The sequence below is a fragment of the Leucobacter sp. G161 genome (assembly GCF_001482305.1).
In the GTDB taxonomy this organism is placed as follows: Bacteria; Actinomycetota; Actinomycetes; order Actinomycetales; family Microbacteriaceae; genus Leucobacter.
Genome location: NZ_LOHP01000061.1, coordinates 1 through 55,414 on the forward strand (window position 1 = coordinate 1; position 55,414 = coordinate 55,414).

Annotated in this window: 56 protein-coding genes and 1 pseudogene; 35 read left to right on the forward strand and 22 right to left on the reverse strand. The window is 67.0% G+C overall.

Annotated features, from left to right (window positions below; genetic code table 11):
* Nucleotides 1-279: HNH endonuclease (locus AUL38_RS17745; protein ID WP_235590669.1), on the forward strand; the 279-nt coding region annotated here is incomplete at its 5' end.
* Nucleotides 280-768: 489 nt separating this feature from the next.
* On the opposite strand, the gene AUL38_RS17560 is transcribed toward AUL38_RS17745, so the two are convergent.
* Both AUL38_RS17560 and AUL38_RS08980 read right to left on the reverse strand, forming a co-directional pair.
* Nucleotides 769-990, reverse strand: a complete 222-nt coding sequence (locus AUL38_RS17560; protein ID WP_059061276.1) for a hypothetical protein — start codon at nt 988-990, stop codon at nt 769-771.
* Between the two features lie 30 nt (nt 991-1,020).
* The gene (locus tag AUL38_RS08980) at nt 1,021-2,907 is read right to left on the reverse strand and encodes an ABC transporter ATP-binding protein (protein WP_235590670.1); all 1,887 of its coding nucleotides are present in this window, start codon (nt 2,905-2,907) and stop codon (nt 1,021-1,023) included.
* Between the two features lie 240 nt (nt 2,908-3,147).
* Here AUL38_RS08980 and AUL38_RS08985 point away from each other — a divergent pair, with 240 nt between their 5' ends.
* Together AUL38_RS08985 and AUL38_RS08990 are read left to right on the forward strand one after the other, a co-directional pair.
* Complete coding sequence (locus AUL38_RS08985) at nt 3,148-3,819, forward strand: ClpP family protease (protein WP_083506733.1); 672 nt, start codon at nt 3,148-3,150, stop codon at nt 3,817-3,819.
* A complete protein-coding gene (locus AUL38_RS08990) occupies nt 3,816-4,409 on the forward strand; it encodes a ClpP family protease (RefSeq protein WP_059061278.1) in 594 nt (197 codons plus the stop codon). Before AUL38_RS08985 ends, AUL38_RS08990 begins: the two co-directional genes overlap by 4 nt.
* Before the next feature lie 10 nt (nt 4,410-4,419).
* On the opposite strand, the gene AUL38_RS08995 is transcribed toward AUL38_RS08990, so the two are convergent.
* Nucleotides 4,420-4,743, reverse strand: a complete 324-nt coding sequence (locus AUL38_RS08995; RefSeq protein ID WP_059061281.1) for a helix-turn-helix domain-containing protein — start codon at nt 4,741-4,743, stop codon at nt 4,420-4,422.
* 75 nt (nt 4,744-4,818) lie between these two features.
* Here AUL38_RS08995 and AUL38_RS09000 point away from each other — a divergent pair, with 75 nt between their 5' ends.
* The 6 genes from AUL38_RS09000 to AUL38_RS09025 all read left to right on the forward strand — a co-directional run bounded on the left by AUL38_RS09000 (nt 4,819) and on the right by AUL38_RS09025 (nt 8,731).
* Entirely contained in the window at nt 4,819-5,265 is a 447-nt protein-coding gene (locus AUL38_RS09000; RefSeq protein WP_059061283.1) for an SRPBCC family protein, read from the forward strand.
* 75 nt (nt 5,266-5,340) lie between these two features.
* Nucleotides 5,341-6,108: an alpha/beta fold hydrolase gene (locus AUL38_RS09005; RefSeq protein WP_059061284.1), complete on the forward strand. Its 768-nt coding sequence runs from the start codon at nt 5,341-5,343 to the stop codon at nt 6,106-6,108.
* A gap of 38 nt (nt 6,109-6,146) precedes the next feature.
* Nucleotides 6,147-6,632 carry a MarR family winged helix-turn-helix transcriptional regulator gene (locus AUL38_RS09010; protein WP_059061287.1) on the forward strand — a complete coding sequence of 162 codons (486 nt, stop codon included), beginning with the start codon at nt 6,147-6,149 and terminating at the stop codon, nt 6,630-6,632.
* Entirely contained in the window at nt 6,625-7,389 is a 765-nt protein-coding gene (locus AUL38_RS09015) for a hypothetical protein (RefSeq protein ID WP_059061289.1), read from the forward strand. The genes AUL38_RS09010 and AUL38_RS09015 overlap by 8 nt, the downstream gene beginning before the upstream one ends.
* A 33-nt stretch (nt 7,390-7,422) precedes the next feature.
* Nucleotides 7,423-7,728, forward strand: coding sequence for a hypothetical protein (locus AUL38_RS09020; protein WP_059061291.1), 306 nt, complete (start codon nt 7,423-7,425; stop codon nt 7,726-7,728).
* Between the two features lie 202 nt (nt 7,729-7,930).
* Nucleotides 7,931-8,731, forward strand: a complete 801-nt coding sequence (locus tag AUL38_RS09025; protein WP_059061294.1) for a membrane protein insertase YidC — start codon at nt 7,931-7,933, stop codon at nt 8,729-8,731.
* 198 nt (nt 8,732-8,929) lie between these two features.
* Here AUL38_RS09025 and AUL38_RS09030 read toward each other — a convergent pair whose 3' ends face one another.
* Nucleotides 8,930-10,411: a helix-turn-helix domain-containing protein gene (locus AUL38_RS09030; RefSeq protein ID WP_161937427.1), complete on the reverse strand. Its 1,482-nt coding sequence runs from the start codon at nt 10,409-10,411 to the stop codon at nt 8,930-8,932.
* A gap of 88 nt (nt 10,412-10,499) precedes the next feature.
* Between AUL38_RS09030 and fepB the strand changes: the two genes are divergently transcribed.
* The 16 genes from fepB to AUL38_RS09110 all read left to right on the forward strand — a co-directional run bounded on the left by fepB (nt 10,500) and on the right by AUL38_RS09110 (nt 27,082).
* Nucleotides 10,500-11,498, forward strand: coding sequence for a Fe2+-enterobactin ABC transporter substrate-binding protein (gene fepB, locus AUL38_RS09035; protein ID WP_059061297.1), 999 nt, complete (start codon nt 10,500-10,502; stop codon nt 11,496-11,498).
* Between the two features lie 4 nt (nt 11,499-11,502).
* A complete protein-coding gene (locus AUL38_RS09040; protein WP_059061307.1) occupies nt 11,503-12,555 on the forward strand; it encodes an iron ABC transporter permease in 1,053 nt (350 codons plus the stop codon).
* Nucleotides 12,552-13,580 (forward strand): iron chelate uptake ABC transporter family permease subunit, encoded by a 1,029-nt coding sequence (locus tag AUL38_RS09045; RefSeq protein WP_059061309.1) that lies wholly within the window; start codon nt 12,552-12,554, stop codon nt 13,578-13,580. The genes AUL38_RS09040 and AUL38_RS09045 overlap by 4 nt, the downstream gene beginning before the upstream one ends.
* 11 nt (nt 13,581-13,591) lie before the next feature.
* The gene (locus AUL38_RS09050; RefSeq protein WP_083506736.1) at nt 13,592-14,539 is read left to right on the forward strand and encodes an ABC transporter ATP-binding protein; all 948 of its coding nucleotides are present in this window, start codon (nt 13,592-13,594) and stop codon (nt 14,537-14,539) included.
* On the forward strand, nt 14,536-15,408 hold the full coding sequence (locus AUL38_RS09055) for a siderophore-interacting protein (protein ID WP_083506737.1): 873 nt from the start codon (nt 14,536-14,538) through the stop codon (nt 15,406-15,408). Before AUL38_RS09050 ends, AUL38_RS09055 begins: the two co-directional genes overlap by 4 nt.
* Before the next feature lie 196 nt (nt 15,409-15,604).
* The gene (locus tag AUL38_RS09060) at nt 15,605-16,237 is read left to right on the forward strand and encodes a PadR family transcriptional regulator (RefSeq protein WP_083506738.1); all 633 of its coding nucleotides are present in this window, start codon (nt 15,605-15,607) and stop codon (nt 16,235-16,237) included.
* Nucleotides 16,234-17,061 carry an ABC transporter ATP-binding protein gene (locus AUL38_RS09065; protein WP_083506739.1) on the forward strand — a complete coding sequence of 276 codons (828 nt, stop codon included), beginning with the start codon at nt 16,234-16,236 and terminating at the stop codon, nt 17,059-17,061. Before AUL38_RS09060 ends, AUL38_RS09065 begins: the two co-directional genes overlap by 4 nt.
* Nucleotides 17,058-20,051, forward strand: coding sequence for an FtsX-like permease family protein (locus AUL38_RS09070; RefSeq protein ID WP_083506740.1), 2,994 nt, complete (start codon nt 17,058-17,060; stop codon nt 20,049-20,051). Before AUL38_RS09065 ends, AUL38_RS09070 begins: the two co-directional genes overlap by 4 nt.
* 138 nt (nt 20,052-20,189) lie before the next feature.
* Entirely contained in the window at nt 20,190-22,328 is a 2,139-nt protein-coding gene (locus AUL38_RS09075) for an MMPL family transporter (protein ID WP_059061314.1), read from the forward strand.
* Entirely contained in the window at nt 22,325-23,599 is a 1,275-nt protein-coding gene (locus tag AUL38_RS09080) for a sensor histidine kinase (RefSeq protein ID WP_083506741.1), read from the forward strand. Before AUL38_RS09075 ends, AUL38_RS09080 begins: the two co-directional genes overlap by 4 nt.
* The gene (locus tag AUL38_RS09085) at nt 23,596-24,216 is read left to right on the forward strand and encodes a response regulator transcription factor (protein WP_059061316.1); all 621 of its coding nucleotides are present in this window, start codon (nt 23,596-23,598) and stop codon (nt 24,214-24,216) included. Before AUL38_RS09080 ends, AUL38_RS09085 begins: the two co-directional genes overlap by 4 nt.
* Before the next feature lie 86 nt (nt 24,217-24,302).
* Nucleotides 24,303-24,722, forward strand: coding sequence for a DUF2871 domain-containing protein (locus AUL38_RS09090; RefSeq protein WP_059061318.1), 420 nt, complete (start codon nt 24,303-24,305; stop codon nt 24,720-24,722).
* A gap of 61 nt (nt 24,723-24,783) precedes the next feature.
* Nucleotides 24,784-25,302: a hypothetical protein gene (locus tag AUL38_RS09095; RefSeq protein ID WP_059061319.1), complete on the forward strand. Its 519-nt coding sequence runs from the start codon at nt 24,784-24,786 to the stop codon at nt 25,300-25,302.
* A 13-nt stretch (nt 25,303-25,315) separates the two neighbouring features.
* Nucleotides 25,316-25,768, forward strand: coding sequence for a hypothetical protein (locus AUL38_RS09100; RefSeq protein WP_059061321.1), 453 nt, complete (start codon nt 25,316-25,318; stop codon nt 25,766-25,768).
* Nucleotides 25,755-26,102, forward strand: a complete 348-nt coding sequence (locus tag AUL38_RS09105; RefSeq protein WP_059061322.1) for a transcriptional regulator — start codon at nt 25,755-25,757, stop codon at nt 26,100-26,102. Before AUL38_RS09100 ends, AUL38_RS09105 begins: the two co-directional genes overlap by 14 nt.
* A gap of 83 nt (nt 26,103-26,185) precedes the next feature.
* Nucleotides 26,186-27,082 (forward strand): TIGR01777 family oxidoreductase, encoded by an 897-nt coding sequence (locus tag AUL38_RS09110; RefSeq protein ID WP_059061325.1) that lies wholly within the window; start codon nt 26,186-26,188, stop codon nt 27,080-27,082.
* Here the strand turns inward: AUL38_RS09110 and AUL38_RS09115 are convergent.
* Complete coding sequence (locus tag AUL38_RS09115) at nt 27,079-28,482, reverse strand: deoxyribodipyrimidine photo-lyase (RefSeq protein ID WP_059061327.1); 1,404 nt, start codon at nt 28,480-28,482, stop codon at nt 27,079-27,081. The two genes, AUL38_RS09110 and AUL38_RS09115, sit on opposite strands and share 4 nt — an antisense overlap.
* Before the next feature lie 161 nt (nt 28,483-28,643).
* On the opposite strand from AUL38_RS09115, the gene AUL38_RS09120 reads away from it, so the two are divergent.
* Nucleotides 28,644-29,120 carry a PaaI family thioesterase gene (locus AUL38_RS09120; RefSeq protein WP_083506742.1) on the forward strand — a complete coding sequence of 159 codons (477 nt, stop codon included), beginning with the start codon at nt 28,644-28,646 and terminating at the stop codon, nt 29,118-29,120.
* A 333-nt stretch (nt 29,121-29,453) separates the two neighbouring features.
* A complete protein-coding gene (gene mgtE, locus AUL38_RS09125; protein ID WP_235590671.1) occupies nt 29,454-30,842 on the forward strand; it encodes a magnesium transporter in 1,389 nt (462 codons plus the stop codon).
* Nucleotides 30,843-30,856: 14 nt separating this feature from the next.
* Here mgtE and AUL38_RS09130 read toward each other — a convergent pair whose 3' ends face one another.
* Nucleotides 30,857-31,345 (reverse strand): hypothetical protein, encoded by a 489-nt coding sequence (locus AUL38_RS09130; RefSeq protein WP_059061329.1) that lies wholly within the window; start codon nt 31,343-31,345, stop codon nt 30,857-30,859.
* 189 nt (nt 31,346-31,534) lie between these two features.
* Here AUL38_RS09130 and AUL38_RS09135 point away from each other — a divergent pair, with 189 nt between their 5' ends.
* Nucleotides 31,535-32,182, forward strand: a complete 648-nt coding sequence (locus AUL38_RS09135) for an AAA family ATPase (protein WP_201023724.1) — start codon at nt 31,535-31,537, stop codon at nt 32,180-32,182.
* Here the strand turns inward: AUL38_RS09135 and AUL38_RS09140 are convergent.
* Complete coding sequence (locus AUL38_RS09140) at nt 32,115-33,332, reverse strand: MFS transporter (protein WP_083506743.1); 1,218 nt, start codon at nt 33,330-33,332, stop codon at nt 32,115-32,117. The two genes, AUL38_RS09135 and AUL38_RS09140, sit on opposite strands and share 68 nt — an antisense overlap.
* A 97-nt stretch (nt 33,333-33,429) precedes the next feature.
* On the opposite strand from AUL38_RS09140, the pseudogene AUL38_RS16840 reads away from it, so the two are divergent.
* Nucleotides 33,430-33,987 (forward strand): annotated as a pseudogene (locus AUL38_RS16840) (TetR family transcriptional regulator); the annotation flags it as partial.
* 65 nt (nt 33,988-34,052) lie between these two features.
* Here AUL38_RS16840 and AUL38_RS09145 read toward each other — a convergent pair.
* From AUL38_RS09145 to rplS, 7 genes are all read right to left on the reverse strand, one after another.
* Nucleotides 34,053-37,082, reverse strand: a complete 3,030-nt coding sequence (locus AUL38_RS09145; RefSeq protein WP_059061442.1) for an aminotransferase — start codon at nt 37,080-37,082, stop codon at nt 34,053-34,055.
* 137 nt (nt 37,083-37,219) lie between these two features.
* Nucleotides 37,220-37,816, reverse strand: coding sequence for an RdgB/HAM1 family non-canonical purine NTP pyrophosphatase (rdgB, locus tag AUL38_RS09150; RefSeq protein ID WP_059061334.1), 597 nt, complete (start codon nt 37,814-37,816; stop codon nt 37,220-37,222).
* A 62-nt stretch (nt 37,817-37,878) separates the two neighbouring features.
* Nucleotides 37,879-38,613 (reverse strand): ribonuclease PH, encoded by a 735-nt coding sequence (gene rph, locus AUL38_RS09155; protein ID WP_059061336.1) that lies wholly within the window; start codon nt 38,611-38,613, stop codon nt 37,879-37,881.
* Nucleotides 38,610-39,476 carry a glutamate racemase gene (gene murI, locus AUL38_RS09160; protein ID WP_083506744.1) on the reverse strand — a complete coding sequence of 289 codons (867 nt, stop codon included), beginning with the start codon at nt 39,474-39,476 and terminating at the stop codon, nt 38,610-38,612. The genes rph and murI overlap by 4 nt, the downstream gene beginning before the upstream one ends.
* Before the next feature lie 54 nt (nt 39,477-39,530).
* Nucleotides 39,531-40,184 carry a ribonuclease HII gene (locus AUL38_RS09165; protein WP_235590672.1) on the reverse strand — a complete coding sequence of 218 codons (654 nt, stop codon included), beginning with the start codon at nt 40,182-40,184 and terminating at the stop codon, nt 39,531-39,533.
* Complete coding sequence (gene lepB / locus AUL38_RS09170; RefSeq protein ID WP_059061339.1) at nt 40,174-40,878, reverse strand: signal peptidase I; 705 nt, start codon at nt 40,876-40,878, stop codon at nt 40,174-40,176. Before lepB ends, AUL38_RS09165 begins: the two co-directional genes overlap by 11 nt.
* A 174-nt stretch (nt 40,879-41,052) precedes the next feature.
* Nucleotides 41,053-41,400: a 50S ribosomal protein L19 gene (gene rplS, locus AUL38_RS09175; protein ID WP_059061342.1), complete on the reverse strand. Its 348-nt coding sequence runs from the start codon at nt 41,398-41,400 to the stop codon at nt 41,053-41,055.
* Between the two features lie 323 nt (nt 41,401-41,723).
* On the opposite strand from rplS, the gene AUL38_RS09180 reads away from it, so the two are divergent.
* A complete protein-coding gene (locus AUL38_RS09180; RefSeq protein ID WP_059061344.1) occupies nt 41,724-42,005 on the forward strand; it encodes a hypothetical protein in 282 nt (93 codons plus the stop codon).
* A 279-nt stretch (nt 42,006-42,284) separates the two neighbouring features.
* On the opposite strand, the gene AUL38_RS17890 is transcribed toward AUL38_RS09180, so the two are convergent.
* Nucleotides 42,285-42,443, reverse strand: a complete 159-nt coding sequence (locus AUL38_RS17890) for a pentapeptide repeat-containing protein (RefSeq protein ID WP_083506745.1) — start codon at nt 42,441-42,443, stop codon at nt 42,285-42,287.
* A 7-nt stretch (nt 42,444-42,450) separates the two neighbouring features.
* Between AUL38_RS17890 and AUL38_RS09185 the strand changes: the two genes are divergently transcribed.
* A complete protein-coding gene (locus AUL38_RS09185) occupies nt 42,451-44,610 on the forward strand; it encodes an ATP-dependent DNA helicase RecQ (RefSeq protein ID WP_059061346.1) in 2,160 nt (719 codons plus the stop codon).
* A gap of 39 nt (nt 44,611-44,649) precedes the next feature.
* Here AUL38_RS09185 and AUL38_RS09190 read toward each other — a convergent pair whose 3' ends face one another.
* The 3 genes from AUL38_RS09190 to AUL38_RS09200 are packed head-to-tail and all read right to left on the reverse strand — an operon-like array spanning nt 44,650 to nt 46,827.
* Nucleotides 44,650-45,702 (reverse strand): Fpg/Nei family DNA glycosylase, encoded by a 1,053-nt coding sequence (locus AUL38_RS09190; RefSeq protein WP_059061348.1) that lies wholly within the window; start codon nt 45,700-45,702, stop codon nt 44,650-44,652.
* Between the two features lie 2 nt (nt 45,703-45,704).
* Nucleotides 45,705-46,196 (reverse strand): ribose-5-phosphate isomerase, encoded by a 492-nt coding sequence (locus tag AUL38_RS09195; protein WP_059061351.1) that lies wholly within the window; start codon nt 46,194-46,196, stop codon nt 45,705-45,707.
* Nucleotides 46,197-46,206: 10 nt separating this feature from the next.
* Nucleotides 46,207-46,827, reverse strand: coding sequence for a DsbA family protein (locus AUL38_RS09200; protein ID WP_059061353.1), 621 nt, complete (start codon nt 46,825-46,827; stop codon nt 46,207-46,209).
* Nucleotides 46,828-46,879: 52 nt separating this feature from the next.
* Between AUL38_RS09200 and AUL38_RS09205 the strand changes: the two genes are divergently transcribed.
* Entirely contained in the window at nt 46,880-47,554 is a 675-nt protein-coding gene (locus AUL38_RS09205) for a DedA family protein (RefSeq protein WP_059061355.1), read from the forward strand.
* 327 nt (nt 47,555-47,881) lie between these two features.
* Here the strand turns inward: AUL38_RS09205 and AUL38_RS09210 are convergent, their stop codons facing one another.
* Nucleotides 47,882-48,841, reverse strand: coding sequence for an aldo/keto reductase (locus tag AUL38_RS09210; protein WP_059061357.1), 960 nt, complete (start codon nt 48,839-48,841; stop codon nt 47,882-47,884).
* 103 nt (nt 48,842-48,944) lie between these two features.
* On the opposite strand from AUL38_RS09210, the gene pepN reads away from it, so the two are divergent.
* From pepN to AUL38_RS09225, 3 genes are read left to right on the forward strand one after another with little or no spacing between them, the layout of a single operon-like run.
* Nucleotides 48,945-51,530: an aminopeptidase N gene (gene pepN / locus AUL38_RS09215; protein WP_059061360.1), complete on the forward strand. Its 2,586-nt coding sequence runs from the start codon at nt 48,945-48,947 to the stop codon at nt 51,528-51,530.
* Entirely contained in the window at nt 51,530-52,456 is a 927-nt protein-coding gene (locus AUL38_RS09220; RefSeq protein WP_059061362.1) for a mechanosensitive ion channel family protein, read from the forward strand. Before pepN ends, AUL38_RS09220 begins: the two co-directional genes overlap by 1 nt.
* A complete protein-coding gene (locus AUL38_RS09225; RefSeq protein WP_153006539.1) occupies nt 52,453-52,953 on the forward strand; it encodes a globin in 501 nt (166 codons plus the stop codon). Before AUL38_RS09220 ends, AUL38_RS09225 begins: the two co-directional genes overlap by 4 nt.
* A gap of 134 nt (nt 52,954-53,087) precedes the next feature.
* Here AUL38_RS09225 and AUL38_RS09230 read toward each other — a convergent pair whose 3' ends face one another.
* The 3 genes from AUL38_RS09230 to AUL38_RS09235 all read right to left on the reverse strand — a co-directional run bounded on the left by AUL38_RS09230 (nt 53,088) and on the right by AUL38_RS09235 (nt 55,290).
* Entirely contained in the window at nt 53,088-54,527 is a 1,440-nt protein-coding gene (locus tag AUL38_RS09230) for an HNH endonuclease signature motif containing protein (RefSeq protein ID WP_059061363.1), read from the reverse strand.
* 70 nt (nt 54,528-54,597) lie between these two features.
* Entirely contained in the window at nt 54,598-54,762 is a 165-nt protein-coding gene (locus AUL38_RS17385; RefSeq protein ID WP_161937428.1) for a hypothetical protein, read from the reverse strand.
* Complete coding sequence (locus tag AUL38_RS09235) at nt 54,763-55,290, reverse strand: hypothetical protein (RefSeq protein ID WP_059061365.1); 528 nt, start codon at nt 55,288-55,290, stop codon at nt 54,763-54,765.
* Between the last annotated feature and the right edge of the window lie 124 nt (nt 55,291-55,414).

Sequence of the window (55,414 nt, forward strand, 5' to 3'; positions counted from 1 at the left end):
TCAGAAACCGACCACACCATCGATGCCGCCCTCGGCGGGCCCACAGCAACCGATAACCTGGCATATTTGTGTCGCAGCCACCACGCGTTGAAAGGCAACTCGGATTGGGCAGTGAAACAACTCGCAGGCGGGGTGCTCGAGTGGACGTCACCGACGGGCCGCATCTATATCGACCTGCCACCAGACTTACTGCCGGAGCTGCGGGCCACACGGCCCAAACCGAAACGCAAAGTGCAGTTCGAACCCGCGATCGAAGAACCCGAACTCCATCCCTTCTAAACGTCCGGCACACCTCGGGGCAACTGCCCGCCCGTTTACCCCGCTGCCCCATCTTTCCTGCAGCCACCATTCTGACTGCCAGCTGTCGACGATGACACGCCAAGCAAACGTCAAACCCTCACAAAGTGGCGACTACAGCGAGGGCTACCGGACGAGTTCCTCGGCCGCGGACTGTGTTCGGCCGCTGGAACCCCAGACGACGCTCCGCCCAGGCGTACCTGCTCCCAGGCAAGGGCGCTACGTACCCGAGGTAACCCCAAACATGAACGCCTGCGGGTGCGCTTCAAACGCCAGTAATTCACAGCTTGGAGTGCCTTCGTCGCCGCCACACGGCCGAGGACACTCATCCCAAGTGCACGAAGGACATCGATGCGCACGCCACAGGATCTGACTCACTTGACCTCTTCGCCCATGAGCATCGCATGGAGACAGAGACGACCGGCCCTGGGCTTCGCTGAGAGAGGCGGAACCGGTCGTGGCGATTTTGCTCTACCCCGCCGACTTGGGCGGCAGGGTCACCGGCCCGTCAGCCGCCTGCGTAGGTATCGCCGCGGGAGCACCGGTTGCGACGATGTAGAAGGTAGCGACCGGGCCGAGCAACAGGCTCAGAAAAAACCATGCCAGCCGTGAGCGGTTCTTCTGTTCGGCCAGCCCCGCGTTGATAAGGGCGAGCGAGATCCAGAACAGACTCTGCGGCACGTAGTCTTCCATGGCTCAATTGTAGGCGTCTCATAGATCGCTCTATGCCGGCGCAGCACCAATGCGCAAAGCGGTGATGAATTCCTTGTAGAGACCGTCGCGTGCGAGGAGCTCGTCGTGCGTTCCAGAGTCGCGCACACTGCCACGCTCAAGCAAGATGATCCGATCCGCCTCGAGCACGGTTGAGAGCCGGTGCGCAATCGTGACGACGGCACCGGTGCGGCTCGCGTCGCTAATGACGCGATGGATCGCAGCCTCGGTCACGCCGTCGAGCTGGGCGGTGACCTCGTCAAGGAGGAGCACGTCCGGGCGACGCACAAGCGCACGGGCGACGGCGAGGCGCTGTCGCTCTCCACCGGACAGATTCGTGTCTGCGACCTCGGTGTCGAGCCCCTCCGGAAGAGAACGGACTTTGTCGTCGAGCAACACTGCGGCGAGCGCAGCCCACGCCTCCTGGTCGCCGGCCCCCGCGCTGACGGCGTCACCGCCGCTATTTCCAGCGCGTGCGTCTCTGGAGGAGGGCGCCGTTCCCGTTCGGAAGAGCACGTTTTCTCGCACGGTGCCGGGAATGATCGGCGTCTCTTGCTCAACGTAGGCGATCCGCGACCGGACGTCGTCGATGCTGAGCTCGGTATACGGTACCCCGTCGAGTTCGAGGTGCCCGTTGCTCGGTTGAATGAAGCGCAGTAGCAGTGACAGCACTGTGGTTTTGCCGGCGCCCGAGGGCCCGACGAGCGCAATGTGTCCGGTGCGCGGGATGTCCAGGGTCACGTCGTGCAACGCGGACTGCGCGGCCCCTTCGTACGTCGCGGAGACTCCGCGCAGCGCGAGCACGGGCGCCCCCGCGCGGACAACGTGCGGGTGTGCCACGTTGGGGCGTGACGCTGTGTCTTCGAGCTCGAGGTGTTCGGTTTCCCTAATCCGCGCCGCGGCAGCGAGCCCCGTCTGTAGCGTTGCGAAGGCCCCGGCGAGGGCCGTGATCGGGTCGACGATGTTGAAGGCGTACAGCAGGAACGCGACGAGCGTCGACACGGCGAGCGTGCCGAGTGCGACCCTGCCTGCGCCGATGCCGAGGATCACGATGATCGCGAGCTGCATCCCGGCTCCGGCCAGGCTCCAGGATGCGGCAGCGAACCAGACAGCGCGGACCGAGTGCTTCGCGGCTTCGTCGGCTTTCGCGACCACGCGCCCGATCTCCCTTGCCTCGGCACGGCTTGATTTCACCGTGCGGAGGGCGCGCACGCCACCCTCCAGGGTTCCTCCGAGCTTGCCGATCGCGTCTTGCGCTCGCCGCTGCGCTCTTCCTATGTAGGGGACGAGCACCCCGAACATGACGCCAACGATCACGAGCGCAAGCAGGGTGGTGAGTAGCAGCGGCCAGTCGAGGTACGCCATGAGGGCGATGGTGCCGATGAGGGACACGGTGCCGTTCACGAGCTGCACGATGCTCGATGTGGCCGCCTCACGCAACAGCACAGTGTCGCTGGTGACGCGCGTCACGAGCTCGCCGGTTTTGAACCGCTGCACCTGCTCGAGTTTCGCCATGAAGAATCGCCTGATGAGCGAGTGCCTGGCGTCAAACACGATCCGCTCGGCGAGCTTCCCGAGGAGAACGGACTGGGCGAAGCCCGCAACTGTGCCGATCAGGAGCAGCCCGATGAGCAGCATGATCGGTCGGGCGAGACTCACGCCAGTTTCGAGCGAGTCAAGCACCCATTTCGTAGCGAGCGGGGTCGCCAGCATCGTTGCGGTCGCGAAGAGTCCGAGAAGCACCCCGGCCGCGAGCTTCGAGCGGTGTGGGCGGGAGTAGGACCACACGAGCGCGACCCCTGATCGGAACGGCACGCGATCGGGTGCCGTCTCCGACGTCGTCTCGGGCAGGATCTCGGGGGCAATGGGAGCGGACGGATCGTCTATGGGCTGTGGCACGGGGATCCTCTACGGGTGGGTGGCTTACGATTCGCGCGTGTCCCCCGGCCGCACTTTCACTGCCCGTCTAGCTAACAGTGCGCGTTGGTGCACGTCAACGGTTCGGAGGCAGTTTCTGGAAGCTGCCCGCGGCGGAGCGCTGCCCAGCGGCGAAAGCCGCCCAGAGCAGCGCCGCCCAGAGCAGAGCCGCTCTGAGCAGATCCTGACTCGGCTACACAGATTGCGGTGCAGGCTGTGACTATGACTGAATCTCCCACACCCCCAGTGTTCACGGAACCCCTCCGGCGCGAGTTATTCGAGCAGCGTATCCTGGTGCTCGACGGCGCCCTCGACGACGACAACGGCGTCCTCCTCGCGGCACAACTCGTCGCGCTCGCCGCAGCTGATCGCTCGGCGGATATCTCGCTGTGGATCCATTCGCCGGGCGGATCGGTCCCGGCGATGCTCGCAATTCGCGATCTCATGCGGCTCGTTCCCAACGATGTATCGACGCTTGCGCTTGGAATCGCGTACAGCGCCGGCCAATTCCTGCTGACAGCGGGCACCCCGGGCAAACGCCGGCTGCTCCGCCACGCTCGGGTACTCATGCATCAGGGGTCGGCGGGGATCGGCGGCCCGACGGGCGATGTAGAGGTGCAGGCGGCGCACCTGCGGCACACGCGTGACACGGTGTTGCGGCTCACGAGCGAGGACACCGGGCAGCCGGTGGATCGCGTCTACGAGGACTCGCTGCACGACCACTGGTACGACGCTTCCGAAGCGATCGCGTACGGCTTCGCCGACGCCGTCGTCGAATCGTTCGCCGAGCTGCTGCCAGGCGGTGACGCCGGAACAGACACGGCAACCGGCTTCAGCGCCGCACCCGATGCACACCGCTCTCCTGCCCCGACACCAACGAAGGATCTCTCATGACTCAGAGCTATTCGATCCGGAACGTCGTCTCGCACAGTCCGCGCGGCGACCGCATCATGGATGTGTATTCGCACCTGCTCGCGGAGCGGATCATCTACCTCGGTACCCCCGTCGACCCGGGCGTCGCGAACGCGATCATCGCCCAACTGCTCTACCTGGACTCCGTGACGATTGACACCGATATCAACGTCTATATCAACTGCTCCGGCGGCGATCCCAGCGCAATGCTCGCGATCTACGACACCATGCAGTTCGTCCGGTCGGGTATCGCAACGACGTGCGTCGGGCAGGCGGTCGGCGTCGGCGCGGTGCTCCTCGCCGCGGGAACCCCGGGCAGGCGCATGGCGTTGCCGCACACGCGGGTGATCCTGCACCAGCCGAGCAACGAGGAGCGGCGAGGCACGATCCCCGATCTCATTCTGCAGGCCGGCGAGGCAGTTCGGATCCGCGCCGATCTCGAGAACGTGCTGTCGCGGCACTCGGGGCAGCCCGCGAAGAAGCTCAGGCGGGACACGGATCACGATCGCGTGTTCACCGCGACCGAGGCGCGCGACTACGGGCTCCTCGACCACGTGATCGAGCAGCAGTAGCCGCCGCGGGCTACGCGGCCAGCATGTAGGCAGCGCGCGGGCCGGATGCGGCGGCAGCGCGCAACCCCGCGGTGACCCCGTCAGTGAGATCGACAAGCGTGACGTCGAGCGCACCCGCGACCGCGTCGATCATCTCGCTCGACGGATCCTTCGCTCCGCGTTCCATCTCCGAGAGGTACTGCGGAGAGACGCCGGCTCTCGCCGCTGTTTCCCCGAGCGTTTCGTCCCGCTCGTGCCGGAGCCGGCGCAGCTCCGCTCCGAGCATGTGCCGCCACAGCGGGGCCGGTGGTGCAACGCGTGGGCGCTTCGCTTTCTGGGCATCGTTGTCAGCCATACCCGATCGTAACCCGGGCTGGCGCGCACACAGCACGGTCTCCGCTCAGAGCAGAACGGATGCGAGACTGTCCCTATGCCGAGTTCCTTCGAAGTGGTGACACGCGCCACCGTGCCGCCCGAGGCGCTCTTCGACGCGTCCCTGAGCGTCGACGAACACGTGACCTCGCTCGCTCACTCCGGGGAGCGCGCGATCGCCGGGGTCACAGTGGGAACACTGGGTCTTGGTGGCGTCGTGACGTGGCGGGCGCGGCACTTCGGGATCTGGTTCACGATGATGGTGCGGATCACCGCACTGGATCGACCGTACTACTTCGTCGACGAGCAGCAGCGGGGCCCGTTCAAGGCGTTCCGGCACGAGCACACATTCGCACGGGATGGAGGGGAGACGGTCATGACCGACAGAATCACCGTCGCGTCGCCCGTGTTCGGCAGGCTGGCGGAGCGACTCGTGCTCGTGCCCTATCTGCGCCGGCTGATCCGCACCCGCAACGTGCACCTCGTGGCGACCGTCACCTCGTAGGACCACGGATATCTATCAGCGGCACGGCGACAGCGCACCTCGCGATCTCCAGCACCGAGAGATACGGTACTGAGTATGGAACACGCAGACCGGAAATACGAGCGCGGCGACTACACGATGGCTTTCTCCGAGTTCGCGGGGCCAGCCACACGGACGTTTGTCCTCATTCACGGCATCGGCATGGGCCGGATCACATTCGAGGAGGTTGCGCAGGTCCTTTCGGGCATGGGCAAGGTCATCATTCCCGACCTCCCGGGTTTCGGGGATTCGCCCGAACCGGGCACGGCCGCGACGATCGAGGCAAGCGCCGACCTCATCAAGCACTTCATCGATGATGAGGCGACCGGGCCCGTGACGCTCGTCGGCCACTCCATGGGCACCCAGATCGTCGCGGAGCTCGCACACCGCCACCCGCAGGCGATCGATACGCTCGTGCTCATCGCGCCGACGATCAACCGGCACGAGCGCAGCGCGACGAAACAGGCTGCACGTATGGTGCAGGATCTCTACGGCGAGTCTCCTAAGGTGCTCGTCGAGGGTGTCGTCGAGTACACGAAGACGAGCCCGTTGTGGTTCGCGAACAAGCTGCGACTCATGCTCGACCACCGCATCGAGGACATCTGCCCCGAGATCACCACGCCCACACTGGTGATGCGCGGCGAGACGGATCACGTGTGCCCGCGCGACTGGGTGCAGGAAGTGGCCGCGGCACTCCCCGACTCCGAGTACCAAGAGATTCCGGATCGCGGCCACGAGGCCATCATCAAGAGCCCGGAGCCGGTGGCGTCGATGGTGCTTGAGTTCGTCGCCCGGCGCGCTCCGAAGGCCCCCACCTCGAACTAATCAACTCGCTGATAGTATGGCCATTAATGAAATCGTTAATGGATCACAAGCACGAGTTGCTCCTCGGTCACGCTGAACTGGACAGCGAGGAGACTGACTTCGTCATGGCCGTACTGCGCACCGCGGCACTCATCGACAGGGCATGCCAGGCGGAACTCGCCGCGTTCAACCTCACCGAGGGGCGACTCAGCGTCATGCTCGCAGTCGCGGATACCGAGGAGGGCTCCGCAACGCCTGCCTCAATCGCAGACCGACTCGGTGTCACCCGCGCTGCCGTCACCGGCCTGCTCGACGGCCTCGACCGGCAGGGCCTCATCGAACGTTCCGGCACCCCCGGCGACCGCAGATCAACGACCGTCACCCTCACACGTGGGGGCGAAGATACCCTTGCACACCTGCGCCCGGTGTACGGCGATTGGCTGCGACACATCGCAGGTGCCGTCTCCCCCGACACGCTAGGTGGGGCGCGCGCCGCGCTCACCGCAATCCAACACCGCGTCGCGCAGACGTCCAGCAATGACTAGCCCCGGCGCGAGCAGAACGAGCGATGTCAGCGCAGAGCACCTCGCCAACCTCAACGCTGGCACGGCCCAGGCGAAGACCCTAACCGAGGCACTCGTCATCGATCACCGCTCACTCCTCGCCGCGACAGTTCCCGGCGCAAGCCCCGAGCTCACCGCAGAGGTCGCAGCCGCGCAGGAACTCGGGATCCTGAAACGCATGGCCGCGATCGGCTCCGCTCTGCAGCAGCACCTTTCGGCGGCAGAGCTCAGTCGCCTCGCCGAGCACCCCTCGGACACGGTGCGCGGCTGGTGGTGCTTCGCGACCGCGGCGGACGACACACTCGACCAGGCGGCGCTACTCGCGGCGTGCAGGCCTCGTGCCGATGATGAGCGGTTCACGGTGCGCGAGTGGGTGTGGATGGCCGTGCGGCCTCGCCTCGTGACCGACCTCGCAACCTCCGTCGAACTGCTCGAACCCTGGACACGGGACATCTCCCCCAGTATCCGACGCTTCGCCAGCGAGTCACTGCGACCGCGTGGGGTCTGGGCCAGCCACATCAAAGCGTTCAAGGAACACCCCAGCCTGGGTGAGCCGCTCTTGGAACCCCTGCGCGCGGACCCAGAGCGGTACGTGCAAGACTCAGTGGCGAACTGGATCAACGACGCCGCAAAGACTACCCCGGACTGGGCCAGAGCGCTGTGCGCCCGATGGCTCCGCGAGAGCCCAGCCGCGACCACCGAACGCATCGTGACGCGCGCACTGCGCTCACTTCGATAAGCTGTCTGCAACCGCGGATCGGAGGTGTGGATCATGTTGCTGTCGCTCTGGATGATGACGCAGTTCTTGCTTCTCACTCTCGTTGTCGCGCTCGGCACGGTGCAGCCGCAGTCACCCTCGCAGGCGATCCTCCTCGGCGCTGCCGGAGTGCTCGCGTGTGCACCAGTGGCGGCCGCGATTGTTTGTTCGCGCAGGATCCCGCTCGTTCCGGCGTTGCAGGGCCCGCACGCCCGCTCCCGCCCGTCGGTGACTCCCACATTCAGCATGCCTGCTGAGCCAGGCACACCAGGCACGGTTCTCGCTCGCGCCCCGTCTCGCGCCGGTTCACACCTCAGTTGAACGGCGGCCGCCGGTCGGGAGTCACTCTGTAGGCACTGAGCCCGGCTTCGCGCCCGGTATTGAGCCCACGTGCATCGTTGGGCCCGATCCCGGTGCCCCACACGCAGACGCGTCCGTTCTCTCGAGGTGATCAGTCACACGACCCCACACACGAGACGAGAATCATGATGCACTTTTCCCAGACCCCGGCGGGCTGCGCCCGATGAACATTTACGAGTTCCTTCCCATCAAGCTCCTTATTCGCGGGGCCTACTGGCTCGTGACGACACTCAGCGACCTGTTCGAACCGCTGGTTGGAGCGCAGAGCGCAGCGATCGCCATTATCGTTTTGACGCTCGGGGTGCGCATCCTGCTCATCCCGGTGGGGCGCTCGCAAGTGAAGGCGACGCTTGCCAGACAGCGGATCGCCCCGAAGCTCGCCGAACTCCAGCGCAAATACAAGAACCCCGAGGTGCGCCAGCGAAAGACTATGGAGCTCTACGCCGCTGAGAAGGCATCGCCGTTCGCAGGCTGCCTCCCAGTCCTCGCGCAAATGCCCGTGCTCATGGCGGTCTACGGGCTTTTCATTTTGCCCGAGATCGACGGCGAATCCAATGCCCTGTTGAGCAAGTCGTTCCTCGGGATTCGTTTGGACGCCAGCCTCACAGGCGATCTTTTCGGGGGCAACATCACTGTCACGCACGCGGCCGTGGGTGTCGCGATCATGGTACTCATCGGCATCGTCACACAGACGTCCCGTCGCCTGCTCACTCCCCCGACCCCCGCGCCAGCCCCGAAGCCCCAAAACATGCCGGAGGGTATGCCCGATCTCTCTGGGATGACGAAGATGATGAGCTTCGTTCCGTTCATCACGGTGTTCATCGCCGCCATCGTTCCGCTCGCCGCCGCGCTGTACCTTGCGACGACGACCACGTGGACGCTGTGCGAGCGCCTCGTGCTCGGCAAGATCTACGGCACGCTGCCGCACTCGAAGAAAGAGGAGCCAGACACCCCCGCGACGTAGGGGCACGCGCGCGCTCCGCATGGCTGTCAGGCTGCGCAGTTCTTGACCGGAGCGAGCAAGTCGTCGCAGTCGAGATCCCCCGAAGGCTCCCGGAGGGGTATGACACGTCTGCTGATATCGAGCATCAAGAGGCCGTGGTGTTCTGGTTGCCCGAGCGCAAGCTCGCGGCGGCCAGCTGCAGTGCCGAGCCGCTCTACGTCACAACGTTGAAGCCGGCACGCGTTGCTCTCGTCCCCATGCTTCCCGAGTCGGCTTCAGGTTTGGGACACTCAGCACGGAGGGGCCTGCTCCGTGCACCGCACGGAACGCCCGAGAGAAGGCAGGCAGGTGCGCGTATCCCAGCTCGCGCGATACCTCGGTTGGTGTTTCGCCGTCACCGAGCTGGTTACGCGCGCGCGTCATTCGCAGCATCCGCAGCCACGCGGCGAGCGGTTCCCCTGTACGGGCGTGCACAAGGCGGTAGAGCTCCCGTTCCGATGTTCCCAGCCGCGCGGCTGCGTCGCAGGTACGCAGCTCTGGGGCACGGACGAAGAGGTTCGCAAGCGCTGCTAGCTTCCCGTCATCGGGAGTCACCGGGGCTCGACGTGAACCAGCAAGTGCGGCGCTGAAGCCACGGTCAGGATCGATGCCGACCACGCCGACACGTGTGTATGTGGCGAGCACAGCTTCCAGCATTTCGAGTGTTCCCAGGCCGCCGATGCGCGCCGGTTCAAGCGGCGCACCGATGCTCCCGCGCAGCGCGGAACGGTAGCCGAGTGGCATGAGCACCGAGCCGGGTGGGATGCGCAGCTCGTTCCGACTGCCCGCGGGGATGATCACTGCGTCGCCCTCGCTCAATGAAATGCTGCGATTCGCGATCACCAACTCCGCTGGGCCGATCGCAGCCCACACGGCGACATGTGAACCGTTGACCCGAGTCCAGGTTCGGTTCGCACCAACCTCGGTGTCAGGCACCACGATCTCCGCTGTCAGGTTTCCCTCGGTCGCGACGCCTGCGCGCCACTGTCCCGGAGTGACGCCGGCAGCCTCAGCAAAGGCGCGAATGAACCCCGCGAGACTCGCATAGCCGATGTGGTGGGCGATCCACTCGAGATCTCTGCCAGCGGTGATCAGCTCGGCTCCGGAACGCAGGCGATGGCGTCGCCGCCATGCAGCGATTGTCCATCCGGTCTCGTCGCGGAAGCGCCGCTGCACAGTTCGCAAGCTCCACCCCGGCACAGCCCGGCAGACTGCGCTCGCAAGGTCGGTGGCCGGAGATGCCAGGAGCGCATCGGCAAGCACACCGAGTGCATCCGAACGCGGCATCGGCGGAGCCGTAAGCGGGCCCTGGCCGGTTCCCCGTACCGTCAGCGGCGCGGACGGCGCACTGTCGAGGTGCCCAAGCGCGTTCGCGAATGCGCTGAGCAGGGCCGGGACCGTGGCGGACGGAATATGGACGATCGTCGTACCGGACAGTCCCTCTCCCCGAGCCGGCACGGGAATAAGGACCGCGCCAATCGCGGGCCGAACCTCAACCACCTCCCCCGCGGGAACCCACACGCCCGCCCCCGCGACCAGGCGCATTTCCGATGAGCCCGCGGTGAGGAGCGCGCTGCCGCGGATGACTGCGTAGAGCATCGGTTCGGTGAGGCGGACCGGCGGGAGTTGCGCGGCTGGTAACACGGTGTCGTTTCCAATCAACAGACGAAGGTAAGGCATGGCTAACTTTGAGGATAGCGCGCACCGCTGTGCCGTCACTCAACACTGATCCAACTCGGAGGTTTCCCGCATGGCTAGACGCCTGCCCACCCTCATCGCGGCAGCTGCCGCTGCTGCTCTACTGCTCGCCGGATGCAGCTCCACAACCCCTGACGCGTCCTCGGACGGCGATTCCAAGGCTGAGGCCACCGAAGGTTGGCCACGCACAGTCGAGCACGCCGCCGGATCCACGACGATCGATGAAAAGCCGCTACGAATTGTCTCCGCCGCCCCGTCATTCACCGGCGCGCTACTCTCGATCGACGCTCCGCTCGTCGCGACGGCCGCGGCGCCCGTCACTCCCCTCACCGACGACAATGGTTTCTTCACCCAATGGGCGGATGTTGCGGTCGAACGCGGCATCGAAATCGCCTACAAGGATCTGGAGCTCGACCTCGACGCCATCGACCAGTTCGAGCCCGACCTTATTATTGGCTCGGCTTCGGGCGGCGATAGCGCAACTGAAGCGTATGAGCAGCTGTCAGAGATCGCACCGACTGTGCTTATCAGCTACGCGGATATTACTTGGCAGGAGATCACGGAACAGATCAGCGAAGCCACAGGGCTCGAGGCTGAGGCGACAGAGCGAATCGCCGAGTACGATCAGTGGATCACTGAGCAGGCTTCCAAGATCAAGCTGCCGCCCCAGCCCACAACCGCGCTCATCTACATGGGCCCCGAGGGCTCCTGGCCGTTCAACGTGGAGAGCCCGCAGGCCATGCTGCTCAGCTCGCTCGGCTTCGACTATCAGCCGGCTAAGGAAGAGTTCCTCTCCGAGGGCCAAGGCGGGCGCGTCGGAACCCTCACAAGCGAGAACGCGGCCGCGGGTCTCGAAGACGCGGCAACCATCTTCACCGTCGCCATGACCGGAGGCGATCCCGTCTCAGACTTCTCGAACGACGCACTGCTCGCAAACCTCCCGGCGATCACCAATGACCAGGTGTACACGATGGGAACCGACTCGTTCCGCCTTGACTACTACAGCGCGAAGCGGACCGTCGAACTGCTCGTCAACACCTTCCCGAAGTAGACAGGTGACCGTTCGACTCGACACGCTGAGCGGTGAGGCGCCTGCGCCTCACCGCTCAGCGGCGCGGCGCACGGCGCTGCTCATGCTCGCATCGCTCGCCGCGCTCGCGATCACCGCCGTGCTCGGGCTGGGGCTCGGCTCGAGCAGGATCGACCCGGCCACCGTGGTCGCGGCGATCTTCAGCTACGACCCGTCGAACGATGCCCACCTCGTCGTGGTCTTGTCGAGGTTGCCGCGAATTGTGCTTGGCATCGTTGTCGGGGCCGCACTGGGCCTGGCCGGCACGCTCATGCAGTCGGTCACGCGCAACCCGCTTGCGGACCCAGGCATACTCGGAGTCAACGCGGGTGCATCGCTCGCCGTCGTCATCGCGATCGCTTTCCTCGGCATCGACAACGTGAGCGGCTACATCTGGTTCGCGTTCATCGGTGCGGCCGCTGCCGCCACGGTCGTCTACCTGCTCGGCAGCGCACGCGGCAACGCGGGCACCCCCGTCCGGATCGCGCTCGCTGGCACTGCCGTGAGCATCGTCATCGGCGCGCTCACTCAGATGATCCTGATCAGCAACGAGGCGGCCTTCAACTCCTTCAGGTTCTGGTCAATTGGCTCGCTCCAGGGCCGAGGTTTCGACGTGATTGTCACGGTAGCTCCGTTTATCGCTGTGGGGATCCTCGCAAGCTTCCTCCTCATCGCGCCCCTCAACGCCATCACCCTCGGCGACGACGTCGCGACGGCGCTCGGCACCCATACGGGCTCCGCTCGCATCGGCGCCGCCCTTGCAGTGGTCCTGCTCGCGGGTGCCGCGACTGCGGCCGCCGGCCCAATCGGCTTCATCGGTCTGGGGGCAGCCCACATCGCCCGATTCTTCACCGGCAACGAGCACCGCCGCCTCATCCCCGCCTCGGTTGTCCTCGGCGCGACGCTCCTCGTGCTGGCCGATACCCTCGGCCGGGCCAGCGTCGCTCCAGCCGAGCTGCAAACCGGCGTCGCCGCCGCTCTGTTCGGGGGCCCGCTGTTTGTGGCCCTCGTCCGATCGCGAAAGGTAGCAGCGCTGTGACCACGTTCTCAGTCCCCGTCATCCGGCTCGGCCGCGCGTCGATCCGCGTGCGCCCGAGGCTCCTCATCGTTGGTGGCATCGCCCTCGTCGCACTCATCGCCGTCATCGTGACATCACTCATGATCGGCACGATCCGGCTCGGCTTCGACGACCTCGCAGCCGTCGTTGCCGGCGAGGCCAAGCCCTCCACAACCCGCTCCGTACTCGGCAGAAGGCTCCCCCGTGCGCTCACCGCGGCCGCTGTCGGCGCGCTACTCGGCATGAGTGGGGCAACCTTCCAATCGCTCTCGCGCAACCCGCTCGGGTCCCCCGACATCATCGGGTTCACCTCGGGGGCGGCGACAGCCGCAGTGTTCCAGATCATCGTGTTCGGCGGCGGCATGCTCGCCACGGCGGTCGCCGCGGTGGTCGGCGGCATGCTCACCGCGCTCGCCGTGTACTGCCTTGCCCGCCGCGATGGTGTCACAGGAGGGCTGCGACTCGTGCTCGTCGGCATCGGTGTCGGAGCAGTCGTGAGCGCATTCTCGGCGCTACTCATCGCGCGCGCCGACGTGGACGACGCACTGGTCGCCCAGCTCTGGACGACCGGTTCCCTGCTCGGGCGCGGCTGGGTGCACGTCGCGCTCTCCTGCGCGGTGCTCGCGATCGTCACCCCGGTGCTGCTTCGCTTGGGCCGCAGTCTCGCGCTCATGGAAATGGGCGATGAAGCAGCCCACAGCGTTGGCGTTCCCGTCGAACGTACCCGCTTTGCAGCAATGCTCATCGGGGTGACGGCCGCGGCTGCTGCCACTGCCGTCGCAGGCCCCATCGCGTTCATCGCCTTCGCCTCGGGGCACATCGCCCGGCACCTCGCACCGGTACCAGGCGTGCTCGTCGGACTATCTGCGATTGTTGGCGCCGTCCTCCTCGCAGGCGCCGATCTCCTCTCCCAGCACCTCGATGTGGGGCTTCGCACCCCTGTCGGGCTCGTGACGAGCGTGCTCGGCGGTATGTACCTCCTCTGGCTGCTCGCCCGACGGATTTGAACGGATCTTCTATGACTTCACTTACCCGCATATCTCCCGCCCGCAGCGAGGCGAGCCCGTACCCCGCGACGTCCTCACCGGAATTGTCGGCACACGAGCTCGCACTCGCATACGGTCAGCGCACCGTGGTCAACGGTCTGAACCTCACTGTGCCAGCTGGGGGCTTCACGGTCATCATCGGCCCAAACGGCTGCGGCAAATCGACGCTGCTGCGCGCGCTGTCGCGGATGCTTCGTCCGACCTCTGGCTCGGTCACGCTTGGTGACACCGACCTCGCTAAGATCCGCACGAAGCAGGTCGCACGTCGCATCGGAACCCTCGCCCAGGCACCGGCGACGCCGACCGCGATCACCGTTGCAGACCTCGTCGCACGCGGGCGGAATCCGTATCAGAGCCTGCTCCAGCAGTGGAGCACGACTGACCAGGTCGCCGTCGAGCGAGCACTCGCCGAGGTCGAAATGACGGAGCAGAGCGAGCGCCTCGTCGAGGAGCTCAGCGGAGGACAGCGGCAGCGGGCCTGGATTGCGATGGCGCTCGCACAGGAAACTCCGATCCTGCTGCTCGATGAGCCAACCACATACCTCGATATCTCTCACCAGATCGACGTACTCGATCTATGTTCGAGGCTCCACACCGATGGGCGCACGCTCGTCGCCGTGCTCCACGATCTCAATCTTGCAGCCCGATACGCAACCCATATCGTTGCGATGCGTGACGGCAGCATCGTCGCCGAGGGAACCCCAAGCGAGATCGTGACGGCTGAATTGTTGCGCGAGGTGTTCGACCTCGACGCCCTCGTCCTGCCAGATCCCGAAACGGGAAGGCCCCTTATCGTGCCGCGCGATCGGCGACGCCAGGCTTCAGAGCCACCCGCTATGTACCCGGATCTCCCGACCACACCACCACCCACCCCCAGCGTTCACGAGCCCGACCTCGTGACAGAACAGGAGACAGCATGACTGCCCAGACCCCGACTCCCAGCAGCACGCCAGCACCGAAGAGCCAGCAAGCGGCAGGCAAGAAGCCGCGGGCGACAGATTCCGACGACCACAACCGCGGCTTGCAGCTCGCCCACGCCACCGTAGTCTCATTCGCGGATATCACGCCAGAGCTCGCCCGCGTAGTGCTCCGCATCCCCGATCTTGCTACCGAACCGAATTGGTCACTGCCGAACGTTGCAATCCGGTTCTACCTCGATGAGCGATTCGGCCCCACATCGCGCGTGTACACGGTGCGCTCAGCAGACACGAGCACCGGAACGATTGAGGTTGACGTCGTCAAGCACGGCGAGGCAAGCCCGATGATGCAGTGGATCGACACGCTCAAGATCGGCGATCAGGTGAAGTTCGGCGGGCCACGGCCACACGCCAACCTCCCTGAGACAGGCGGCCGCGACGCAGTGTTCTTCGCGGACGCGACCGCGATCCCGGCGCTCTACGCAATCCTCGAGCAGGCAGATCCGAATCTCACGGGCCGCGGCTGGGTCGCCACGAACGACGTGGACGCCTTCGCCGAGCTGCCCGTGTTCCCTGGACTGACACTCACGCGAATCACCCCTGGTACAGGGTTCTCCGACCAGATCGCCACGCTTCCTGACCCCGCATCAGTTGTGGTGTGGGCCGCGGGCGAGCGCGATGAGATGCGGGCGATTCGCTCGTTCTTCCGAAAGGACACAGGCCTCGGAAAGGATGACGTCGCCGTCTTCGGGTACTGGAAGCGAGGCACCACGAACACTGAGATTGATGAGAAGCGGGTCGAGGCGTACGAGCTTGCGCTTGCCGCGGGCGGCTCCGTGCACGAACTCGACGACTTCGCTATCGCTATCTAGCCAGGCCAGTAGGCTCGGCCCCTATTGGCACGGTTTCGACACTGCCGCAGTAAGGAGGCCCACCCCGTCGTAGCCACCCCATTTCGACACTTAGGTTGCGTGCTGAGGATTCCGTTTGCGCATGACCCCCACCGGGGTTACTCTGTAACTAGTTACGCAGTAACCCCTCGTGGGGTTCCCAGCACAGAAGGCCACCATGTCAGTCAAACACGCAATGCTCGCGCTCCTCGCTGCTGAGCCGTCCTCCACCTATCAACTCCGCAAGCGGTTCGACGCGACCACCGGACAGGGACTCCCCCTGAACATCGGGCAGGTGTCGTCAACCCTGCAACGGCTCGAACGCGACGGCATGGCCGAACGTCCGGCGGATGGCCAGCTGTGGCAGCTCCTCCCCGCGGGTCGGGAGGAACTCGCCCTCTGGTGGGCGAGCCCCGTGCTCGCCGAGCAGCGCGGCCGTGACGAGCTCGTGCTCAAGCTCGCACTCGCCGCCGTGACCCCGGGCGTCGACGTCTCGGAGCTGCTGCAGACGCAGCGCGCGGCCACCCAACGGGCAATGCATGACCTGACCCGGGTGCGCCGCAGCATCGCCGCTGACGAAGTCGTCGCGCGTCTCGTCGTCGATCACCACATCTTCCAGGCCGAGGCCGAGCTGCGTTGGATCGACGACGCTGAAGCCACACTGCTGCGCGCCGCGAACCGCGCACCATCAGGATCGCGAACGGGGCAGCAAGGGCCGGGCACTTCCGCGCAGCACGCCGGGGGAGAGCACGAAGCCGATCCGCAGGAGCGCGCCCAGCGCGCGGCGACAGGCAGCGAGGGCGCGCGATGAGCGGCACAACGCACGGCAAGGGCGCGAACAGCGCGAACACCGGCACGTCCGACGGGGGAACCGAGGCCGCCAGAAACATCGCCGGCCCCACCCCAATCCTCGAACTGCGCGGGGTGACCCGGCTACACGGCGAGGGTGCCCGCGAGGTGCGGGCGCTCGATGACGTTTCGCTCTCGGTGTATCCGGGAGAGTTCATCGCCGTCATGGGGCCCTCGGGCTCGGGAAAGTCGACGTTGCTCAATCTCGCGGGCGGGCTTGACTCCCCCGACGCGGGCGCGGTGCTCGTCGAGGGCAGCCCGCTCGCGGGTCAGACCACGAAGGCCTTGGCCGAGCTGCGCAGGCGCAGTGTCGGCTACGTCTTCCAAGACTTCAACCTGCTGCCCGGGCTCACCGCTGCCGAGAACGTCGCGTTTCCGTTGGAGCTCGATGGCTGGGCCCGGCGTGCAGCCTTCACGGCCGCGCAGGCCGCGCTCGAGGAGTGCGGGATCGCTGAGCTGGCGGGCCGCCGCCCCGAGGACATGTCTGGCGGTCAGGCGCAGCGCGTCGCAATCGCGCGCGCCCTCGTTGGGCCCCGGACGCTGCTCCTCGCAGACGAGCCGACGGGCGCGCTCGATAGCAACACCGGCAGCGCGATCCTTGAGCTGCTGCGCGACAGGGCCGACCGCGGTGCGGCGGTGGTGCTGGTCACGCACGAGTCACGCTTCGCCGCATGGGCCGACCACACGGTCTACCTCCGCGACGGCAAGATCTCTGGGGTGACCGGCCCCTCCGACCCCGCGACGCTGCTCACGACGGGCAGCAACGCGACCGGCACAGGCGCATGAGCCGCATGTCCCGCGCGGTTGGCTCCTGGCGTCCCGTCCTCAGACTCGCCAGCCGCGACGCGCTCCGGCACCGTACACGCACGGTGCTCTCCGGGATCCTCATCGCTCTCCCCGTCGCCGCGCTCGTCGGGTTCATCGCGGTGTCTGCAAGCAGCGCGACGAGCGCCGAGCAAGCGTTGCGATCCATCCCCGCGGGCGCAGACGCGGTGATCACTGCCACCGCGATCTCCCGCGATGCACCACCGTTCGAGCAGCTGCCCGAGGGGCCGCCGGGCCCGTGGATCGACGACACTGAGGTGCTGCCCGCGGGGTCGGAGGATGTGGGCCGTCTCCTCGTTCCCGGCACTGAACTCCACGAGTATTGGACGTCACCGACGCTCATCGCGTCAACTGGTCTCGGGCTTGCGCCCGGGGAACAGGGCGCCGCTGGCGCCGCGGCAGCGGGGCTCAGCGGGCTCGGCTTCGACCGCTTGGGCACCGCGACGCTCACGGAGGCCGAGCCTGGGGCCTTCGCGCTGCTCGCCCCGGAGGTCGCCGCGGGCAGGCTGCCAGCAGCGTCGACCGAGATCCTCATCAATGGGGCTCTCGCGGACCGACTCAGCGCGGTGCCCGGCGACACGCTCACGCTGCTCGCTCCGCCGGACACCGGGTGGCGCAGCACCGACGGCAACACCGCCGCCGCGATGCAGGATTCCGAACGCGGCTACCGCATCGTGGGCATCGCGGACGACGGTAGCGATGGCGGCGCCGGGGCCACGACCCCGCACGCCTGGGCGCTGTCAGCCTGGCTCTCGGGCCTCGTCGACGAGCTGCCGGCGGGCATCCAACGACACTGGCTCGCGATCGGCGGTGACGTTACGTGGGAGCAGGCGAAACAGCTGAACGCGCTGCAGGCCTTCGCGGTGTCGAAGCACGTGCTGACGAACTACCCCGCGGCCAGCGAGCTGTATCCGGTGCCGCTCGACGTGGGCGCGTACATCGAGGCGATCGTTGGGATCATCGCGATGAGTGTCGTCGGCGGGCTGCTCGTGCTGTTCCTCGTAACCCCTGCATTTGCGGTCTCGGCGGAACAGTCGCGCAGGTCCCTCGGCCTCGCGGCAGCAGCGGGCGCGGCTCCCCGCGATCTGCGCCGCATCATCCTCGCGCAGGGCATCGTGCTCGGATTCGTCGGCGGCGTTCTCGGCCTGGTGCTCGGCGTCGCGGGTTCCTTCGGGGTTAACGCTCTGTTCGAGCGCCTCAGTGAGGGTGGCGGCGGGATCGACGCCCGGTACAGTGTCGCATCGCTGCTCGCGCACTTCCCGGTGTGGATCCTGCCCGTCGCTCTCGTCATCGCCGTCGGGCTCGGCACGGTCGCGGCGCTCCCTCCTGCCCTCACGGCTGCACGGCTCGCCCCGGTCGATGCGCTGCGCGACCGTCGGCCCGCGCGGCCGGCGCGCGGCAGGGCGATGCGCGTGGTCACCGCGTGTGGCGGTCCGGCGCTCCTTGTCGTCGCCGTCGCGCTCGGGGTCTTGGCGTTCATGATGCCACTCGGCGAAGTAGCCTTCGATCCGGAGTCGGCGATGCAGGCAGCGCCGCCGGGCGCGCAGGCCCTCGGTTTCCTGATCACGGCTTCTCTGCTGCTCGGCGCGGCGGGGCTCGCGCTCACCGTTCGCGCGGTCATTGCCTGGCTCGGTCGGCGCGGGCAGCACGCCAAGCCCGCGCTCCGACTCGCGCTCCGCGACGCGGCGGATCACCCATCGCGCACCGTTCCCGCAGCCCTCGGGGTACTCTTCGCGGTCGCCGCGGCGTCGTTCTCGCTCGTGTTCGGGGCGTCCGCAATGGCGAGCTACCGTGACAGCGGTACCACGCTCGATTGGCAGGGAACATTCATGCTCACGCCGACCGTCGGCATCAGCGACGACTTCAACGCACTCCTGGTCGGCGCGGCGATTGACGACATCCGCTCGGACACCCCCGCGGTGACGGGAAGCGTGCCCATCCTTGAGGTGGCACGCACCTCGACGCTCCAGCTGCAGCCATTTCCGCCCACTGATCGAGCCTGCCCGCTGGGCGAGGCTCCGCACACGGCAAGTGCCATCGAACTCGGGGCTCCGCTGCGCTGCGTGTCTCAGCACTCGGGAGCTGCATACAACGCATCGTTCAGGATCGGTGGCATGAATTCCCAGGGCAACGTCTTCCTCTTCAGCGGCGACGCACTCCGGGCGACCGGGATGCCCGGGGCTGTCGATGCCGCTCGTGTGCTCGATGAGGGCGGAGCGGTCGTCGGCGACGCGACACTCATCAGTGCGGCGGGGACCGTGCGTGTCGGGATCGATCCCGAGATGCTCAGCGAGGAGGCCGACACCGACGAGATCATCGAGATTCCCGGCGCGTTCCTGCCTGGCGTTGGCGCGCCATTCGTCGTGTCCCCCGATACCGCGGAGCGGCTCGGCGTCGACGAACTGCACTACCTCGGCGACATCGCTACCGTGACGCAGCCGCTGAGCACCGCGGAGCTGTCGGCGGTCACCGACCGCACCGCGTTCCAGTCGCTCGTCTCAGGCACCACCCCCGACGGTAACGACAGGCTGTCTCCTGGCAGCGATCTGTACTCACGGGTGCTCACCGCCGCCCCGGCGCTGCTGCTCGGTTTTGTCGCCGTCGCCGCGACCGGCGTCGCCGTGCTGCTGTCCGCGACGCAGGGTCGTCGCGACGCAGCGACCATGCTCGCGGTCGGAGCTGATCGGCGAACGCTCCGACGGCTTGGGCTCGCACGCGCAGCCGTGATCCTCACGCTCGGAGTGCCAGCCGGGCTGCTCGCGGGCATCGCTGCGGCCTCGTACCAGGTTGCCTGGAACAGGCATCTTGAGTCGAGCGGCGCGTGGCTGAGCACGGTGGTCATGTGGGATGCGCAGGCGCTGCTCGGGGCCGCGGTAATCGTCGCGGGCCTCGGTGCCGCGCTCCTGTTCACTCGGCCGCCCCGCAGCCTCGTGCGCCGGGCGCTCGACTAGCGCCGCTGGGCTGTCGGGGCGCCCACTGGGGAGGGTACGTGCGGTGGCCGCTCGCACCCTCCCTCATCCTTTTGGATGAGGGACAGTTCACCATCGCCCCCGATGCCAGAACGGGCGCGCGCTGGTGAAGTTGATGTTATGGCTTCTTCCCCTCTTACCTCCCGGCGCGGCGCGTGGATCTCGCTCGGCGTCGCACTCATCGCGATGGTTGCACTGTTCGGCGTATTCGGGTCGGCGAAAGCGCCGGCACGCAACGCGCAGGCACCCGCAACCTCCGAGTCAGCCCTCACCAGCGAACTCCTCGCGCAGTTCCCGAACGCCGACCGGCAGTCGGTCCTCGTCGTCGCATCCCGTGATGACGGCGGCGAGCTGACAGCGGACGACACCGCCACGCTCGAGCAGCTCCTCCCGGTGCTCAACGCCCACGCGGATGCCGAGTCAAGCGGCCCCATGCTGAGCGACGACGGCAAGGCGGCCCTGCTCGTCACCCCAATCAAGGTCGGCGAGACGAACACTGACACGGCGCAGATCGTGAAGGCGCTCAGGGCGGACATCGCGGCTGCCAGCGGCGCTGACGCGAGCGATACCGCCGGGTCGGAGATCGTAGGCCTCACGGGCCTCTCGCTGCAGGTCACCGGCGGCCCGGCCTTCGGCGCAGACATCGCTGGCGCGTTCGAGGGAGCCGACTTCACGCTGCTGCTCGTCACGATCCTCATCGTCGCCGTGCTGCTCATTGTCACCTACCGATCACCCGTGCTCTGGATCGTGCCGCTCATCGTCGTGGCACTCGCTGACGGCCTCGCAGGTCGAATGACCGCGGCTGCGGGTGCCGCCTGGGACCTGCAGTTCGACGCCGGCATCATCAGCGTGCTCGTCTTCGGCGCGGGCACGAACTACGCGCTGCTGCTCATCTCCCGCTACCGTGAGGAACTTCTCACCACCGAGGATCATCGGGCGGCGCTCAGCACCGCCTGGCGCAAGACCCTCCCGGCGATCCTCGCCTCGAACGTGACGGTCGTTGCGGCCCTCCTCACGCTCGTGCTCGCCGTGATTCCCGGCACGCACGGCCTCGGGGTCTCCTCGGCAATCGGACTCGTCATCGCGCTCGCTGCCGTGCTGTTCGTGCTCCCACCGTTCCTCGCCGTGTGCGGACGAGGCGTCTTCTGGCCGTTCGTTCCCCGCCCGGCCGCAGCCGGGGGTACTGGCGCAGCAGGCGGTGCCGGTAGCAACAGCACCTCCCACACCGGCGGCGTCTGGCGCGCGATCGCAACCCGCGTTTCCCGCCGCCCCGCGGTCAGTCTCACCGCAGGCCTCGCGCTGCTCGCAGTGATGGCGACGGGCCTCCTCGGCACCTCCGTCGGGCTCGACCAGGTCGAGAAGTTCCGCGGCGAGTCTGAGTCTGCTGCGGGCCTCGAGGTACTCTCTGAGCACTTCCCGCCCGGCGAGGCGCAGCCGATCTTCATCGTGTCGGCGAGCGATAGCGCTGGCAATGTTGTCGATGCGGCAAAGGGCGTCGAGGGCGTCGTGCGCGCCCACCCGGTCGGCGAGACAGCCGACGGCACGCTCACGAAGATTATGGTGACGAGCGAGTACGCTCCGAGCACGGAACAGAGCCTCGAGCAGATCTCCGAGCTTCGCGAGGCAGTGCATGCGATTCCAGGCACTGACGCACTCGACCAGGCGCTCGTCGGCGGGGCAACCGCGACCGATCTCGACGCCCGCGACGGCAACCAGCAGGACCTCTGGCTCATCGCACCGCTCGTGCTTGCCGTCAGCTTCTTGGTGCTCATGTTCCTGCTCCGTTCGCTCGTCGCGCCACTGCTGCTGCTCGCCGTGAACCTCGCGAGCGCGGTCGCCGCTATCGGCGCAGGGGCCTGGCTCAGCCGGGTGCTCTTCGGCCAGCAGGCACTCGATCTGCAGGTGCCGCTGCTCGCGTTCCTCTTCCTCGTCGCGCTCGGGATCGACTACACGATCTTCCTCGTGCACCGGGCACGCTCGGAGGCGAAGAAGCTTGGCACCCGCGCAGGGATGGTCGAAGCCGTCGCGCACACCGGAAGCGTCATCACGAGCGCCGGGATTGTGCTCGCCGCAGTGTTCGCCGCGCTCGGTGTGCTCCCACTCGTCACCCTCGGTCAGCTTGGGCTCATCGTCGGCGTCGGAGTGCTCGTCGACACGCTCATCGTGCGGACCGTCATCGTGCCCGCGATCTTCAGTCTGGTGGGAGATCGGGTCTGGTTCCCCGGAAAGCTCTCGCAACGAGAGAGAATTGACGCATGAGCCTCGTAGACGCGCCGCTGACACGCGATGGCGCCATGGCCACGCGCCCCGCCGAGCCCACCGTGCGGGCGATGCAGGTCGGCCAGCATCTCATCGCGCTGGCGCTCACAGTCATCGGCGTGATCCGCGCGCTCGGCGACGGCGTCGCTCCCCCGGCCGCCATCATCGCGGGCGTCGCGATCCTCGCCTGGCACACGGCAGGGGCGTTCATCCCCAGCCGGGTCGCGGCGACGAGCGCGGTGACGTGGTGGCTCGTCGGTTTCGCCGCCGTCTGGATCGCCGCCGTCGCGGTCTCCCCCGAATTCGTCTGGCTGGCGTTCCTCCTCTGGCTCCTCGCGGGGCACCTCCTGCCGCTGCACTGGGGGCTCGTGTACTCGGTGTGCGTGTTCGCCGTCGTCGCGGTCGCGCCGATTCTCCATCACGGCACGACGAGCTACGCGAACGTGTTTGGCCCGCTCATCGGCGGGGTGTTCGCGTTCGGGATCTCCCGCGGTTACCTCCAGCTGCTCCACGAAGCCGCCGAACGCGAGCGGCTCGTCGCCTCCCTGAGGCTCGCACAGACCGAAATGGCTGAGCTGCAGGACGAGCTCGCCGTCGCCCAGCGCGAGGCCGGCGCGATCGCTGAGCGGACACGCATCTCGCGCGACATTCACGACACGATCGCGCAGGCGCTCTCGTCGATCCGGTTGCTCGCGCACGCCGGAAGCAACCGCACGAGCGACCCCGCCGCCGAGCTCGCCCTCACCCAGGTCGAGACGCTCGCCGGCGACAGTCTCGCCGACGTGCGCAGGATCGTCGCCGAGCTCGTCCCCGCCGAGCTTGAGGACGGAGCGCTCACCTCAGCGCTGCAGCGCATGCTCGACCGGGCACACGAGGAGACAGGGATCCGAGCTGAGCTGCACGTCGATGACACCCTGCCGTTACTCCCGACCGAGATCGAGGTGGGCCTGTTGCGGTCGGCGCAGTCGGCGCTCGCCAATGTGCGCGTTCATGCTCAGGCAAGCCGCGTCGTGCTCAGCCTCATCGACGCGGGCGATTCGGTGCGCATGGACGTGATCGACGACGGCACGGGCTTCGACGCTTCGGCGTGGGAGAGAAGCCCTGTCGCGACCGCCGGATCGTCGAGCTACGGGCTGCGCTTCATGCGGGACCGGCTGCGCGAACTCGGCGGCGGGCTCGACGTTGAGAGCTCCCCGGGCGAGGGCACCGCTATCTCGGCGCACCTGCCGATCCACATCGACCAGGCCACTGTTCCCAAGGAGACCCCATGACCATCACCGTGCTGCTCGTCGACGACCACCCGGTCGTGCGCAGCGGGCTCCGCGCAGTGCTCGACACTGGCGACAGCGTCGCCGTGGTCGGAGAGGCTGCAACGGGCGAGGCAGCCATCGCGCTCGCCGAGCAGCTGCGGCCAGACGTCGTGCTCTGCGACCTGCGACTCGGCGCAGGGATCGACGGGATCGAGACAACAGCGGCGCTGCGCGCCCTCGACCCGGCACCTGCCGTGCTCATTCTCACGACCTTTGACCGGGACGCCGAGATCCTCGGAGCCATCGAGGCGGGTGCCGCGGGATACCTGCTGAAGGACGTCGCCCCAGAAACCATCGTCGAGGGCATCGAGCGCGCGGCCGCAGGCGACATGTTCCTCACGCCCGACATCGCATCGCGCGTACTCAAGGGCATGCGCGATCCGCTCCCCAAGCTCACCGAGCGCGAGGTTGAGGTGCTGCGGCTCCTCGCGACCGGTGCCGCGAACCGTGAGGTCGCCCGCGCACTGTTTGTGACCGAGGCAACCGTCAAGAGCCACGTCGCGCATATCTTCACGAAGCTCGACGTCGACAGCCGATCCCGCGCGATCCACGTCGCCAGGGAAACCGGCCTGATCTAGCCCCGCCGTCGGCCCACTGCCTGGCAGCGCTGATTACTGCGCCCAAAAACTCACCACCACACCATCGTTCTTGAAAGGACACCATCATGAAGAAACTGCTCAACGCCTCGTTCATCTACATGCTCGTTGGGGTCGCCTCGGGCCTCTTCTACCGCGAGTTCACCAAGCTCAACGATTTCCCGGAGGGGCAGTTCACCCAGCTCGGGCTCGCACACACGCACCTGCTCACGCTCGGGTTCATCGTGCTCCTCATCGTGCTCGGACTCGAGAAGGTGTTCACGATCTCAGCGAGCCCGAAGCTCTTCGCCTGGTTCTTCTGGCTCTACAACGCGGGCGTTGTGCTCACTTCGGCAATGCTCATCTGGCACGGCAGCCTCACTGTGCTCGGTGAGGAATCCACGAAGATGATCTCGGGGATCGCCGGCCTCGGCCACATGTTCCTCGCTGCGGGAATGATTGTGCTCTTCGTGGCGCTGCGTCGCGCGGTGGTGCGGGAGCGCGTCTAAGCTTGCGGTCACGCGGTCGGCGGCGGCGAAGAGCCGCCGACCCCCAGCCGGAGGTATTCGCATGAACGGCCCGATCAAGACTGTCACCGTCGCCACCGCTGGTGCGCTGCTCGGGCTCGCGATGGTGCTGGTAGCTGGGATCCTCGCCGTGCACAAGGAACTCCTGCCGGCCGGCGGCCGGGTCAATCTTCTCGCGACGGAGACGATCGCAGCCGGCGTGCCAGTGCGGCCGGTCCTGCCCGTAGCTCTCCTCGCGCTGCTCTGTGCCGCCTGTGCCCTCTTTCTCGTGTGGGTGACACTCAGACGGAGCCGGGCAACGGCGACAGCGCTGACGGGAGGGTTCACCGTGGCCGTGGCGCTTGCCGGAGGCTGGGGCCTGGCCACCGGTCCCGCCGTCGGTATCGAGTACGCGCTGTTCGCGCCGATCTCGCTTGGTGCAGAGTTCGGTCTGCGCACCTGGGTGAACGCCGCAAGCCTTGAGCCAGGGGGGTGGGCCGCCGCGATCATTGCGTGCGGCGCACTGTGGTTCACCCGCGCAAGAACCAGCACCTCTACTCTTTCCACTGTGGAAAACCAGTGATCCTCTTTCCGGTATGGAAAAAGAGCCCGCTCCCGCCGAGTCTCTGACCGCACTCGAAGCCACGAGACAGCTCAATGCCAAGCGGCTCCAGCGCCCCAAGCGCTACTGGACGATGCTCGGCCTCATGCTCGCGGTGTTCGCACTCATGCCGTACATGCGCAATTGGCCGCCGATCCTCCAGTACATCACCCCGGTGATCCTCTTGCTCGGCATCGCCGCGTTTGCGGCGTGGAAGCAGCCGACCGCGGTGCGCAAGATCCGCCTCTCCGGCGGCATGAAGCTCACGCTCATCGGGTTCGCGCTGCTCGGCGGCATCCTTGGCGGGCTCAGCAACGCGCTGTACGCCGAGCACGGCTGGCGGTGGCTCCCAGCCACCGCAGCAGTGACACTGTTCATATTCGTACGGTTTGGCGGCAGAGCGATGGACCGCTCCTGGGCGAGGCGGGCGAGCCGTGGCGAGCACTGACCACGCCGGGGCTCCTGGGGCTGGGCTCGACCCGGTGATCCACCCGCTCCCCCGCCTACGGATCTGCGCGCTGCTCGACCCCGTGACCGAGGAGGAGTTCGGCGCGCTGCGCGACCTGCTCGGTGTCTCTGACTCGGCGCTGAGCAAGCAACTCGCCGCGCTGAGCGATGCCGAGTACACGGGCCAGCGCCGGGCGATCCGCGGGGGCCGAAGCCGCGTGTGGGTAAGGCTCACGCCGCGGGGACGCCGCGCCTTCCGCGCACACGTCGCCGCGCTCACCGAACTTGCCGCGATCCACCCGTCCGGCTCTGCCCAGCGCACCAACAAGGAATAGACAGGTACCCCCTGCCGCCTCCCGGCTCGCTGCCCTAGTGTGGAGACATCATCGTCCGCAGTTCGGGAGCACGGGGGCAGCACATGAGCACAGGCAGCATCGTCATATCGGGTTCCTCAGGGCTGGTCGGAGGGGCACTCGTGCGCTCGCTCCGCGCGGACGACATCGAGGTCCTGCGGCTCGTCAGGCATGCACCCCGCGCCTCCGACGAGATCCGCTGGGACCCCGAGCGCCCGCTCGATCCCGCGGTGCTCGCCGGCGCGAGCGCTGTCGTGAACCTTAACGGGGCGAGTATCGGCAAGCTGCCGTGGACGAAGGGCTACCGTCAGCAGCTCATCGATTCCCGCATCGCATCCACGCGTACGATCGCGACCGCGATCCGCGAGCTCGGCGACGATGCACCGCACTTCGTCTCGGCCTCCGCGGTCGGCTTCTACGGCGACCGCCCGGCCGAACGCCTCACCGAAACCGACGTGCCGGGAGACACCTTCCTTGCCGAGCTCAGCGTCGACTGGGAGGCAGCCGCGCTCGAGGCCGGCCCCGCCGCGCGGGTCGCGCTGCTGCGCACGGCACCGATCCTGCACCCGCAGGGCGTGCTCAAGCCCCTCATGCTCCTCACCCGTCTCGGCGTGAGCGGACCGCTCGGCGGCGGGCGGCAAATCTGGCCGTGGATCTCCCTCCCCGATGAGGTTCGCGCGATCCGCCACGTCATCGATACAGGGCTCACCGGGCCCGTCAATCTCACCGGCCCAGAGGCCGCGAGCGCGAACGACATCGGCCGCGCGATCGCGGCGGAGCTCCGCAGGCCGTACCTCGTGCCAGCACCGAAGTGGGCGCTGCGACTCGCGCTGGGGCGTGACGCCGCCGACTCGTTACTGCTCAGCGATGCACGCGTCGTGCCCGCGGCACTGCAGGACTCGGGCTTCGATTTCGAGCACCCGACGGTCGCCGTCGCGGTGGCCGCGGCGCTCGCGAGCTAACCAGCCCCGCCTTCACCGCGCTCGCGCGGGGCGAGCTTGATCGATTCGTAGGCGGCGAGCGCCCGCACTCGCGTCTCGCGGAGGTCGACGAGCTGCGGCAACATCACCGACTCCGGGGCCCACCGGTCGACGTAGCGCCCCTCGGGATCGAACTTTTTCTGCTGCGTCTCCGGGTTGAAGACCCTGAAGTACGGTGCCGCATCGACCCCGCAGCCAGCGACCCACTGCCAGTTGAACGGGTTGCTCGCGGTGTCGGCGTCAACGAGCGTGTCCCAGAACCAGGCCTCGCCGACGCGCCAGTCGGTGAGCAGGTTCTTCGTGAGGAACGACGCGGTGACCATGCGCACCCGGTTGTGCATGAAGCCGCTCTGCCACAGCTCTCGCATGCCCGCATCAACCACGCCGAAGCCAGTCTCGCCGCGCTGCCAGGCGGTGAGCTCGCGCGGATCGGGCCGTCGCCACGGGAATCCGTCGAACTGTGGGTTGAGGCCGCGCTCGTGCAGTCCAGGCGCGGCTTCACCGGCGGCGTCGAGGCCGGAGTGATGAAACAGCGTGTGCCACGCGAACTCGCGCCAGCCGAGCTCGGAGAGGAACATTCCGACGTCGACGCCGGTCTCCGTGGCCGCAGCGAGCGCCGTGTGCCAGACGGTGCGGGGGCTCATCTCGCCCCACCGGAGATACGGCGAGAGCTCTGACCCAACGTCTACTGCCGGGAAGTCCCTGCGCGCCCGATACTCGGGTGCGCGCTCCTCGAGGAAGCGGTCGAGGTGGGCAAGCGCAGTCTGCTCGCCGGGGATCCAACGGGCGGCCAGTCCGCCAGCCCAGTCAGGCGTGGTCGGCTGCAGCTCCCAACTGTCGAGGCTGTCGCTCGCGGGCTGGTGCGCGGCAGGCGTGAGCGTTTCGGGTGCCGGCAGCGGCTCGGCGGGAGCCGGCTGCGCGAGACAGGCACGCCAGAACGGGGTGTACACGCGGTACGGGGTGCCGGTCGCGGTGGCCACGGTCCCGGGCTCAAACAGCAGTCCGCCGTGGAATGAGTGTGCCGCGATCCCGCGCCCGCGCAGAGCGGCTTTGAGTCGCGCATCCAGGTGGCGTTCGGCGCCGTAGCGACGGTTCCACAGCACCCGATCGGCTCCGCACTCGTCGACGACGTCGCCAACGACGCGTTCAGCGGGGCCGCTGCGCAGGACGAGCGGGACCCCCATCGCAGCGAGAGAAGCTCGCAGCTGGGCGAGCGACTCGTGCAGCCACCAGCGCGCCGCGCCGCCGAGCGGTCGGGTCTCCGCGGACTCTTCGTCGAGTACGTAGAGGGCAACCAGGCCGGCTGGATCCGCAGCCCCCGCCCTGAGCGCGGCGTGGTCTGCGAGCCTGAGGTCGTCCCGAAACCAGATGAGTGCTGTCACCGCACCAGGATACTCGCGGCACGTGTGCCTTGCATGAGGTGCACCCGGGCAACCTCGAACGGGGGTAAAAACCACACGATTGGCGACAAAGCCCGCACACCTTGCCCGTTTCTCGTGTTAAGTAGAGGTTCGACAGCTATGAACCAGACGAAGGAGTCACGATGAGCGGTATCGACCTGTGGGGCACGGACGCAGCAACGCACGCTGAGGGATTCAACACTTGGCCGACGCTTGCAACGCAGGGGGTGAAGATCGTCGAGTTCGCTGACGACTTCACGCGGGCGGTGATCCGCATGGACATCACCGAGGAGAATGCGAACTACATGGGTACCGCGTTCGGCGGCTCACTGTTCTCGATGCTCGATCCGTTCCTCGTGATCCTGTCAGTCAATCAGCTCGGCGGCGACTACGTCGTCTGGGATAAGGCGGCCGAGATCGAGTTCGTCGCCCCCGGTGTCGATTCGGTGCACGCAACCATCGAGATGCCTCCTGAGACCGTCGCCGAGCTGCGTGCGGCGGCGGAGGGCGGCAAGAAGGTACTGCGATGGTTCGAAATCCCAATCACCGCGAACGACGGCTCGCTCGTCGCGAACGTGCGTCGGCAGCTGTACGTGCGCGAGCGTCGCAAGGACGCCTAACACAGGCAGCGAGCGCGAGCCCGGCCCCGGCCTGCAGCCACGGCCCGGGTTCGCGCTCTGTGTTGTCGAGCATGCGGCCACGCTGATAGGGTTCGTTCGTGCAGTTTCGCAGCTGCCATCCCGCGTGTTCGACCGAAGTGAGGTGATATCCGTGACCAGTGACAGTTGTAGTCCTCGGCCGGATCTCGTGTTCGCCCGCTTCGCGCACCTCACGGCGTAGCGGCTCACTCGCCGTCCGGCTCCCTCTCGGGCGCCGCACTCGCATCGCGCCCGCATTCTGTTTTGCGTGCGCTGCGCTACCGCGTGCGCGCCCCACGGCGAAGGAGCGACGCCATGACCATGCCACCCGCACAGACCCAGCCGGTCACGATCCAGCAGACGAAGACGCAGGACGAACTCGTCGACAGCATCACCCAGCTGTACGCTGCCCGCGATCTCAGCGCGATCACTCGCGAGCTGAGTCCGGTGCTCGCGCCCGACATCATCCCGGTGTTCGAGCGGTTGAGCGGCAAGCAGCGCGCGGTGATGTACCGGCTGCTCCCGAAGGATCGGGCGGCGGAGGTCTTCGAGATCCTCGATCCCGCGCTGCAGAGCGACCTGCTCCACGGCCTGCAGGACGCGGAGGTCGCGCAGCTCTTTAGTGATCTCGACCACGACGACCGACTCTGGCTGCTCGACGAGGTACCCGCGGCGCTCGCGACCAGACTGCTGCGCGGCCTCCCGGAGCAGGAGCGCGTGCTCACCTCTGCGCTGCTCGGCTACCCGCAGGGCAGCGTCGGCCGGCGCATGTCGCTCGAGTATGTGTCGACGCGGGCGAGCTTCACGGTCACGGAGACGATGGATCGGCTGCGCGAGCGGCTCGACGACGCCGAGACCGTGTACACGATCCCGGTACTCGATGATTCACGCCACGTGGTCGGCGTCGTGAGCCTGCGCGAGCTGCTCGCGGCCGACGGCGCTCTGGTCATCGCTGACATGATGAACCCGGTGCACACGGCGGGCGCGATCGAGGACGCGGAGCAGGCTGCCAGGCGCTGTGCGGATCGCGCGCTGCTCGCTCTGCCGATCGTGGATCGGGAGGATCGCCTCGTGGGCATGCTCACGATCGATGACGCGACCCGTATCCTCGAGCACGAGGAGAGCGAGGACGCGGCGCGTCAGGGCGGCACCGAGCCGCTCCGCCGCCCGTACCTCTCGACGCCGGTCGGTGCGCTCGTGCGCTCGCGCGTGATCTGGCTGCTCGTGCTCGCGGTTGGCGCGACGCTCACCGTGCAGGTGCTGTCGGTGTTTGAGGCGACGATCGAGCAGGTCACCGTGCTTGCGCTCTTCGTGCCGCTGCTCATCGGCACGGGCGGCAACACCGGCAACCAGGCGGCGACGACCGTCACGCGCGCCCTCGCGCTCGGCGACGTGGGATCGCGCGACTTCTGGCGAGTGCTCACCCGCGAGCTGCGCACGGGCGCGATGCTCGGGCTGCTGCTCGGCACGCTCGGCTTCGCGATCGCAGGCGTTGCGTTCTCGGTCGAGATTGGGCTCGTCATCGGGCTGACACTGCTCGCAGTGTGTACCCTCGCGGCGGCGGTCGGCGGCTGCATGCCGCTGCTCGCGCGCGCGGTGAAGGTCGACCCGGCCGTGTTCTCGAACCCGTTCATCTCGACTTTCGTTGACGCGAGTGGCCTCATCATCTACTTCCTCATCGCGCGCACCGTCCTCGGGCTCTAGCGGGCAAGCCCCGCTCACCAGCTACCAAGGTCTGGGGTGCCAGCCGACCCCGCTTCGAGTACGCCCTGGACTGGTGACAGAAGCCGCCACTGGCCGCCGTCAGCGGTAAGGAACAGCATGACCTCCCCCTCGACGTCGAGCGGGTCGCCGTCAGGATAGAGCTCGCCACCCGTGCAGGTGATGGGGGTTGCGGCAACATCCAGGGAGGCGCCAACCTCGGCCGTTCCTTTGAGGACGCTCGTCACCGCGACCGTGTGAACCGCAGCCCGGTACCCGAACACGTCACGCGTGGTGGCGGCTGGAGCGACGTTCCCCTCGACAACGAGTTCCGCGTCGTCAAAGGCCTCCTGCGGGGCCGAGAAGCTCGCCCAGGAGATACAGCTCGTCGAGCTCGGCGAGCTCGGCCAGAGTCCGCACCCGGTGAGGGCCGCCCCGAGCGCCGCGGCAACCGCCGCACAGCTCACGAATGTCACTCCCCTATGGCGCTGGGCGACGTGGCGCATTGCGGGATCCCTTCGGTCTGGCGGCCTGGCGGCCTGGCGGCCTGGGCAGTCTGACGTTCGATGAGCCTGGCGCTACGCGGATGCGCTGAGGCGTTGGCGCGGCGCGCAAGCGATCCAGCAGCCTGCCGTGGCCCCAATCTACCGGCGCCCCGGACCCCGGGCAACGCCCCGCCTGGAATACTTGTCCCCATGACTTCCGCAGCCCACAACGATCCGCCGCAGCCAGCGCGGGCAGCGCCGAGGGAGTTCGACCGCGTGCCCGAGCGGGTGCTCATCGCGGGGCTCACCGGGTCTGGCAAGACCACGTTTGCCCGCCGCCTCGCCGAGCGTTGGGGGCTTACGCACATCGAAATCGACGGACTGTACCACGGGCCAAATTGGACCCCGCGGCCCGAGTTCCTCGCCGATGTCGCCGAGTTTGCGGCGACCGAGCGCTGGGTGACCGAGTGGCAGTACACGAGCAAGGGGGCCGGCGCGATCCTCGAGCCCCGGGCACAGCTCGCGATCTGGCTCGACTATCCGTGGCATGTCGCCCGCAGGCGACTCGTGCGCCGCACTGTCTCGCGCAGCCTGCGGCGCACCAAGCTCTGGAACGGAAACCGCGAGGGATCACTGCTGCGCCTCGTGAGCCGCGACCCCGAGGAGAACATTCTCGCCTGGCAGCGCAAGACACAGCATGCCTGGCGGGAGCGCATGCCCGGCGCTCTCGCACAGAACCCGCACCTCGAACTCGTTCGGTTCACCTCCCCAGCCGAGGCTGCGGCCTGGCTCAGCGAGCAACCGATTCGTCCGGCCTCGACGCCGATCGTTCGAGGCGGCGGACGCCCGCGAGACTAAGGACCGCGAGCAAGAGCAGCATCGCGAGCCCAGCGAGCAGCCAGGGAAAAGCGATGCCGGTGCCGGCCGCGAGCGGACCGAGACTCGCACCAAGGAACAGGACGAAGCCGTTGAGGGCCATTCCGCTCGCCCGGTTGGGGGCGGCGCTCTCACCAAACAGCCCGATCATGACGGGGACCGCGAGCGCGACGCCGCTCACGAACAGCAGGCTGGCTGCAGCCAGCCCGACGAGCGATCCCGCGAGCAGCGCTTCGAGGACGAGGCCGAGCGCAGCGACCCCGAACCCTACCTGCGCAACTCGCGTGCGCCCAAGCCTCGCAACGAGACCGCTCGAAAGGAGCGACACGAACATTCCGGGGAGGCCCACGAGCCGCAGCACGAGCACCTGCGATGGTTCGAGACCGAACTCGGCGAGGTGCGGCCCGAGGGCGGTGTACATTGCGACGAGCGAAAACAGCAGCGTCACGTGTGCCGCCGCAAGGAAGATAACCGGTGGCTGGGCTGCGATCTCGCCGAGCAGCACAAACCGGCGCGCAAGGCTTGCGCTGCCGCGCTCCCGCGGTGACTCACGCAACCACACCACCAGAGCGAGGAACCCGAGTGCGAGGAGCAGACGGCCGGCGGCAAACGTGAGCCGCCAGCCGAACAGCACTGCCATCGCCTCAGGAATCGCCTGGCCACCGACGCCTGCGACGAGGAACGCAGTAGCCATCGCGCCGAGCGCCACCCCGCGGCGAGCTGGCGGCACTGCCTCCGCGAGATATGCGAGGGCGACGGGCGCGAAACTCGCGGCAACGAACCCCTGCCCGCCGCGCAGCACACCGAGCATGGTCACCGAAGAGGCGAGCGCGCAGGCGGCGGTGAGGATCGTGAGGCCCGCGAGTCCGAGCAGCAGGATCCGCCTCCGGCCGAATTGGTCGGCGAGCGGCCCCCAGACGAGAAACCCCACCGCATAACACAGGCTGAACGTTGTCGACAGCGCAAAGGTCACGTCCGCGCCGAGGTCGGCACTCACCGGCGCGATGAGCGGGATCGCTGAGTACAACTGCGTGAGCACCACGAGCGCGATGCTCACCAGGAGCGCGACGGCCCATCGAGTTGCCGGATACTCCAGCGTCGCCACTCCAGATGTTGCTCTTGTCTGCTCCATCGAGACCCCTTCCAACGCTGCCGTTGGAGTTGACTGTAGTACGCTAAACCCAAAGTAGCAACGGTGGCGTTGGAGAGTTCGCCGGACGGGGGCACGCATGGCATGGGATACCGAGGGCACACAGCAGAAGATCCTCGACGCTGCGGCCACCGAATTCGCGAGCCGTGGCCCCGACGGCACCACCATCGAGCGGATCGCGAAGGTCGCCGGCGTGAACAAGGAGCGCGTGTACAACGACTTCGGAGGGAAGCAGGCGCTGTTTGCCCGGGTGCTGCGCGAGGAACTCGCCCGCGTCACCCGCGACATCCCGCTATCGTCGTTCGCGGCCAACGACATCGGCGAATACGCCGGACGCGTCTACGACTATCACCGTGAGCACCCAGAGCTCAGCAGGCTCATGCGCTGGGAAGGCCTCGTCTACGACACTGAGGTTCCCGACGAAGCGCTCCGCCGCGACTACTACCGCGGCAAAACACGCGCTGTCGCAGCCACCCAAGAGACAGGAGCCGTTACCGCGGAGTTCGACGCCGACCAGCTCATATTCCTGGTGCTCTCGCTCGCCGGCTGGTGGTCAGCGGTTCCGCAGGTTGCCAGGATGATCGCAGGCCCCGAGAGCGATGCCGAGCACGAGCGGCGACGGGCTTCCGTCGTGCTCGCGGCCTGGCGACTCGTCGCCCCGAGCGAGGATCCTGAGCGCCGATCCTGCGAGCGCCGCCCCGGCTACCAGCCCTCGGTGAGCACCCGGTCGAGCTGCGCGACCATGAAGTCGGCGCTCTCCGCGCTGAGCGTCAGCGGCGGCTTCACTTTGAGCACGTTCGATCGCTCGGAGGTCGTGAGCACGACGACGCCGAGCTCACGCAGCCGCTCGCAGATCGCCGCAGCCTCGGCAGTTGCAGGCTCGAGCGATGCACGGTCGCGCACGAGCTCGACCCCGAGGTACAGGCCCTCGCCGTGGATCGGTCCGACGATTTCGTGCCGCTCAGCGAGCTCACGGAACCCTTCCGCGAGCCGCGCCCCCACCACGGCCGCGTTCTCCTGCAAGCGCTCGTCGCGCATTGCGTCGAGCACCGCGATCCCGACTCGACAGGACAGTGGGTTGCCGCCAGCAGAAGAGAAGAACTGGCCTTGGCTGGCGAGGGCGTCAGCGATCGCCTTCGAAGTGATCACCCCGCCTATCGGGAACCCATTACCCATGGGCTTCGCAATCGTCACGATGTCGGGCACTACGCCCGACTGCTCGAAGCCCCAGAAGGACGAGCCCATGCGCCCGAAGCCGACCTGCACCTCGTCAGCGATGCAGAGCCCGCCGGCGGTGCGCACGCGCGCATAGGCGTCGGCGAGGTAGCCGTCGGGCAAGAGAACTCCGCCCGCGTTACCGAGCACCGACTCGCAGACGAACGCCGCGACCTCGCGCCCCTCGGCGGCGAGTCTGGCGAGGTCGTTGCCGAGATCGGCCGCGTAGCTCTCGCCCACCTTCGGATCGCCGGCCTCGCCCCGGTACGTGCCGCGGAAGCGGTTCGGCACGTCGGCTACGTGCACCCAGTCGGGCCGGTTCTCGAGCGCGAAGGGGTTATCGTATGCGCTCGTGGTAACCGCATCGCTCGCCATCGTCCAGCCGTGGTACGCCTCGCGAAGCGCGACGACGGTTTTGCGCCCGGTCGCGGCCTGCGCAAGTCGCAGCGCGAGAGCGACCGCCTCCGAGCCGCTGTTCACGAGCAGCACGGTATCGAGGCCGGAGCCCTCGGGCAGCAGCGCGAGCAACCGCTCGCTATACTCGGCAAGCCCGCGGTAGAGGAAGCGGGAGTTCGTATTGAGGATGCGCGACTGCCGGCTGATCGCATCCGCGACTCCGGGGTGGCCGTGGCCGAGCCCGGTGACGTTGTTCACCATGTCGACGTAGCTGCGGCCGGTCGTGTCCACGAGGTGGTGTCGCCAGCCACGCTCGATCTGCATGGGGCTCTCGTAGTAGCGTTCCTGCGCGCTCGCGAAGATCCGCTCCCGCCGAGCCAGTTCATCGTCAGCCTCGTCGCGCTGCGCGAGCGAGGGGATCCCGAGCAGCGGTGCCGGATCCTGCGTGAGCCTGCGCCAGGCGGGAACCCGCTCCGGCGAGACACACTGTGCGCGGCCAGTGGCGGGTAGCGTGACCGTGAGGATCGCGGGGGCGAGCCCCGAGACCGCGTCTGCGCGGCAGAGCATGAACGCGAGCGGGCGCGGCTCAGCGGAGTCGGGTAGCGATCCGACGAGCTCGCCTGCGAGGACCTCGGAGCCGCTCGCAACGGATGGCGTCGCACCATCGATCGAGACGAACCAACCGTCACCCGTGTCGATGAGCAGGCCCCGGCCAGTCACGGACACGACGGTGCCCGCGAGCGGGGTCGCGACGGCGAGTTCCGCCCCGGGAGCAAGCCACGCTTCGGTGCCGAGGGGCCAGGTCTCCGCAGCGTCGGCCGCATCGATCTTCGCGCGCGTGAGCCGGTACACCCCGTAGGGCAGCACTGCCGCGGCAGCCCCATCGGCGAGAGCTGCGGCGGCTAGCTGGGCATCCGCGTCAGCAGCGAGCCACCTGCCGGCGTCGAGCGCGTCGGCCTCGACGCCCGGATCCAGCACAGCGACCTCACCCTGCAACCGCGGCAGCAGCGCACGCAGCGGGGACACCGGAAACTCGGTGGGCGCGGGGATCGCAGGAGCGGCCTGCAGCTGCAGCCCGCCGCCGGAGCTCGCTGCGCCGATGAAGCCGAGGCGCGCCAGCACCTGTTCGGTCATCTCGGTGAGCGGGTATCGCGTGGCGGCGTCGAAGATCGCCTGCTCGCCAGCGATGCGCTCGCGAGCGTAGTCGTTGTCGCCGTCGATCGCGAGCTGCCGCCAGCCACTCGCGACGAGCAGCGCTGCGCGCAGCACGACGAGCGGCCACAGCGCACGCGCTTCCGGCGTTGCGACTGGGGCCGCCGCGTGGAAGGTGTCGACGGCCGCAAGCGCACGCAGTGGCCGGTCGGCCTCGTGGTGCAGCAGCGACGATACGGTGACGGCGAGCTCCGCGATCCGCCATCCCGAGGAGAGATCGCCAAGGTCGAGCACCGTGTGCGGGTGCAGCCGCGTGTCGTCGCCGCGGAGTCCGATGACATTGTCATCGGTGAGGTCGCCGTGGATCGCTTGAACGGGCAGCTCCGCCGCCACGGCAGCAAGCGCCCGCTCTGCCTCCTCAGCGGCCCCCAGCACCCGGTCGCGCAGTGCCTCGTCAGCGATCGCCGGTGCGAGCTCCACGGTCTGCGCGTACGCGACGCGCATGTCCCACATGTGGTCACGCTCGAGGCCCGGATGGCTGAGCTCGGCGAGTGCGTTGACCGACGCCGCAGCCAGCGCACCGAACTCGCGGATCACGACGGGCGCGAGGTACCCGCAGTTCACAAGCGACTCCCCCGCGATGAACTCACTGCGGCGCACCGCCAGCCCGCCCCACCGCTGCACGAGCGCGCCGTCGACTCCGGGGAGCACGGCGGGCACCGATACCCCGGCGGCACGGTAGGCGTCGAGGGCCAGATGCTGGGCTTCGCGGGCCGCATCGTCGAACACCGGGTGGTCAACGCGGAGCACCGTGCAGGTGCCGTCGGCCTCTTCGAGCACGAAGTTCCGATCCTGGTTACTGCCGAGCTCCCGCGCCACAACGTCGACCCCGTAGTGGTCACTCGCGATGGCCGCGGCATCGGTCTCGGTTACGTCGGGCCGAACGAGGCCGCCGGTGGGTTGCGTCACGAGGAAACCGCCTTTGGGATCGCGCACGAAACGCTCGGCGATTCTGTGCGGGTTCTATCTGGTGCGCAGGCACTAGGCCTGACGCGTCTATCAATTATGCGGGACGAGGCTGACGATGGCGCCGCCTCGGCGGGAAGCTACTCGCCGAGCAGTTCTGCGATTGCCGGCGCGAGCTGCGTGAACGCACGGGTGCGATGGGACACCAGGTTCTTCTCCTCGGGCCGCATCTCGGCAGCGGAGCGGCGCTCGCCCTCCGGCTTGAAGATCGGATCGTAGCCGAACCCATTCTCGCCGATGGGCTCCGTAAGCAGTGATCCCGCCCACACGCCGAGTTCGCACACCTCGTCGCCCTCGGGTGTGACAAGCGCCGCAGCACACACGAAGCCGGCGCCGCGATGCTCCTCAGCAATGTCGGAGAGCTGCTCAAGGAGCAGCTGCACGCTCGCCTGGTCGTTGCGCGCATGCCCGCCCCACCGCGCGGAGAAAATCCCCGGGCTCCCACCGAGTACCTCGACTGCGATACCCGAGTCGTCCGCAAGCGCGGGAAGCCCCGTGTGCGCGGCCGCGGCGCGCGCCTTGAGCAGCGCATTGGCTTCGAAGCTCAGGCCGTCTTCAACGGGCTCGGGGCCGTCGTAGCCGATGAGCTCGATCCCCGGGATGAGCGGCTCGAGCACAGCCCGCAGCTCAACGAGCTTGTTGGCGTTGTGCGATGCAAGAACGATAGTGCGTGTCATAAGTGACTCCAAAGGATGTTCGGGTGAGGCCGAACGTACCAGTTCTAGTGTGAAACGGACGACTATTCGGCGAGCGCCGCGATCTGCAGCGCGGTGAGCTCCGAGGTGCTCACGAGAGCGAGGTCGAGCAGCGAATTCAGCTCGGCCCGGTTGAACGGGGTGCCCTCGGCGGTGCCCTGCACCTCGACGAAGTCGCCAGCGCCGGTAACAACGACGTTCATGTCGGTCTCGGCTCCCGAGTCCTCGATGTAGTTGAGGTCGCTCAGCGGCACGCCATCGACAATGCCGACCGAGATCGCTGCAACCGTGTCAATGAGCGGCTTCGCGTTGCGCGCGATGTGACCGTTCGTACGCGCCCACTCGACTGCGTCAGCGAGCGCGACGTAGGCACCAGTGATCGAAGCGGTGCGGGTGCCGCCGTCAGCCTGCAGCACGTCGCAGTCGATCACGACGGTGTTCTCACCGAGCGCCTTGGTGTCGATAATCGCGCGGAGGCTCCGCCCAATGAGGCGGGAAATCTCGTGCGTGCGGCCACCGATCTTGCCGCGCACCGACTCGCGCTGCATCCGCTCGTTCGTGGAGCGCGGCAGCATCGAGTACTCCGCAGTGACCCAGCCGGTGCCCTTCCCCATGAGCCAGCGAGGCACACCGGGGGTGAACGATGCGGTGCAGAGCACCTTCGTGTTCCCGAACGAGATAAGCGCCGAGCCCTCTGCCTGCGCACTCCAGCCGCGCTCGATCGTCACCTCGCGCTTCTGGCTCGGCGTACGTCCGTCAACACGGGTGATCTCGGTCATGTTTCCTCCGAAGGGGTGTGCATCAAATCGATGGCTGGGGTGTGTCCGTTGACTACGGCATCGAGCGAATCCCCGCCAATGCCGAGCATGCGCCGTGCGAGCCGCACAAACTCGTCGGTGTCGCCACCGGTGGTCTCATAGCGGATCGTCGGCGGGCCCGCGGCCGGGTCGCGCAAAAGACTGTGTTCGGTGAGCTTCTCGAACACGAGGTTCGCAGTCTCAATGTCACTGGAGACGAGGGCGACGTCGGGCCCGACTACCTGGCGGAGCGCGCCGCGCAGGAACGGGTAGTGCGTGCACCCGAGGACGAGCGTGTCGATCTGCTCGTCGATCAGTGGCCGCAGGTATTCTTCAGCGACGCGCAGCGTTTCCTCGCCACTCGTCTGTCCCGCCTCGACGAGCTCTACAAACCGCGGGCAGGCCTGCGATGACAGCGTCACGTTCGGACTCCCCGCGAAGTGCTCGGTGTACGCCCCCGACTGAATGGTGGCCGTCGTGCCAATGAGCCCGACCCTGCCGTTTCGGGTAATCGACAGCGCGCTCCGAGCGGTCGGACCGATCACCTCAACAACGGGAACGTCGTACCGCTCGTAGGCATCGCGCAGCACGGCCGCCGAGGCCGTGTTGCAGGCAATAACGAGCATCTTCACACCCGATGCCACCAACCCATCAAGGATCTCAAGCGCGAGCCGGCGCACCTCAGCGATCGGCCGCGGGCCGTACGGAGTGTGCGCGGTGTCAGCCGCGTAGAGGATCGACTCGTTCGGCAGCTGATCACGGATTGCGCGCGCAACGGTCAGCCCCCCAACGCCCGAGTCGAATACCCCGATGGGAGCATCAGCCGAAATCGCGCGTGTACTCACAGCACAAGCTTACCGGCTCGACACTTCCGCTCCCGCTGCGGCACAACAGTGCGGTTATTTCACCCAAGTCTTCCGATGAAACTCGGTCAGCCCGTGGTCAGCAATACCGGCATAGTGGGCGGCCGCGCCGTATCCCTTGTTCGACGCCCAGGAGTAGTGCGGGTGTGTCTCATGCGCATCACGCATCACCGCGTCGCGGGCCACCTTGGCCCGCACCGATGCCGCGGCGACGCTCGCGCAGGCTCGATCCGCCCCGACCCGCGTCACAATATTCAGGGGCGAGCGCAGCACCGGGCTCAGCCAATCGTGCGAGCCGTCGAGAATGATGAGGGCTTGATCCACCGCGACTCCGGCCGCGTGGAGCTCGAGCAACGCGCGCCGGGCAGACTCACCCAGCATCGCGGTGATCCCACGCTCATCGATCTCGGCAGCGGTGGCAAAGCCCACCGCACCAACGCCCCACTCGTTCACGAGCGGCGCGATCGTCTCACGCTTCTTCTCGCTGAGCAGCTTCGAATCACGCAGCCCCGCAGGAAACTCGGTCACGCCGGCGAGCACGGCCTGTGCTCCAACTGCGACCGGCCCTGCGATCGCACCCCGCCCAACTTCATCGAGGCCGATCACTACCTGCGCGCCGCGCGCGAAATAGTCGAACTCGACCGCAAGCGTCGGATCCTTACTCGGCGCACCCGACACGTTACTGGGCACGCGCCTCATCAACTCCGGTAAACGTCGAGTCGGGTCGGCCCATCCAACCGAAGTGCTCGAGCGGCCAGTTCAGCAGGAACGCACGACCGACGATCTCATCCTCGGAGACGAAGCCCTTGCCCGGCTGATCCTGGTTATAGCGGGAATCCTTGCTCGCGTACCGGTTATCGCCGAGCACCCACACGGAGCCTTCGGGAACGGTCACGTCAAAGTCGATGTCGGAGGAGCGAGTCTTGCCCTCGGGGATCACAATGTACGGTTCGTCGAGCGGCACACCGTTCACCATGATGCGGCCGTTCGCGTCGCAGCAGGTGACCCGGTCACCGCCGACGCCGATCACGCGCTTCACGACGTAGTCATGGGTGGTGTCAGCTGCGAGCCCAACCGCCTGGAGTACTTTTTCGATCGGAGTTGGCGTCGTCGCCATCGCCTTCGGGTACAGCCATCCGCCCGGATCCTTGAACACCACGACATCGCCCCGCTTCACATCAACGACGTCCGGCACGAGCTGGTTCACGAGGATCCGGTCGTTGACCTGCAGGGTCTGCTCCATCGAGCTCGACGGTATGTAGAAGCTGCGCACCAAGAACGTCTTGAGCAGGAACGAGATGAGGAACGCAACCACCAAGATAATGACCAGGTCCCGGATAAAACCGAGAAGGCCTCCACGCCGTCGTTCCGCGGTCTCGCTCATGCTTGGCTCTCATCCTTCTTCGCAGGCCGCGTGCGTAGCGCGCACGGTAACAGTGTGTGCGCAACGCGCACGTACACGGGCGTGCTCAGCGCACGCGGAAATACAACAGTACCGACAGAACAGGCCCCCTGCCTGAGAAGCGGCGGGGGGCCTGGACTAGATGCAACAACGCAATTATGCGTCGCGCTTCTCCTTGATCTTCGCCTTCTTGCCGGTGAGACCGCGCAGGTAGTAGAGCTTCGCACGGCGAACGTCACCGCGCGAGACTACCTCGATCTGCTCGATCGTCGGCGAGTGCACGGGGAACTTACGCTCCACGCCCACCTGGAAGCTGATCTTGCGGACGGTGAACGTCTCGCGGACGCCCTCGCCGTGGCGCGAGATGACGACACCCTGGAACACCTGAATACGTGAGCGGCTACCCTCAACGATGTTCACGTGCACCTTGACGGTGTCACCTGCGCGGAACGCGGGAATGTCACTCTTGAGTGACGGGGCATCGACCTGGTCGAGCTTCTGCATGATGATCTCTCTCTGCGCCCGCCGCAAGTCGGAACGCGGAATAAATTTGAAAAGAATTTGCGTGCATTCACGGTGAGTGCGAAACCCTCGCGGCAGATTCGCACCGTGGCACAAGGATCTATTATGTCACAGAAACCCGCGGGAGCGTCGACCGCTCTCTCCACACGTCGCTCAGACTCCGCGCTCGCTGCTTCCCCGCTTTCGCCCGCGTATCCCATCGCGCTTCCCAACCCCTCCCACCGCGCATCCCATCCCGCACCCCATTCCCCCCATCGCTTCGCGCTTCCCAACCCCCTCCCACCCCCTGCAGCTATGCTGACTCTATGGAGAACGTTCACAACGCAGCAGACTTCCCCGCCGCGCAGGCCGTTCACGATCCTGCGGAACTCTCGCAGCTCGGCATCGACGAGACCCGCGCGCAGGCCCCCACGCCGCTCTCGCCCAAGGCGAAGCTGACGGCCTGGGCTCTGGGCATTGCAGGACTTCTTGCACTGTGCACACTCATCGTTGGTGCCGTCACCATCCTTGAGTGGGCCACCCCCTACCTCCGCTACCTCTACTTCCTGTGGCTCGGTTCGGGCAGCTCCGACGTCGCGGTGCTCTAGCCAATACGCGCTCATCCGCAGCGCGCCGCGCCAAGCGAGCTCTTCACAGTTGCAGGTGTAGATCTCAGCGCTGAGGAGCGATGACATGCCATGACCTCGGCGAGGTCATGGCATTTTTGCTGCCGATTACTCCTGACTTCGCTGAGGGCATGTCTTCTGAGCACGATCCAGGGGGCTTGCTTCCTCCCCTTGCTATTCAAGGACGTGGGGGCCGGGTTTCGCAGCCGCCCAGGTGCGCTTGTCCGGCCTGGTGATTCTGGCCTCCACAGAGTCGGGCAATCACGCGCCAACTCGCACAGCACCGCGCAACACAGCACCACGCAGAGCAGCACCGCGCAACACAGCACCACGCAGAGCAGCACCGCGCAACACAGCACCACGCAGAACCGCACCGCGCCACACCAGACCTGCCCCACCGTCGGAGGTCTCTGCGATCATCGAGAGTATGGACACGCACTCGCACCTCGCGCCTGAACACCTCTCCCCAGCGCATCCCACCGCGGCGCACTCCACGCACGAGCAGTCTCTCGCGGTGCTGCGGCAGCTCACGGGCGCGCCGGCTGCCGAGTTTCATCCGGGCCAGTTCGAGGCGATCAGCGCGCTCGTTGATGGGGGCCGGCGGGCGCTCGTCGTGCAGCGCACGGGCTGGGGCAAGTCAGCCGTGTACTTCGTTGCGACCGCGCTGCTGCGCGCACGGGGCGCGGGCCCCACGTTGCTGGTGTCGCCGCTGCTCGCACTCATGCGTGACCAGGTGGCCGCCGCCGAGCGCGCAGGGGTGCGCGCCGCAGCCATCAACTCGGCCACCGCCGAGGAGTGGAACGAGATCGAGGAGCGGCTCGCCCGCGACGAGGTCGACGTGCTGCTCGTGTCCCCCGAGCGGCTCAACAACCCGCGGTTCCGCGAGCAGCAGCTGCCAGGGATCCTCGCGCGCATGGGCCTGCTCGTGATCGATGAGGCGCACTGTATCTCAGACTGGGGCCACGACTTCCGGCCCGACTACCGCCGCATCGCCGCGCTGCTCGCGAGCCTCGAGCGTGAGCTTCCCGTGCTCGCGACCACCGCTACGGCAAACGCCCGCGTGGTGGCCGATGTCGAGGAGCAGCTCGGCAACGACGTGCTCACCCTGCGCGGCTCTCTCGCACGCGACTCGCTGCGGCTCGGCAGCCTGACTTTGCCGTCGGCGCAGGCTCGGCTCGCGTGGCTCGTCGAGCATCTCAAGGATCTCCCGGGCAGCGGCATCGTCTATACGCTCACGGTGTCTGCAGCCGAGGACACAGCACTCCTGCTGCGCGACGCCGGAATCAACGCGGCCGCGTACACGGGCCGCACCGATACCGAGGAGCGTGAACGCCTCGAAAACGCCCTCAAAGACAACGAGGTGAAGGCTCTCATCGCAACGAGCGCCCTCGGCATGGGTTTCGACAAGCCTGACCTCGGCTTCGTCGTCCACCTCGGAGCACCGTCGTCCCCCGTCGCGTACTACCAGCAGGTGGGACGCGCGGGGCGCGGCAGCGCGAACGCCGACGTGCTGCTGCTGCCCGGCGCCGAGGACGCCGCAATCTGGCGCTACTTCGCCACAGCTTCGATGCCCGATCCTGAGCGGGCGGCCGCCGTGCTCGAGGCACTCGGATCCCCGGACTCCGCGCCGCTGTCCACGCCAGCGCTCGAAGCGCGGGTGGATCTGCGCCGCACGCAACTCGAACTCCTCCTCAAAGTGCTCGACGTCGACGGAGCCGTGCGCCGCGTCTCCGGCGGCTGGGTCGCTACCGGCGCGCCGTGGCAGTACGACACGGAGCGTTACGAGCGGATCGCAGCGGCCCGCGAGGCGGAGCAGTCGGCCATGATCGCCTACGAGCGCGGCGCGAGCTGCCGGATGGAGCTGCTGCAGCAGGAGCTCGACGATCCCACGGCGACACCGTGCGGCCGCTGCGACGTCTGCGCTGGCCCGTGGTACCCGACCGAGGTGACCGGCGCTGCGGCGGCGCAAGCATCGAGCCGGCTTGAGTCGTCGGGAGTGCCCATCGAACCACGCGGGCAGTGGCCGACCGGCGCCGACCGGCGCGGCGTTCCGGTGAAGGGGCGGATCACGGTCACCGAGCGCGCCGAGACCGGGCGCGTGATCGCCCGCCTCACTGACCTCGGCTGGGGCGGCACGCTCCGCGAGCTGTTCGCCGCGGGTGCGCAGGATCAGGATCTCCCGGCCGCGCTCATCCCCGCCATCCTCGTGACGCTGCGCGACTGGCCGTGGGAGGAACGCCCGGTCGGCGTGGTCGCGATGCCCTCGCTGAGTAGGCCCAGGCTCATCACTAGCACCGCGGCGCTCATCGCAGAACGCGGCAAACTTCCGCTGCTCGGCACGCTCGACTTCGACCTAGCGCGGCCTGCGGCTGGGCCGGGTGGCAACAGCGCGTTCAGGCTCGCCTCGGTGTGGGACAGGTGGAGCGTCTCACCCGAGCTTGCCGCCACGGTATCCCGCGCCCCGGGCCCGCTGCTCCTGGTCGACGACTTCGTCGACAGCCGCTGGTCGCTGACAGTCGCGTCGCGCACGCTCAAGCTCGCGGGCGCTCCCGCGGTGCTCCCGTTTGCGCTCGCCTCGGTCGGGTAGGTCAACAGCCCGCCGGTACAGGAGTGCGGAAAGCGTGACCTACGTCTGGCAGCCCGGGCACCAGTACAGTTTGCGGTTGCCCATCTCCTCGAGCTTGATATTCACGCCGCAGCGCTTGCAGGGCGTGCCCTCGAGCTTGTAGACCCAGTGCCGCTCGTCGCGGTCGACGAGCGCCTTCTGGTACGCCGCACCGACGAGCCCGTCGATCGTGATCATCTGCCCGACCGTAATGCCGATCTCGAGCAGGTGCGCCCAGTCGTCCCACAGCTCCTCGAGCACGGTGCGATCGAGCGTGTTCGCGGGGGTGTGCGGGTCGAGCTCAGCACGGAACAGCATCTCGGCCCGGTAGACGTTGCCGATGCCGGCGACGACGGACTGGTCCATGAGCACGAGGCCGATTGCCGACTTCTTCTTCCCGGCGCGCTCGACGAAGCGCTCGCGCTCGACGGCGTTGTCAGCGTTCGCCGGGTCGGGCCCGAGACGCTGGATCACCCGGTTCACCTCGGCCGGCGTAAGTACCTCGCACGCGGTCGGACCGCGCAGATCCGCGCAGACCGTCTCGTTGAGCAGCCGCACGCGCACCGCACCCACAGGCTCGGGCGGGAACGACTCGAGGAAGTCGCCTTCCTTGTCCGACTCAGCCATGCGCACGCGCGTGCGCCGCGGGGCGCCGATCGAGGTGATCGAGTCCTCGCCGAGGCTGTCAACGGGCGCGTCGAGCGCGGCAGCTGACGTCAGGCCAGCGGCTGCAGCGTCGCTCCCCTTCGTACCGCTGCCGACGTGTTCCCCGGTCTGACCCAGCTTCGAGTGCCCGGGCGTCTGGCCGTGGATCTGAATCGACGGGTCGATCTGCACCTCGCCAGAGAAGTCCCAGGCTCCGTAGATTCCGAGGTGGATCCGCAACCACCGATCTCCCTCGAATTCGAGGAACATCTGCTTGCCCACTGCGCGTGCATCGAGCATCTTGCGGCCGTCGATCTCGGCCGCGCCCTCGACGAAGCGACCCTGTGGGCTCGACACCTCCGGTGCCGTGCCCACAAAGTTCGCGGCGAACTGCCGCGCGATGCGGTGTACGGAATGACCCTCTGGCATGGCTAGAGCGCGTCGACCTGCTTGCCGGCAATCGCGCCGGTCTGCTCGAACTCGCCGAGCTGAGCGATACGGCGCACGTGACGCTCATCGCCAGGGAACGGCGTGTCGATGAACAGGTCAATGAACTTCACCGCGTCGGCGACCTCGTGCTGACGTGCACCGATCGAGATGACGTTCGCGTTGTTGTGCTCGCGGGCGAGGGTCGCGGTCGACTCGTTCCAGACGAGTGCGGCGCGGATTCCCTTCACCTTGTTCGCGGCCATCTGCTCTCCATTGCCCGATCCACCGAACACGACGCCGAGCGCTTCGACGCCGTCGCGCTCGTCGCGCGCCACGCCGAGGGCGGCGTTGATGCAGAACGAGGGGTAATCATCGAGCGCGTCATACTCGGCAGGCCCGTGGTCGATCACCTCGAATCCGCGGTCGCGCAGATGCTGCTGCAGCTGCTGGCTGAACTCGAGGCCGGCATGGTCGGTGGCAACGTGAATACGCATGATCTTAAGCCTAGCCAAACTGTGGGCCGACGGTGCGCCCACGCTTGAGCTCGTAGAAGCCGGGCACGGAGGCTGCAGCCGCGATGCCGTCCCAGAGCCGCAGCGCCATCTCGCCGGTCGGCGCGGGGGTCACGACGGGGCCGAAGAACGCGACGCCGTTGATCGAGATGATCGGAACCCCAACGTCGGGGCCGGCGATGTCGAGCGCGTGCTTCGTGTTCGCAGTGAGCTGCTCGTCGCTGGCCTCCGTGTCGGCCGTTGCTGCGAGCGCCGAGTCGAGGCCGACGGCTTCGAGCGCCTCTGTAAGGATCGCATCGATGTCGTCGCGCTCCCCCGGGTGCACGCGCGTGCCGATCTCGGCGTAGAGCTTGCCGACGACGGCGTCGCCCGCCGATCCCCCGCCTACCGCAACGCGCGCTGCCTCAACGACACGACCGAATCGGTGCCCGGCCTCGAGGTGCTGGACGTATTCTTCGTCGGTGTTGCCCTCGTTGATGACCTTCAGGCTGATCGGATGCCACACGATGTCGAAGCCGCGGGCCTCTGAGACTTCCTGCGCCCACCGGCTGGTCATCCAGCACCAGGGGCAGATCGGATCGAAATAGAATTCAACGTTCGGCGTGTTTCCCATGTCCTGATTCTAGGCTGTTTGGTGACAGAGCAAATCGGCCGAGGGGATCCGCTTGAGCGCGTGGGATGGGGTACCGAACGCAATTGAGACGTTCGCGCTCGCAACCGTGGAGTCGCCATGGGTGCTTCTCGTGGTGCTGGCGCTCTGCATCATCGACGCGATCTTCCCGCCGGTCCCCTCGGAATCGGTCATCATAGCGATCGCCACAGTGGTGGTGACAGATCACCCGAACACCCTGTGGCTGCTCGGCGCGATCGCAGCGGTCGGTGCGTTCACCGGAGATCAGATGGTCTACTGGATTGGCCGCAGGCTCGGCGCGCGGAACCCGAAGTGGTTGCGCGGCAAACGGACGCAGCGCACGCTAGCGTGGGCGAGGCGGGCGATTCGGCGCAGCGGGCCGATCCTCATCATGACCGGACGCTTCATTCCCGTCGGCCGTACCGCGGTCAACCTCGCTGCCGGCACCACACGCTATCCCGCTTGGAAGTTCAGCATCGCCGCTGGCTTCGCCGCGGTGTTCTGGGCCGCGTACTCAATCGCGATCGGGGCGATATTCGGCAATGTTTTCGGCAGCCACCCGATCCTCGCACTCCTTCTTGGCCTCGTCACGGCGTTCGTGATTGGCCTCGCCGTCGAGTTCATTTCAAAGCGGATCGGCCGACGCGTGCAGATGCGGCGGATGGCAGCGTTCCGTGCGCAGCTGGCTGAGCGCCAGGCTTCGCGGTAGCGCGCTGCTTGCCGCCACGGCTCGGCTCGGCTCGGCTCGGCTCGGCTCGGCTCGGCAGCGCTGCTCCGTGCTCGGCAGCAGGGCGTTCAGCACCGCTCCGCCCAGCATTCCTTACTGCCCCGTTTGCGTGAGCATGAGTCTTTCACACCCCGAATAACCCTCAGATTGGAAAACTCGGGTCGCTGAGGATGGCCTGCCCGGGCCCTTCGCTGTCACCGCGCAGTGACGAGCGGCGCCGGCGAACGCCCGTAAGCGCTGAGCTCTGAGCGCTGAGCTTTGAGCCCTGAGCTCTGCACGGTCACCCGCGAAGAGCGACGGGCGGGTGGATCAGGGCTGGGCGGGGACCGGGAACAGCTCCTCGATCTGGGCGCGCTGCTCGGGGGTCGGCACGAACGCCGAACCGGCGGCAGCGTTCTGCCGCACCTGCTCCGGGGTCGTCGCCCCAGCGATCACGCTTGAGATGGGCTCGTGCGTGAGCATCCAGCCGAAGGTCGCCTCGAGCATCGTGACGCCCCAGGCGTCGCAGAGCGCGCGGTAGGCATCGAGCGCGTCCCAGTTCGCACCCTCGGCGACGTGCGCGCGCTGTCGCATGATGCGGGAGTCGGCCGGGAAGTGATCGCGCGTGAACTTGCCGGTAAGCAGGCCATTGGCGAGCGGGAAGAACGGCAGCAGGCCAAGCCCGAGCTCGCGCGCGGCGGGCGTCACTGAGACGTCGCTCTCGCGGTTGATGAGGCTGAGCTCATTCTGCGCGCTTACGAACGGTGTGACGCCGAGTTCTGCAGCAACGCGGGCGGCCTCATGCATCTGCTCAGCCGAGAAGTTTGAGTGCCCGATTGCGCGCACTTTCCCCTCGCGCACGAGCTCGTCGAGGGCGTCAAGCGTCTCGGCGATCGGCGTCGTCTCGTCGGGCATGTGCATCTGGTAAAGATCCACACGGTCGGTCTTGAGCCGGCCGAGCGAGCCCTCGATCGAGGCGCGAATGAACTCGCGCGAGCCGCGCGCACCCGCGTATGGCGCGCCCGAATCGGGGTAGCCGAACTGGGTGGCGAGCACGATCTCGTCGCGGCGCCCGGCGAGCGCCTCCCCCATCATCTCTTCGCTACGACCGAACGAGTAGCCGTAGAGGTCGGCGGTGTCGAAGAGAGTGATTCCGGCGTCGATCGCGGCGTGGATCACGGCGTCGGTGCCCGCCTGGTGCTCGGTGGCGGAGCCCGGCCTGCCAAAGTTATTGCAGCCCAGGCCGGTTGCGGAAACGAGAATGTCTGAGGATCCGAGTGCGCACGTCATAGCCTCACCCTATTAGCCTCCAGCTATTTCGTCAGCCCGGAAACAGTCCGCGGGCATAGGCTTATCCCATAACTGATTGTTGTCACCTCTCACAAGGAGTACCGTGCCAGGAACTAACCTCACCCGCGTCGAAGCCCAGGAGCGGGCCAGCATCGTCACGAGCCACAGCTACGAGATCGCTTTGGATCTCACCACAGGCCCCGAGACCTTTGCTGCGGACACTACCGTCCGCTTCGACGCCACCGCCGGCGCTTCGACATTCATCGATGTCATTGCTGACTCGGTCGAGTCCATCGAGCTCAACGGTGCCGAGCTCAACCCTGCCGAACTCTTTGCAGATTCACGGATCCAGATCCCGGGTCTCGCCGCCGAGAACACGCTCCGGATCCGCTCGACGATGCGCTACATGAACACCGGCGAGGGCCTGCACCGCTTCGAGGATCCCGCTGACGGCGAGGTCTACCTGTACTCGCAGTTCGAGGTGCCTGACTCGCGCCGCATGTTCCCCGTGTTCGAGCAGCCCGACCTCAAGGCGACGTTCCAGTTCACGGTCACCGCGCCCGCGCGCTGGAAGGTCATCTCGAACCAGCCCACCCCCGAGCCCACCCCGGCCGGCACGAAAGCCGCAGCCCAGGGACCCGACTGGGCCGAGCAGGACATCGCGACCTGGACCTTCGGCAAGACGCCGATCATGTCGAGCTACATCACCGCGCTCATCGCCGGCCCGTACCACGAGGTCCGCGGCGAGCTCACGAGCACCGACGGCCGCGTGATCCCCCTCGGCGTCTTCTGCCGCGAGTCGCTCGCGCCGCACCTCGACGCCGAGTACATCTTCGACAAGACCCGCGAGGGCTTCGCCTTCTTCGAGTCCGAGTTCAACTACCCGTACCCGTTCGACAAGTACGACCAGCTCTTCGTCCCCGAGTACAACATGGGCGCGATGGAGAACATCGGCGCGGTCACCTTCACCGAGGCATACGTCTTCCGCAGCCAGGTCACCGACGCGATGCGTGAGCGTCGCGTCGTCACGATCCTGCACGAGCTCGCCCACATGTGGTTCGGCGACCTCGTCACGATGCGCTGGTGGAACGACCTGTGGCTCAACGAGTCCTTCGCCGAGTACATGTCCGTACTCGCGACCGCTGAGGCGACCGAGTGGACCGGCAGCTGGACGACGTTCGTCGGCAGCGAGAAGTCGTGGGCGCACCGGCAGGATCAGCTCCCGTCGACGCACCCGATCGTCGCAGAGATCCGCGACCTCGAAGACGTGCTCGTCAACTTCGACGGCATCACCTACGCGAAGGGCGCGTCGGTGCTCAAGCAGCTCGTGGCCTGGGTCGGCCGCGAGCCTTTCATGGCCGGCGTGCACGACTACTTCACGAAGCATGAGTACACGAACACCGAGCTGCCCGATCTCATGGTCGAGCTTGAGGCGCGCAGCGGCCGCGACTTGAGCGACTGGTCCAAGAAGTGGCTCGAGACCGCGGGCGTCAACACGCTCCGCCCCGAGTTCACGCTCGACGAGGCAGGGAACTACGCGTCGTTCGCGATCACGCAGACCGCGATCGCCGAGTACCCGACGATCCGCCCGCACCGCATCGCGGTGGGCCTGTACGAAGAGCAGGACGGCAAGCTCGTGCGCACGCAGCGCCTCGAGCTCGATGTCGATGGACCTTCAACCGAGGTCGCTGAGCTCGTTGGCGTGCAGCAGCCCGCGCTGCTCATCCTGAACGATGAGGATCTGTCCTACGCGAAGATCCGCTTCGACGAGCGCTCGCTTGCGACCGTGGGTGAGAAGCTCGGTTCGATTGAGGATTCGCTCGCTCGCTCGCTCGTGTGGGGATCCCTCTGGGACGCCACCCGCGACGGCGAGTTCCCCGCGAGCCGCTTCGTCGACATCGTGCTCGCGCACGTCGCCGGCGAGACGAACTCGACCGTGCTGCGCACCGTGATCCAGCAGGTCGTGCTCTCGGCTTCGAGCTACGTCGCCCCGGCGAAGCGCGAGGCGACGCTCGCGAAGGTCGCTGACGCGCTGTGGCAGCTCGCGCTCGCTGCCGAAGCCGGGTCTGACAACCAGTTCCAGTTCGTGAAGTCGTTTGCTGGCCTCGCGAGCACCGACGCGCAGCTCGACCAGGTGCTCGCTTTGCTCGAAGAGCGCACTCCGCTCTCCGGTCTCGACATCGACACCGACCTCGGTTGGGAGCTGCTCATCTCGCTCGCCGCTGGCGGTCGCGCCACCGCCGAGGAGATCGATGCGGCGCTCGCCAACGACCGCACCGCGACCGGCAACCAGTCTGCAGCGCACGCTCGCGCCGCGCTTCCGACCGCCGCAGATAAGGCTGCTGCTTGGGCATCGGTCTGGGACGAGGCTGGCAAACCGAACGCGATCGTGCGTGCGACCGGGCTCGGTTTCCTCCGCGCTCAGGATCGCTCGCTGCTCGTGCCCTACGTGGATCGTTTCTTCGCTGAGCTGCTCCCCGTGTGGGAGTCGCGTAGCTACGCGATTGCTGAAGAGCTCATCGACGGCTTCTACGCTTCGCCGCTCGCGAACGAAGAGCTCCGCGCGGCGACTGCTGCGTGGCTCGACGCGAACGCTGACGCGCCTGCTGCGCTGCGTCGCATGATCGTTGAGCACCTCGCCGGTGTCGAGCGCGCCCTCGTGGCGCAGGCGGCTGACGCGAGCGTCTAATGTTTCACCTGGGAACCACCACGGAGGAGGTCACGGAGGCCGTAGGTTCGGCCTTCGTTGACTTCCTCCTTGCGTGGGAAAAACCGCTGTGGATCATCGCAGTGGTCGTCATTGCGATCATCGCGAACTGGCTGCTACTCAAGCTCCTCAACCGGACTGTCGCGCAGATCGTCCGGGGCGTAAAGCGCTCGCAGAACGTCGATACGACCTCTGAGATGCGGGCCGCCCCGTACATCCACGCGCGTGCAGTGCAGCGCACCCGGACGCTCGGCTCGGTCGGGCGTGCGGTCGTCACGTGGACCGTCTCCGTCGTCGCGATCTTCCTGATCCTCAGCATCCTTGAGGTCAACCTCGGCGCGGTACTCACCTCCGCAGGCATCGTCGCGGCCGGCCTCGCCTTCGGGGCACAGAACATTGTGAAGGACGTTCTCAACGGCATCTTCATGGTCTTCGAAGACCAGCTCGGCGTCGGTGACCTCATTACCGTGGACCAGATCACTGGCACCGTTGAAAACGTCGGGATCCGCGTCACCCAGGTGCGCGCCCTCGACGGCACACTGTGGTTCATTCGCAACGGTGAGATCCTCACCCTCGGCAATTCCTCGCAGGGGTGGGGCCGCGCACTCGTGGACTTCACGGTCGACGCGAACCAGGATCTCACCCATGTGTCCGACATTGCGCTCGACGCTGCGAGGAGCCTCCTCACGACAGAGAAGCTCGCGCGGAAGGTCACCGGTGAGCCCGAACTCCTTGGCCTTGAGAGCGTGTTCGGTGACCGCGCAACGCTCCGGCTCGCTATTCGCACGCGGCCCGAGGCACAATGGGAGGTGCAGCGGGGCATCCGAGCTGAGCTGCGCAAGCGGTTTGCGGAGGAAGGCATCCGCCTCTCCGACGAGCTCCCCCGCCTGCCCAAGGGAGAAGTATGACCAACGATCAGCGATCCGCATCGAGCGACGGCACCGGCAGTGCTGTCCCAGATACGACTGGCGGGGCGACTCCCCCGGCCCCGCGGCTCACGCTGCGCAGCGGCGAGACCGGCCACGCCGTGACCGACACCGTGTGGTCGCAGGTCGGTGGCACCGAAACCTTTGAGAAGATCGCTGTTGCGTTCTACCGTGGCGTGCGCGAGGACGAGGTGCTCGCACCCATGTACCCGCAGGATGACTGGGAGGGCGCGACCTGGCGTATCCGGGCGTTCCTCGAGCAGTACTGGGGCGGCCCGTCTGCGTACCAGGAGGAGCGCGGTCACCCGCGGCTGCGCATGCGACACAACGCGTTCCCCGTCACGCCCGACGCGAAAGAGCGTTGGCTGAAGCACATGCACGCCGCCCTCGATGAGGTCGAGCTGCCGCCGATGCACGACGCGGCGTTCCGGGACTACATTGAGCGCGCGGCGCTCGCGCTCGTCAACCGCTTCGAATAGGGCTGTGACGGTCACGCGGCCTCGCCCCGTGGTTGAGCTCGGTCGAAACCACTCGGCTTGGCAAGGTCGCTCGTGCGGGGGCATTCCGCCGGGGTCATTCCGCCAGGGCACTCCGCCAGGGTCATTCCGCTCGTTCAGAACGGGTGTTCTCCGTCGTCTGCGGGTTCGAAGCGGACCGGGCTTCGTTGCGATGCCGACTTCATTCGGTGTTCGGGGAGCCTGTCGGGCGGCCGATCAACGTGGGTCTTGCCGGTTGGCGACGTCCACACAAGGACCCCACCTTCACCCTGTTCGACTTTCCAGTCCGAGTTCCCTTTCAGGATGTGGTGTTTGAGGCACAGATGCGCAAGATTGTCGGTGGCTGTGGGCCCGCCGAGAGCCGCATCAATGGTGTGATCTATTTCTGACCGGTATGTCGGAGCGATGCATCCGGGGAATCGACAGTGACCGTCGCGGGCGACCAAGAACCGTTCTTGGGGTTTGACCGGTCGATACCCGTCAGTTCTGATGACCTCTCCGGTGTGGGAGCACACAGTGATCAGGTCCCACAGCTGCCGCGATGCGATGAGTGGCCGCGCGGCGTCGATGCTGACTGGCCCATACCCCTGAAGTTCGCACTTGACCGCGCCATCCGTCGGGGCTGCCGTGTCTCGGGCGACGGTACCGCCGTGCTTCGCGAGGAGTTCGTCGAGCCCTTCTGCGGTGACGACCAGCTGAACGCGCCCCTGGAGCTCGACTCCAGTGGGGCGAGGCGCCGTCTCGGCAGTGTCGAAGGGGTCGCGCGCCAGCAGGTCATGGAGCGCGTCGACTCGAATCTCATCGAGACCTCGCGTGTCTTCGGCGTCCGCCGCGTCATCCGGCGAGTTTGCTGCCAGTACCCCGCGGGGCGGAAAGAGGAGCGTTGGCGCGGGAACAGTCTTCCGTTTCACTGCCTTTGCGATGCGCGTGAGGTGGTCGTGTAGACCGTAGGCCTGAAGCGCCGGCATGTACACGCGAAGTTCGGCCATACCGTCGGACATCTCGACGACGGAGACGCGACGGTGCACGGTCTCTGCAGCTTGCCGGGCCTCAATGGATTCGACCGCCCACTGCTCGGCGAGCCGTTTGGCGATCGGCCGCAACCTGTTTGGCGTCTCTTCGAGCGCGTAGACCAGGACTGCGTGCTCGTACTCTTTCCGCCGTGCAGCGGCGAGAATCACCTTCTCTGCATCAGCGGCTCGCGCAGCTTCGTCGACGCCCGTGGCCACCACATTGGTGATGACGAGCCCCGCGGTGGTAATGATCTCCGCGTGCGCCACGTCAATTTGCCCTGCGCGCAGCAGCGACGCGGTGTCATGGTAATCGGACGACAGCATCGCGGCGAGCCCCAGCATCGTATCGACTCGGCGCTCAGTCACTCCAAGCGCGAGCGCTGCCTCCGCCCGGTAGGAGCGCAGCGACATCTCCCCGGATGGGATAGCTCGATACCCGCGGGCTAGTAAATCGAAGCGTTTCGCCTCCACTGCACGAAGTTCGCGCGCGACTTCTTCAAGGCCATCGATGGCCTGTGTGCGAATCTGAAGTGAAGAGGTCATACCCGAATTCAAACATGGACCTCCGACATTTACGACCTCAGGCGTAGTCCAATAGGAACGTTTTTCATAATTATTTTTCCCCGCCTCGTCTTGCGACTTCGACGGCCGAAATAGCGCCGACCCCGTCAGCAAGACGCTTCCGTTCACCGGGTCGTTTCCGGTAGAGCTCGATGACATCCGCAACGATTGCGGGATCCGACCCCAGGTGATGCGCATCGAGCACAATAGAACCCATCTAACGCGTCGTTACGACCAGTTTGGACCCATACGCGCCAAGCGGCGCCACCCTTTCAAGCTCGTCCCAGGTGACGTTTGTGACGCGGCTGCCTCGCACTCCAGCGAGGCCCGTGGCGCCGACGCGCAGACCGAGCGGGATCCGCATTGACCATACGGCCATGGCGAGCGAACCGATCGAGGTCCCCAGTAACACAATAGGGAGCAGCGCCAAAAGCCTCGAGGAGCTCGCCTGCGTCGGCAAATCACAGACGGCAACCACCCCCAGGATAATCACGGGGAGCAGCATCGCCACCGGCACGGCAATACCGCCGACACGGTGGCCTCGCGACGGCAGAAACCGCAGCTCCCCCACCGTGACGATACGAATGGCGCCCGGTCGGAGGCCCCGTACGCGCAGCAGCAACGCGATGATCAACACGAGCATCATCACGCTGAGGCTGGCCATCAACAACTGAAACCCGAGACGGGTGTCAATCGCCGAGATCGTGAAGCCAATGGCCGGCACAACACACAACCCGAGAACCATAGCGAATGGGTTGCGCGAGCTTGGCAAAATAGCGCGACCGCCAGTAGGGATACGCGGCCAGAGCAATACAGTGCCCGCCCGATGGTCAGTGTGTTGCATATTGCCGCAGCATCCCCTCTACCAT

Excerpts from the sequence above, each read along its gene's own strand:
- AUL38_RS17560 (WP_059061276.1), bottom strand. The coding sequence starts at position 990 with ATGGAAGACTACGTGCCGCAGAGTCTGTTCTGGATCTCGCTCGCCCTT.
- AUL38_RS08985 (WP_083506733.1), top strand. The coding sequence starts at position 3,148 with ATGACTGAATCTCCCACACCCCCAGTGTTCACGGAACCCCTCCGGCGC.
- AUL38_RS08990 (WP_059061278.1), top strand. The coding sequence starts at position 3,816 with ATGACTCAGAGCTATTCGATCCGGAACGTCGTCTCGCACAGTCCGCGC.
- AUL38_RS08995 (WP_059061281.1), bottom strand. The coding sequence starts at position 4,743 with ATGGCTGACAACGATGCCCAGAAAGCGAAGCGCCCACGCGTTGCACCA.
- AUL38_RS09000 (WP_059061283.1), top strand. The coding sequence starts at position 4,819 with ATGCCGAGTTCCTTCGAAGTGGTGACACGCGCCACCGTGCCGCCCGAG.
- AUL38_RS09005 (WP_059061284.1), top strand. The coding sequence starts at position 5,341 with ATGGAACACGCAGACCGGAAATACGAGCGCGGCGACTACACGATGGCT.
- AUL38_RS09010 (WP_059061287.1), top strand. The coding sequence starts at position 6,147 with ATGGATCACAAGCACGAGTTGCTCCTCGGTCACGCTGAACTGGACAGC.
- AUL38_RS09015 (WP_059061289.1), top strand. The coding sequence starts at position 6,625 with ATGACTAGCCCCGGCGCGAGCAGAACGAGCGATGTCAGCGCAGAGCAC.
- AUL38_RS09020 (WP_059061291.1), top strand. The coding sequence starts at position 7,423 with ATGTTGCTGTCGCTCTGGATGATGACGCAGTTCTTGCTTCTCACTCTC.
- AUL38_RS09025 (WP_059061294.1), top strand. The coding sequence starts at position 7,931 with ATGAACATTTACGAGTTCCTTCCCATCAAGCTCCTTATTCGCGGGGCC.
- fepB (WP_059061297.1), top strand. The coding sequence starts at position 10,500 with ATGGCTAGACGCCTGCCCACCCTCATCGCGGCAGCTGCCGCTGCTGCT.
- AUL38_RS09050 (WP_083506736.1), top strand. The coding sequence starts at position 13,592 with ATGACTTCACTTACCCGCATATCTCCCGCCCGCAGCGAGGCGAGCCCG.
- AUL38_RS09055 (WP_083506737.1), top strand. The coding sequence starts at position 14,536 with ATGACTGCCCAGACCCCGACTCCCAGCAGCACGCCAGCACCGAAGAGC.
- AUL38_RS09060 (WP_083506738.1), top strand. The coding sequence starts at position 15,605 with ATGTCAGTCAAACACGCAATGCTCGCGCTCCTCGCTGCTGAGCCGTCC.
- AUL38_RS09065 (WP_083506739.1), top strand. The coding sequence starts at position 16,234 with ATGAGCGGCACAACGCACGGCAAGGGCGCGAACAGCGCGAACACCGGC.
- AUL38_RS09070 (WP_083506740.1), top strand. The coding sequence starts at position 17,058 with ATGAGCCGCATGTCCCGCGCGGTTGGCTCCTGGCGTCCCGTCCTCAGA.
- AUL38_RS09075 (WP_059061314.1), top strand. The coding sequence starts at position 20,190 with ATGGCTTCTTCCCCTCTTACCTCCCGGCGCGGCGCGTGGATCTCGCTC.
- AUL38_RS09080 (WP_083506741.1), top strand. The coding sequence starts at position 22,325 with ATGAGCCTCGTAGACGCGCCGCTGACACGCGATGGCGCCATGGCCACG.
- AUL38_RS09085 (WP_059061316.1), top strand. The coding sequence starts at position 23,596 with ATGACCATCACCGTGCTGCTCGTCGACGACCACCCGGTCGTGCGCAGC.
- AUL38_RS09090 (WP_059061318.1), top strand. The coding sequence starts at position 24,303 with ATGAAGAAACTGCTCAACGCCTCGTTCATCTACATGCTCGTTGGGGTC.
- AUL38_RS09095 (WP_059061319.1), top strand. The coding sequence starts at position 24,784 with ATGAACGGCCCGATCAAGACTGTCACCGTCGCCACCGCTGGTGCGCTG.
- AUL38_RS09100 (WP_059061321.1), top strand. The coding sequence starts at position 25,316 with ATGGAAAAAGAGCCCGCTCCCGCCGAGTCTCTGACCGCACTCGAAGCC.
- AUL38_RS09110 (WP_059061325.1), top strand. The coding sequence starts at position 26,186 with ATGAGCACAGGCAGCATCGTCATATCGGGTTCCTCAGGGCTGGTCGGA.
- AUL38_RS09120 (WP_083506742.1), top strand. The coding sequence starts at position 28,644 with ATGAGCGGTATCGACCTGTGGGGCACGGACGCAGCAACGCACGCTGAG.
- mgtE (WP_235590671.1), top strand. The coding sequence starts at position 29,454 with ATGACCATGCCACCCGCACAGACCCAGCCGGTCACGATCCAGCAGACG.
- AUL38_RS09130 (WP_059061329.1), bottom strand. The coding sequence starts at position 31,345 with ATGCGCCACGTCGCCCAGCGCCATAGGGGAGTGACATTCGTGAGCTGT.
- AUL38_RS09135 (WP_201023724.1), top strand. The coding sequence starts at position 31,535 with ATGACTTCCGCAGCCCACAACGATCCGCCGCAGCCAGCGCGGGCAGCG.
- AUL38_RS09140 (WP_083506743.1), bottom strand. The coding sequence starts at position 33,332 with ATGGAGCAGACAAGAGCAACATCTGGAGTGGCGACGCTGGAGTATCCG.
- rdgB (WP_059061334.1), bottom strand. The coding sequence starts at position 37,816 with ATGACACGCACTATCGTTCTTGCATCGCACAACGCCAACAAGCTCGTT.
- rph (WP_059061336.1), bottom strand. The coding sequence starts at position 38,613 with ATGACCGAGATCACCCGTGTTGACGGACGTACGCCGAGCCAGAAGCGC.
- lepB (WP_059061339.1), bottom strand. The coding sequence starts at position 40,878 with ATGAGCGAGACCGCGGAACGACGGCGTGGAGGCCTTCTCGGTTTTATC.
- rplS (WP_059061342.1), bottom strand. The coding sequence starts at position 41,400 with ATGCAGAAGCTCGACCAGGTCGATGCCCCGTCACTCAAGAGTGACATT.
- AUL38_RS09180 (WP_059061344.1), top strand. The coding sequence starts at position 41,724 with ATGGAGAACGTTCACAACGCAGCAGACTTCCCCGCCGCGCAGGCCGTT.
- AUL38_RS17890 (WP_083506745.1), bottom strand. The coding sequence starts at position 42,443 with ATGATCGCAGAGACCTCCGACGGTGGGGCAGGTCTGGTGTGGCGCGGT.
- AUL38_RS09185 (WP_059061346.1), top strand. The coding sequence starts at position 42,451 with ATGGACACGCACTCGCACCTCGCGCCTGAACACCTCTCCCCAGCGCAT.
- AUL38_RS09190 (WP_059061348.1), bottom strand. The coding sequence starts at position 45,702 with ATGCCAGAGGGTCATTCCGTACACCGCATCGCGCGGCAGTTCGCCGCG.
- AUL38_RS09195 (WP_059061351.1), bottom strand. The coding sequence starts at position 46,196 with ATGCGTATTCACGTTGCCACCGACCATGCCGGCCTCGAGTTCAGCCAG.
- AUL38_RS09200 (WP_059061353.1), bottom strand. The coding sequence starts at position 46,827 with ATGGGAAACACGCCGAACGTTGAATTCTATTTCGATCCGATCTGCCCC.
- AUL38_RS09210 (WP_059061357.1), bottom strand. The coding sequence starts at position 48,841 with ATGACGTGCGCACTCGGATCCTCAGACATTCTCGTTTCCGCAACCGGC.
- AUL38_RS09220 (WP_059061362.1), top strand. The coding sequence starts at position 51,530 with ATGTTTCACCTGGGAACCACCACGGAGGAGGTCACGGAGGCCGTAGGT.
- AUL38_RS09225 (WP_153006539.1), top strand. The coding sequence starts at position 52,453 with ATGACCAACGATCAGCGATCCGCATCGAGCGACGGCACCGGCAGTGCT.
- AUL38_RS09230 (WP_059061363.1), bottom strand. The coding sequence starts at position 54,527 with ATGACCTCTTCACTTCAGATTCGCACACAGGCCATCGATGGCCTTGAA.
- AUL38_RS17385 (WP_161937428.1), bottom strand. The coding sequence starts at position 54,762 with ATGGGTTCTATTGTGCTCGATGCGCATCACCTGGGGTCGGATCCCGCA.
- AUL38_RS09235 (WP_059061365.1), bottom strand. The coding sequence starts at position 55,290 with ATGGTTCTCGGGTTGTGTGTTGTGCCGGCCATTGGCTTCACGATCTCG.